Raw genomic sequence first — 57,671 nt, forward strand, 5'->3', positions numbered from 1 at the left:
ACGCCCTCGCCCGCCGGGCTTGTTTCATCATTCGTGGAAGCCGCACATTGTACCTAGGTCGTTCATCACATCGCCAGCCGAATACACTCCGATGGCGGCCTTATACCCAGTTTGTAGGAGCAAGGTTTGAAAGCGGTTTGCAAAAATGCCTGTTGGACACCGGTTCTTTAACGGCGCATCTGGTGCGCGCCAGTGAAGGTGATTTCCGGGTGCAGGTATTAGCGCAATACTGGGGCTTGCCAACGCTTTCTGAGCGCAAGCGCTTGGGCTTGGGGGATCGCGACTGGGGAATTATCCGTGAAGTTTTGCTGATTTGCCGTGGTCAGCCGTGGGTTTATGCGCGCAGTATTTTGCCGGCGCGTTCATTAACCGGGCATTTGCGCAGGCTGCGGGGCTTGGATTCAAGGCCGCTCGGCCACATTCTTTTTACTGATCCGAGTTTGCGCCGGGTGCCTTATGAGCTGTGCCGCTACCCGATGGCAGAGTTGCCGGAACAGGCGCGGATCAATATCAACGAAAAAGAAACGCCGGCAGAGCTTTGGGGGCGGCGTTCCTGTTTTTTATTGGCCGATAAGCCGATTATGGTCAGCGAAATTTTTCTTCCGGCATTTGAGCCTTGGTCATAGCGCGACATTCAATATTGGGCTGATATACTTCCGGCAAACTGGCCCACGTTTGTAGAGCAATGAACCCCCGTCTTCTTGAGTTAAAAAAACAGCTACCCCATTACAAAGCCCTGATGCGGGTCGACCGTCCTATAGGCACTTATTTGGTGTTGTGGCCGACCTTGTGGGCATTGTGGCTGGCAGCAGAGGGTTTTCCCAATTTTAAGTTGGTGGTGATTTTCAGCTTGGGCGCGTTTTTAATGCGCTCGGCGGGCTGTGTGATTAATGATTATGCGGATCGCCATATCGATGGCTCTGTTCAGCGCACCCAGAGCCGGCCTTTCGCCACTGGCGCCGTGACAGAAAAAGAAGCGCTAACGCTGTTTGCCGTGCTGGGCGGCGTATCGTTTTTGCTGGTGTTGCTCACCAATTGGCTCACTGTTGCTTTATCGGTCGTCGCGGTGCTGTTAGCTTCGACCTATCCCTTTTTAAAGCGTTATACCCATCTGCCCCAAATTGCTTTAGGCGCCGCTTTTGCCTGGAGTATTCCCATGGCGTTTGCCGCTCAACGCGGTGAGCTACCGGCCAGTTTATGGCTGATTTATACGGCGGTGGTGTTGTGGACGGTGGCCTACGATACCTTCTATGCCATGGTTGATCGTGAAGATGATTTAAAGATTGGTGTTAAGTCCACGGCGATTCTGTTTGGTGATGACGACAAGGCGATAACCGGTCTGTTACAAATTTCCGTAATCGGCATTATGGTGCTGGTCGGTGTTCGCTTTGAATTGAGCTTTATTTACTACGCCAGTTTGATGGCAGCCTCGGCCTTGTTTATCTATCAGCAGAAATTAATTCAGCATCGGGATCGCGATGCCTGCTTCACCGCCTTTCTAAATAACCACTATGTGGGTGCCGCCATATTTGTGGGTATTTTTCTGCACTATGCCTTTGTCGAAATGGGGTTTGCGTGAGGATTAATAATGCCGGCGGTAGATGATGCGCTGGAGCTGCATTTCCATTCGACACTCAGTGAGATTGAGCGATCTGATTGGGACGGCTTGTTAAGTGAGAGCGATCACGCCGATTATCCCTTTCTGAAATACGATTTTTTATCAGCGCTGGAAAGTGCGTCTGCGGTGAGTGCCCAAACCGGTTGGCAGCCCTATCATTTAGAAGTGCGTCAGACTGGCAGGTGTGTGGCGTTGATGCCCCTGTATTTAAAATCGCATAGCTACGGCGAATATGTTTTCGACTGGGCTTGGGCCGATGCCTATCAGCGTCACGGTCTGGATTATTATCCCAAGCTGTTGGCTGCCATTCCGTTTACCCCAGCCACCGGGCCGCGCCTATTGCTTGCCAATTCATCCAATAAAGCAGCGATTGAGGCGGTGGTGGTCGAGCAATTACGGGCGCGTTGTGCGGCGCTCAATGCTTCGTCCCTACATCTACTTTTTCCTGAAAAAGACGTTTCAGAGCGCTGGCGTGAGTTGGGCACCCTGCAGCGAATTGCGGCGCAATACCATTGGTTTAATCGGGATTATCAGAGCTTTGATGATTTTCTTGCGCGCTTTAGTTCGCGTAAGCGCAAGAATTTGCGCAAGGAGCGCCTGCGAGTTGCCGAGCAAGGCTTGCGACTTGAGCGCATTGAAGGTGGTGCGGTGACGCCAGAGCAGTGGCAGTTTTTCTTTCATTGCTATCAGATGACCTATGCTAAACGCAGCGGCCACGGCGGTTATCTCAATGAGGCTTTTTTTCAAGCCTTGGCCAAGTCGATGCCGGAGTCTTTACTCCTAGTCTTGTGTTTCCACGGCGATACGCCGGTCGCCGCCGCTTTAAATTTAAAAGACAGCAAAACCTTATACGGGCGTTACTGGGGTTGCGTGCGGGAATATGAATATCTGCACTTTGAAGCCTGCTATTACCAAGGCATTGAATACTGCATTGAGCAAGGCTTGCAGCGCTTTGATCCGGGAGCTCAGGGCGAGCACAAAATTCAGCGCGGGTTTGAGCCGATTCTAACCTACTCAAATCACTGGCTGGCCCATGAAGGGTTTAGTGATGCGGTGGCGCGCTTTCTCGCTCAGGAGTGGCCGCATATTAAGGAATATCTTAATGATGCGGCCCAGCTTTTGCCTTTTAAGGCAGAGAGCGATTAAAGGTTTTTAACCAGCAGGCCGTATTTTAAAGTATCAACATCAATATTTTCAGGCAGTGGGATGCGGCGCTGATGACCTGAGCCGGGTGCCTCATTGGCATGTTTGCCCTTGCGATCCATCATGGCGCTCACCGGAAAACTGAGATTGCCCTGCGGGGTCATCAGTTGCAGGGTGTCACCCAGCGCAAAGCGATTTTTTACCTCTACGGTAATTTCATCTTGTTTGGCATCAATCACTTCGGCCACAAATTGCTGCCGTTGCGCGGTGTTTAAGCCCTGCTCGTAATTCTGATATTCCTTGGGCGGATGGCGACGGTAGAAGCCTTCGGTATAACCGCGATTGGCCAAGGTTTCCAGCTCGTCCATCAAGCCCATATCAAAGGGGCGGCCTGCAACCGCGTCATCAATGGCGCGCCGGTAGACCTGCGCAGTGCGGGCTACGTAGTAGTGGGATTTGGTACGCCCTTCAATTTTCAGTGAGTGAATCCCCATCTGGGTTAGGCGCTCTACATGCTGAACCGCGCGCAAATCTTTGGAGTTCATAATATAGGTGCCGTGCTCATCTTCATAAGCGGGCATATATTCGCCGGGCCGTTGGGCCTGTTGGAGCAAAACGGGTTCAGCCTGTGGCGCTTTGGCCGGCTCGGGAACAAACTCTTGAACGGGAATTAAATCGCCGCTGGCATCCTCTTTAGCTTCGTGGGCCTGATATTCCCAGCGACAGGCATTGGTGCAGGCGCCTTGGTTGGAATCCCGGTGATTCATATAACCAGACAGCAAACAGCGGCCGGAATAGGCGATACACAGCGCGCCGTGAACAAACACCTCTAGCTCCATTTCTGGAACTTGTTGGCGAATTTCTTCAATTTCTTCAATAGACAGCTCGCGCGACAAAATCACTCGCTGTAAACCCGCTTGATGCCAGAATTTCACCGCTGCCCAGTTCACCGCATTGGCCTGCACCGATAAGTGAATGGCTTGGTCGGGCCAGCGTTCGCGCACCAACATAATCAAGCCCGGATCAGACATGATTAAGGCATCGGGGCCCAGCTCAATGACCGGCTCAAGATCGCGTAGATAACTGCGAATTTTGTCGTTATGCGCCTGAATATTTGAAGCAAGGTAAAACTGTTTGCCTTGGGCATGAGCTTCCTCAATGCCGGTGGCGAGGGTTTCCAAGTCCTTAAATTCATTATTGCGAACACGCAGACTGTAGCGGGGTTGGCCGGCGTAGACCGCATCGGCACCATAGGCGAAGGCGTAACGCATATTGCGCAGACTACCGGCGGGGGAAAGGAGTTCGGGTTTGGAAATGGCCATGGCTTTTATGCGATCAAAATTCAATCGGCATATTGTACCTGTTGGGTACAACTGGGGGTATCTGTCCGTGAAAAGCCGCTCATTTAGAGGGTTTCAGGGTAAAAAATGCACGTTTAAGCTAATTATGTACTAAAACCTTTTTAATTTATCAGTTAGTATCAACGGGCTATGGGTAAACGACTTCCAAACTCAAACAACCAATAATTGGAGTATTGCGAATGAGCAAGCTAGTAAATGCCGCGTTGGCTGCCAGCGTTGCAGTTGCGTCTGCGGCCAGCTTTGCAGCTGAAGAAGAAAAAGGACTGTATGTTGGTGGCAATGCCCACTACACCATGATCGACGATCAAAAATCTGTGGGCACTGCAAACACCGCAGGCTCTGGCGGTCTGCTTGACCCTCTGCTGACCTCTCTGGGTCTGGGTGCTTTGGCTGCAGGTGGCACCACGGCGGGTACTTCTTTTGCTACCGAAGCAAGCTTTGAAGATGACTGGGGTTACAGCGCCATTCTGGGTTACAAATTTTCTGGCCCACTGCGCGCTGAACTGGAATACCGTATGGATTCCAACGCGATTGAAGACACTAACACTGACCTAGATGTTGAAAGCATTCTGGGTAATCTGTGGTACGACTTCAGCCTGACCGAGCGCCTGCGTCCTTACATCGGTGGTGGTCTGGGTATGAGCAATGTCGAAGTCGGTGATTACGATGACGACGTGATGAGCGCACAACTGGGTGCGGGTCTATACTTCCACCTGACCCCTCGTCTGGTACTGGATGCCAGCTACCGCTACACCGAAGCGCTGGAAAACCCAACTTACAATGTTGGCGGCGTAGAAGTTGAAACTGAGTACAGCTCTCACAATGTGGGTCTGGGTCTGCGCTACAACTTCTTCGATGCCAAATACGGTGTACAAGACGAAGATGGCGACGGTGTTGCCGATGACGCTGATCAGTGTCCAGGTACTCCAGCTGGTGTACAAGTTGACGCTGTTGGCTGTCCGCTGGATGGTGATAAAGACGGCGTTGCGGATTACCTCGACCAGTGTTTGAACACGCCTGCCGGTGCCGAAGTTGACGACCAAGGTTGTGAGCTAGACAGCGACAACGATGGCGTTGTTGATGCCAACGATATGTGCCCAGATACTCCTGCTGGCACCGAAGTCATGTCAAACGGCTGTGGCGCTGATCAATCAGTGGTACTGCGTGGTGTGAACTTCGAAACCAATAGTTCAAAACTGACTATCAATGCTGAAAGCATCCTCAACGGTGTTGCCGGCACTCTGAATGAGTCCACTGGTTTTGATGTTGAGCTGCAAGGTCACACTGACAGCGTAGGCAACGACAGCTACAACATGAGCCTGTCTAAAAAGCGTGCTAACTCTGTTAAGAACTACCTGATTGGCCAAGGCGTAGAAGGTAACCGTCTGGTTGCTCGTGGTTACGGTGAAGAACAGCCTGTTGCTAGCAACGATTCTTCTGAAGGCCGTGCATTGAACCGCCGCGTTGAGCTGAAAGTTCTGGGTCAGACTGAAGAGCCAGTGATGGTTGAAGACTATTCAGCTGAAGAGACTATGGTTGAAGACGCAGCTGCTGAAGACGTGATGATGGATGAAGCTGAAATCACGGCGCCTGCTGCTGACGATTCTTACTTGGACGAAGCTGAAGAAGAAATGGAAGCGGCTGAAGAAGAGGTTGAAGAAGTAGAAGAAGAGTATGACTACGACTACAACTCAAGCTCTGATGAAATCGACTACGATTTCTAAGTCAGCGTTTTGACGAAAAACCCGGCCTTAGCGCCGGGTTTTTTTATGCCAGCACAAAAGGCGATTATTGGCAGGCATAGCGTGGTCGTTCAGCAAAGAGTAACCGGCAGTTTCGGCTTGCTCGCATACGGCTTCGAAATCCCGAATCCCGCTTTGTGGGTCGCGGGATTTTAACCACTGATCAAATTGCGCGTTGCTGTCAGAAGTGAATTTGCCCTGATAATTAAACGGGCCGTAAATCGCCAGCAAACTATCCTCGGGCATATTTTCACCCAAGCGTTGAAACAAAACCTGTACCGAAGCCCAGCTCATAATATGTAAGGTGTTGGCAGAAAACACGCCATCAAAATTTCCGCTAGGCCAAGCGGATGAGTTCACCTCAAAAGTTTGCGGTGCGCTGATATTGGCTAGAGATGCATCATCTAACCACTGCTGAATCCCCGCTAAATATTCAGCCTGGTCTGCACACTGCCACTGCAGATGCGGCATTGCCTCGGCAAAAAATACCGCGTGCTGTCCGGTGCCACTGCCAATTTCCAAGATGCTTTTGCTGCCTTGAAATAAGGGCCGAATCACATCCAGTATCGGCTGCTTATTATTCTCACAGGCTTGGGAAAACGGTTTTTCAAACATCGTCATGACGAGCAAATTCCAATAAAACTTGAGCTTGTATTAAAGTAGGGACATCAAAACCTATTCCATACAGCGAATCAATCAAAGGAGCTGAAAATGGCTTACTGGCTGATGAAATCTGAGCCCGACACCTTCAGCATCGACGACCTAAAAGCGCGCCCCGGCAGCCGAGAGCACTGGGATGGCGTTCGTAACTACCAAGCGCGAAATATGATGCGCGACCAAATGAAAAAGGGCGATCAAGTATTTTTTTACCACTCCGCCTGCGCCGAGCCGGGTATTGCAGGTATTGCTACCGTTGTTAAAGAATCCTATCCCGACCATACCGCGCAAGATCCAGAGTCGAAATACTTTGACCCCAAGGCCAGTGTAGATAACCCGCGTTGGTTTATGGTGGACGTGAAATACAAGCGTAAACTCAAGCGCTTGATTCCGTTGAAACAGCTCAAAGAAAATCCTGCCTTAAGCGAAATGATATTGGTGAAAAAAGGCAGTCGACTTTCGATCATGCCGGTGAGTGAAAGTGAATGGCAGGCCATTTTGGAAATGGAGTAGGGGGGGGTGTCCTGAGCGGACGAGCTTAGGAAGATTTTTGTCCCGGTGGGACGATTCAATAAATGTTTTTGTCCTGGCGGGACGATCTTAGAATGGTTTTATCGTCCCAAAGGGACGCTGTCTGAAAAGCGACTCGCCCTTCTTGGGCGACTTCATTTTCTTTTAAAAGAAAACGAAGCAAAAGAAACTTTCCCCGCTCACTCGGCCTACGGCTACCCTCACTTCTTAAAATTCAATGAAACGCTGCGGAACTCGACCTTCACTTCGTTCCGGTCTCAAACAGTCCTCGCGAAATCCTTTCATTGAATTTCTACGATGTTCGGCGAGTTCGGACGGGGTTTGGGGTGGCACCGAACACCCCCTTCAGGTTCAAAGCGCGCAGAGTACCGATGGCGCTGTTTGCCATCGGCGGCAATGCGGGGCGTGTTTTCTTGCTTACTTCTTTTTCACGAAAAAAGAAGTAAGTCGCCCAATAAGGGCGAAACCCTTACTAAGAAACTGGCGTTTCCCGCAAAAACACCCACTCTGTCTCGGTCGATTCCGCAGGACAAAAATAATACCCCTCGCTATCAAACGCTTTGAGTTGCTCAACGTCCTCAACACGATGATCAATCGCATAGCGGGTCATCAGGCCGCGCGCTTTTTTGGCGTAGAAGCTGATGATTTTGTAGTTATCCCCTTTGCGGTCTTTGAAGATCGGGGTAATCACGGTGCCGTTGATTTGCTTGGGTTTTACCGCCGAAAAATATTCATTAGAGGCGAGGTTCACCAATACTGGGCCGGTTTGTTCAAGCTGGATGTTCAGGGCGTCGGTGATTTGTTTGCCCCAGAATTCATACAGGTTTTTGCCGCGCTGGTTGGCAAACTTGGTGCCCATTTCCAGCCGGTAGGCTTGCATGAGGTCGAGGGGGCGCAGCAGGCCGTAAAGGCCGGAGAGAATCCGCAGGTGTTGCTGGGCAAAGGCGAGTGCATTTTCGTCGAGGCTTTCGGCGTCGAGTCCGGTGTAGACGTCGCCCTTAAACGCCAGCACGGCTTGCTTGGCATTATCTGTTGAAAAGGGCGCTGACCAGTCGGCAAAGCGCTGGTAATTCAGTGTGCCGAGTTTGTCAGAGATTTTCATCAGTGAGGAAATATCTTGCGGCGCGAGTTGGCGCAGCTCGTCAATCAGCAGGGCAGATTGATCCAGAAAGTCGGCATCGCTGTGACTTGAAACATGGGCGGCGGTGTCGAAATCCAGTGTTTTTGCGGGGGAGATAACAATCAGCATTGGGATTCTTTGTACGTCTTAATTTTAATAAAGAGAGTTAGACAACCAGCAGTTCTTGCCACCAGTTTAGGGGTTCGCCGGTTTCGGGGTCGTAGACATTGCCGTAGGTCCAGCGCGCTTCGCCACTCTTACTGTGTTTGTCGAGTAGTTGTTCAATCACGGAAAAACCGACACCGAAATGAATGCTAAAAACCAAGGCGCGTTCACTATTGATATCGAGATTGCCGCCGAGCTTTTCCATTTCCGCGTTCAGTGATTGCACCAGTGCTTCATTGGCTTCGCGCATAAAAACGCGAATAGCGAGATTGCCGCTGTGTTCGTTTAGAGAAAAACGACCACGGGCATCCGGGTTCAGCACAATACTGTCTAGCGCCGCCACGCCGCTGATAAATAACGGGGATTTAAGCAGCTTGTAGTGGTGTTCGGATTTCTCAGCTAGCGGCGTTGCGAGCACTTGCTCAAAAATAGGCTGCCCGTTAGCGGGATGAATACCGGCATAGAGTTCGAGTCGGGTTTCGTTGGCGAGGGTTTGTGCTTCAGTCATAACAATGCATTACAGAAAATAGTTACGCCATGATACCGGTTTTGTTCCGGCTTGGCATAAGGCCTTGGCTATCGTGGTGATAGCTATTGGCAAATGGCGCTGCGTGATGATCCGCGCTGCATGGACCGGTATAATGCCGGATCAAAATAACAGGAAACGACTTCGAGCGTGAACGCCGTTCTCAATTCAATTGATCGCTTTACCGAAGCCTTTGGCCGCGTATTGGCGTGGTTAATTCCACTCATGGTTTTGATTACCGCTTCGGTGGTGGTGCTACGTTATGGCTTTGATCTGGGCTTTACCGCCTTGCAGGAAAGCATCACCTATCTGCATGCCACGTTATTTATGCTGGGCACGGCATTTACTCTGAAGCACGATCGCCATGTGCGGGTGGATATTTTCTATCAGAATTTCTCCCCGCGTAAGCAAGCATGGATTGATGCGGTGGGCGCAATCGTTTTTCTGCTGCCTCTTTGCGGTTTGATTTTACTAAGCAGTTGGCAGTTTACGCTCAATGCTTGGGCCATTCGCGAAAGCTCAGTGGAGCCCGGCGGAATTCCGGCGGTATTTCTGCTTAAAACCTTGGTGCCGGTAATGGCCGTGAATCTCGCCTTGCAGGCGGTGGCAGAAGTAGTGAGAAATCTGCAGGTATTGATGGGAGATAGCGAAGCAGTCACCCATGAGCACAACGGGGGTGGTCTGTGATCGAATGGATGCCATTGTTAATGTTCGCCGTGATTTGCTTGGTCTTGATGCTGGGCTATCCGGTCGCGTTCAGCTTGGCTGGTACCGCCATGTTGTTTGCCGGGCTGGGCATTAGCCTCGGTCATTTTGATCCCTCATTTTTAGCCGCTTTACCCAATCGCCTATTTGGCACTATCAATAACACCACCTTAATTGCCGTGCCGCTGTTCGTATTTATGGGCGTGATGCTTGAGCGCAGCCGTCTCGCGGAAGAATTACTCGGCAATATGGCGGCGCTGTTTGGCAGGCGTCCGGGGGGCTTGGGCTTCTCGGTGGTACTGGTGGGAATGTTACTGGCAGCCAGTACCGGTATTGTTGGTGCCACGGTGGTGACGATGGGTTTATTGTCGCTGCCGAGTATGTTGCAGCGCGGCTACGATCCCAAGCTGGCGACCGGCACAATCTGCGCCACCGGCACCCTCGGCCAAATTATTCCACCATCTATCGCCTTGGTTTTACTTGGTGACACCTTATCTAGTGCTTACCAACAGGCGCAGTTGGATATGGGGGTGTTTAGTCCCAAAACAGTTTCGGTCGGCGACTTGTTTATTGGCGCCTTGGTGCCGGGTCTGCTGCTGGTTGGCCTGTACCTGATTTATCTGCTGACCATTACCCTGATTCAGCCCCAGCGGGCACCTGCAGCAAAAGAGCTGACTGCGCCGGAGCCCGGGGCGTGGATTAAGGGTTTGCTGCCGCCAATTTTACTGATTGTTGCCGTATTGGGCTCGATTCTCAGTGGGGCGGCGACTCCGACTGAGGCAGCCGGTGTTGGGGCTTTGGGTGCGACCTTACTGGCGGCGGTTAAGGGGCGCTTGAATGCTTCGCGCCTAGCGGAAGTTGCCCGCGAAACCCTGCTCGTCACCTGCATGGTGTTTATGATTTTGATTGGCGCGGCGGTGTTTTCGCTGGTATTTCGTGGTTTTGGTGGCGACGAGCTGATTCAACATTTTTTCAATATCATGCCCGGCGGCGCTTTTACCGCGATGTTGCTGGTGATGGTGGTGATCTTTCTGTTGGGCTTTATTCTCGATTTTATCGAGATAACTTTCGTGGTTGTGCCGATAATTGCGCCGATTTTGCTGAAAATGGGCTTTGATCCGGTGTGGTTGGGCATTATGATTGCACTCAATCTGCAGACCTCGTTCCTCACGCCGCCCTTTGGTTTTGCGCTATTTTATCTGCGCGGTGTGGCGCCGGCTCAGATCCGCACTGTGGATATTTACCGTGGTGTAGTGCCGTTTATTGGTTTGCAGTTATTGATGCTAATCGCCTTGGCCATGTGGCCATCGCTAGCGACTTGGTTGCCCGAGATGATTCGGAAGCCGTAAGTGTCGCACTACAATAAATATTAGATTGACTATTCTAGACAGGAATAGGGAAGATCGTGCCAACTGGCGATTTTAGCCCTATATCCGCGAGAACTTATTATGCGTGACATCGACGATACTCCCCAGCCCTCCGGGAATCTGGCCATGCAAGTGGTGGCTATGCCGGCAGACACCAATGCCGATGGCGATATTTACGGCGGCTGGCTGATGTCGCAAATGGATCTGGCGGGTAGCACCACCGCAACTCGCCGCGCCGGCGGCCGCGTGGCAACCGTTGCCGTTCAAGGCATGGCGTTTTTAACCCCAGTGAATGTGGGGGCGGTTGTGAGCTTCTATACCGATATCCAAGAAGTGGGTCGCAGCTCGATTCGTATATCAGTAGAAGTGTGGACGCTGGATTTTGAAGACGACGAGCCAGTCAAAGTCACCGAAGGCGAATTTGTTTATGTCGCTATTGATGATCACGGTCGCACGCGCTCCGTTGATTAACAGATAAGTCCCTTCTATTTAAATACTAATGACCCGCTTATTCGAGTGGGTCGTTTATCCAATCCCATCTCTTTCATCCGCTAAATACCTTACTTGTAAATTTGTATCCACTTGGATACGATTTGTGCATGTATTACATTCAACGGACTGATGAATTTGATCGTTGGCTCTCTAAGCTCAAGGATTTAAGAGCGAAGGCCAAAATTCTTGCGCGAATTCGCTCGGCGGAATTGGGCAATCTTGGTGATGTAGCGCCAATTGGTGAAGGCCTAAGCGAGCTCCGAATTCATTTCGGCCCCGGTTATCGGGTTTATCTCAAACAAAAGGGTAACGTTCTGCTTCTAGTCTTGTGTGGTGGAACAAAGAGCAGCCAGCGAAAGGATATAGAAAGGGCAAAGTCTTTAGTGAAGAAGTACGAGGATATTCTAAATGAGTGGTCTTAAACGATTTGATGTCGCCGATTATTTAGATAGCGAAGAAATGATCGCGGAATATCTTTCTGCGGCGCTGGAGGACGAAAATCCAGATGTATTTCTTGCCGCGGTCTCTGATGTTGCAAAAGCAAGGGGCATGACCGCTATAGCTAATAGTACCGGCCTAGGTCGCGAAAGCTTGTATAAAGCCCTTAGCCCCGGAGCCAAACCGCGCTATGAGACTATTGTGAAAGTCCTAAACGGGCTGGGTGTAAAGCTGACGGTTCAGGTTTGATTTAGCAGCTCGTCTTTAATTCAAGAATATAAAAAGGACTTATAAATCCCGCGCGTTGATATAGGCCTGTTCGGAAATATGATGATAGGCCTTTGCCCCTTCCATAAACGTCTTCCAGCTTTGATACACCCGTTGGGTGAGCTCATCGGTTTGCGCGAGTTCTTCAAGGTAGGCGTCTGAGGTTTTGTGCAGCGCGCGGATCACATCATCCGGGAGTTTTTTCAGTTGCACATGGTGCTTATTAATAAGCTCTTTTAGGGCGTTATTATTGCGCGCGGTGTACTCGTCTAACATATCTTGGTTGGCGTAGCGGGCGGCGACTTCCACAATTGTTTTCAAATCTTTAGGCAGTGAGGCCCAGGCATCGCCATTAATAACCAGCTCAAGGGTAGAGCCGGGTTCGTGCCAGCCGGGGTAGTAATAGTATTTGGCGACTTCATAAAACCCGAAAGACAGGTCGTTATATGGTGCAACCCATTCGGTGGCGTCGATAACGCCGGTTTGCAGTGAGGTATATAGCTCGCCGCCGGGCAGGGTGACGGCGGTGCCGCCAAGCCGATTCCACACTTCGCCGGCGGAGCCGGGCAGGCGCATTTTCAGGCCTTTGATATCCGCAATACTGTTAATTTCTTTGTTAAACCAGCCCGCCATTTGCACCCCGGTATTACCGGCGGCCATCGGCACTAAGTTGAACGGCTTATAGGCTTCGCGATACAGCGCCATGCCGCCACCGTGATATAGCCAGCCATTCATTTCCTGAGCGGTCATGCCGAATGGCACGGTGGTAAAGAAAATAGAAGAAGGCAGTTTGCCCTTCCAGTAATAGGCCGCACCGTGGCCCATTTGTGCGCTGCCGGCAGAGACTGCATCAAACACGCCCAGTGCCGGAACCAGTTCACCGGCGCCGTAAACTTTTATTTGCAGCCGCCCCTGACTCATGGTGTTAACCACCTCGGCGAATTTTTCGGGCGCGGTGCCAAGGCCGGGAAAATTCTTTGGCCAGGTAGTGACTAATTTCCAGTGGTAAACGGTTTGGCCATCGCTGTTTGCACTTGTTGCTTCGTTATTGTTGGGGGTATAGCTACGACTGCGTTCGCCAACATACAGCCAAGACATGCTTACCAGTGCCGCTAGCAAAAGTAAGATAAACGCCGGGTAAAGGGTGCGACCAGCTTGTGCCTTTTTCATTTGGGGCCTCTTTTTATAGTGCTCGCGGCTTATAGAACTTGCAGGTTGGCGTACTGCAATACCAGCCACTTATTGCCTTCGTCTTCAAAGTTGACTTGTACTCGGGCACTGGCACCTTGGCCCTCAAAGCCGAGTACGATTCCGGCACCGAAAATACTGTGCAATACCCGTTGGCCAAGCATCATGCCGTGGGCGGCGGCGGATTGTTCGGCGCGACTGCTCATACCCAGATTACGGTTATAACTGCTGGGTCGAGTCACGGTATTATTGATGCGCACTTCATCGATCAGCTCGCTGGGAATCTCGCGAATAAAGCGCGAAAGGCTGTTGAAGTTTTCCTGCCCGTGCAGACGGCGGGATTCTGCATAGCTGAGGTAGAGCTTTTGTTCGGCACGGGTGATGCCAACATAAGCTAGACGGCGCTCTTCTTCTAGCCGCGCGGGATCTTCCACCGACATCTTGTGGGGGAAGAGGTTTTCTTCCACGCCGGCGATAAATACCACCGGAAATTCCAAACCTTTGGCCGAGTGCAAGGTCATTAACTGCACACTGTCTTCGTGTTCATCAGCTTGTTGATCGCCAGCATCTAGGGCAGCTTGATCTAGAAACTCACGGAGTAGGTCGGCATCGGGATCATCGGATTCAAAGCCGCGAGCGGCACTGACTAATTCCTGTAAGTTTTCTACCCGAGCTTGGCCTTTTTCGCCTTTTTCATTGCCGTGAAATTCAATTAAGCCACTGGCCTGAATAACGATATCGACCTGTTCATCCAGGGGTTTGTCAGCGGTTTTTTCGGCGAGGTCTTCAATCAGTGAGAGGAAAGCACGCAGGGCATTGCCTGCGCGGGCGGGTAAGATTCCCTGCTGGATAACAGTAACCGCCGACTTCCAAAGCGATAACTGATGGTCGCGAGCAAACTCACGCAAAATCTCAATGGTGCGATTACCAATGCCACGGGTTGGGGTGTTGATGACCCGCTCAATCGCGGTGTCGTCGTCGCGCAGCGAAGTTAGCCGCAAATAGGCGAGTGCGTTTTTAATCTCCAGTCGGTCATAAAAGCGCTGGCCACCGTAAATCCGGTAGGGAATACCGGCGCGAATCAAGGCTTCTTCCAAAATCCGCGATTGCGCATTGCTGCGGTACAGCAGGCCTATATCACTGCGGGCATAGTCTTGCCGCAATAGATCTTCCATGCGGTCGGTAATAAAGCGCGCCTCATCCTGCTCGTTAAAAGCAGCGAATAAAGAGATGCGATCGCCGTCTTCGCCGCTGGTCCACAACTCTTTGCCAAGCCGCTGACTATTATTGGCAATCACCGCATTGGCAGCTTTCAAAATCGTGGCGGTGGAGCGGTAGTTTTGTTCTAGGCGAATAATGCGGGTATCGGTAAAGTCTTTGGAGAATTGCTGAATATTTTCAATGCGTGCGCCGCGCCAGCCGTAAATCGACTGGTCGTCGTCGCCCACGGCGGTAATCGACATGCCATTGCCAGCAAGAATCCGTAGCCAGGCGTATTGCACGGCGTTGGTGTCTTGAAACTCGTCCACCAGTACATGGGCAAAGCGCTGTTGATAGTGGCTGAGTACAGCGGGATTATCACGCCACAGCTCTAGGGCGCGCAGTAGCAGCTCGGCGAAATCAATAACGCCCTGTTGCTGACAGGCTTCTTCATAGCGGCGGTAAACCCGCAGCATGGTTTGCAAATAGAGGTCGCCACGGTATTCGTCGATATGGGCCGAACGCCGACCTTCGTCTTTGTGGCCATTAATAAATGATGCGGACTGGCGCGGTGGCCAGCGAGAATCATCGAGATTTAATTCTTTGTGAATGCGCTTAAGCAGGCGTAGTTGATCGTCGCTGTCGAGAATTTGAAAATTCTCCGGCAAGCGCGCTTCTTGGGCGTGGGCTTTTAACAGGCGATGAGCCAAGCCGTGGAAGGTGCCCACCCACATGCCGCCGTTCAGTTGGCCGCCGAGTAATTCCTCGATCCGGCTGCGCATTTCGCGGGCGGCTTTATTGGTAAAGGTGACCGCCATAATGCTGTAAGGCGACAGACCTTCAACTTTGATTTTCCAGGCAATGCGGTGCACCAGAACACGGGTTTTACCCGAACCGGCACCAGCTAAGACGAGAGTGCCCGGGCTGTCAGCGGTAACCGCGTCGCGCTGGGCATCGTTAAGATCGTTGAGAATATATGAGACATCCATGGCGCGACATTCTAGCTTGTTTTTGCCTTGGGTTGTCTGCCTCGGTGAGGAAAAGCTGATGCCGGGTCGCTTAGTCCTTAGCTTTCCCCGGCTTTGGGCGAATTAAGCGGGGATCAGCTCAAAACCCTGTTTTGGAAAATGCACATGTACTAAACCGGTATCTTCATGCTCGCGGGCGATAACCCAAGTCTTGGCGGTGCTGGCCACCAACGTGCCGGCAGAGGCAATGCGGCCATAATCGCTGGGTACAATGCTTACCGCTTTGCCGATAGCTTCGTGCTGGGTGTCGCTGGGATCAATGGCTCTAGGGCTTGCCGCTTTGGCAATGGCCAGCGCTTCTTCGGGCGCTAATTCATGACTTGGCGGGCGGCTGAGTTGTTCCATGCGCTTTAGCCAGCTCAGTGTCTTTGGCGCCTTTTTCCACGCCTTTTTATTTCCCATCGACTGCATTAGCCACAGGCTGTGATAGGCAGCAAAGTCCACTTGCGTGGGAGCCGTGCCGGTCAGAAATTCATCGCCAACCATTTTCTCAAGTTCGGCCAGGTGAGCGTCAATAAGTTGTTTAGATTCTTTAACACCGGGAATGCGAATGCTGCTGCCTTGGGTGAGGGATTGGCGGTCTTTCATAAACGCCAAAAAACCCTTGAAAGAAAATAAATAAATCATCTTCAGGGCGAGCGCCAAGCTGGTGCAACTGCGAATGGCGGCGAAAAATAATTGCCCCTCGGCTGAGGCAATCAGCGCTTTGTCGGCATCGCTTAAGGCCTCATCTGTTAGCGATTCGCATTGGGAAATGCGCACAATTTCATCGCTAATGGCGTGGGAGTCACAAAAAACATCAGCGCCAATTTGCGCAACTGGAATCCGGCGGTAACCCCCGGCAAGGGCTTCTAAGTGGGGGCGCGGTGGCGCTTCCTTACAAACCACTGACTGCCAAGGCACATTCGCATAGCCAAGCATTGTGCGAATTTTTTCCGCATAGGGCGACATGGGATAGTGATGCAAAATCAAAGAAGGTGAGCTCATAGGGAATCGCCAAAAAAGAATTAACTGAACTTTACGCAAGAAAAAGCATATTAGATCACGGCTAAAAAATAAAAATAGGCTCCGGGTGAGAGAGTTTACGCACAAAAATTATTACTGTATAAATAGCCAGTATTTTGTTTGCATTGGGTTTACTTGTGGAGCTTCTAGAAAAGGTCGCGATTCTGGCTGATGCCGCTAAATACGATGCCTCTTGTGCATCAAGCGGTTCGGTGAAAAAAGACTCACGCAATAGTAAGGGTGTGGGCTCTACCTCGGAAGGCATGGGGATTTGTCATAGCTATACCCCAGATGGCCGCTGCGTATCCCTGTTAAAAATTCTAATGACCAATATGTGCATTTACGATTGCCTGTATTGCGTCAACCGTCACTCCAGCAATGTGCCGCGAGCGCGCTTCACGGTGGCCGAGTTGGTCGAGCTAACTCTGGAGTTTTATAAACGAAATTATATCGAAGGCCTGTTCCTCAGCTCCGGCATTATCCGCAACCCCGATTACACCATGGAGCAGATGGTGGCTGTTGCGCGAACCTTGCGACAGGAGCATCAGTTTAAAGGCTATATCCATCTCAAAACGATTCCGGATGCCGATGAGCGCTTGCTGGCACAGGCGGGCCTGTATGCCGACCGGCTCAGTATCAATATTGAGCTGCCAACCGGCGAGGGCTTGGCGCGGCTGGCGCCGGAAAAAAATCGGCAAGCCATACATCAGTCGATGTCGGTGCTGAAAAATCATATTGATGAAGGTAAGGAGAATCGCAAGCAGGTTTTGCAATTGGGCAACTCTGCCAAGCGCAGCCCGGCCATCAGTCAGCGGCGGCAGGGGCGGCTTCGGCCTTACGCACCGGCGGGACAAAGCACACAAATGATTATTGGCGCGGACGATGCCAGTGATTTAACGATTTTACAAAATACCGATCAGCTCTATCGCGGTTTGGGGATGCGGCGGGTGTATTACTCGGCGTTCTCACCGATTCCCGATGCCAGCAGTTTTCTGCCCCTGCAATCGCCGCCATTGGTACGCGAACACCGGCTGTATCAGGCGGACTGGTTGCTTCGTTTTTATCAATTCGACGTGTCTGAGCTGCTCGATGTAAGCCAAGATGGCATGTTGGATTTAAACGTAGATCCGAAAATGGCTTGGGCTTTGAGGCACAGGGAATATTTTCCGCTGGATATTAATCGCGCCAGCAAAAGCCAGTTGTTGCGTGTGCCGGGCTTGGGTACCCGTAATGTGCAGCGAATTCTTTCTACCCGCCGTCACCGTCGCTTACGCTTTAGCGATCTGCAGCAAATGCGTTTACCCATGGAAAAACTCAAACCTTTTATTGTGGCGGCGGACTACATTCCCGCCCACGACGCACTCACTTCAAAGCAACTGTACGCGCGCTTTTCTGAGGCGGGAGCGGGCAATCAAATGGCGTTGTTTTAATGGTTTTTGCTGAGCTTGAAGCCCACGCCGATTTTGAAGACTGGCAGCCTCTGGCCCGTCAGTATCTGCGTGCCAATATCGAACCTGACCACATTCACTGGCTGGAGCAGGATGTGGGTGGCTTGTTTTCACAGGCAGAGCCCGCTGCCGTTTTTACACTTGAAAATGAGCCCGCGCTAAGTGCCGGCGCGCCCAAGGTTAGCCGGGCGTTTATGCAAACCGCGCGTTATGCCGCTAGCCACAATGATCCCCAGCGCTTTGATTTGCTGTATCGCTTGCTGTGGCGTTTGACCCATGGCGAGCGAGGGTTAATGGGCGATGCCCGTGACCTAATGGTTAGTCGGGCCAATCAATTGGCTAAGCAGGTGGGCCGGGAGCGCCACAAAATGACGGCCTTTGTGCGCTTTCGAAAATTGCAGCTCAAGGATGTGGAGTCCGGCGAGGATTTAACACCACGATATATCGCTTGGTTTGAGCCCGAGCATTACACCCTGCGCTTGGCTTCGCGCTTTTTTTGCCATCGCTTTGCCAATATGGATTGGTCAATTATTACCCCCTACCAGAGCATGCACTGGCTGGGTCGAGAACTGAGTTTTGGTCGCGGCGGAGTGCGCGCGGATGCGCCACAACAAGATGATATGGAAGATGCCTGGCGGCTGTATTACGCCAGTATTTTCAATCCGGCCAGATTAAAAGTGAAAGCGATGCAATCGGAGATGCCGAAAAAATACTGGCACAATTTGCCCGAGGCCAATTTGATTGCGCCGCTGATTCGCTCCGCTGCCCGTCGCAGTGAGGCAATGTTGGCCGCACCTCAGCACGAAACCGGCAATCTTCCGGCCTCGGCGCGTTTCGATCGCCAACAGTGGCTCGACAGCAAGGGCAATAGTTGAGCCTTAAGTTAATCAGCGCCTTGCTTGCTATATAGCTTGGTACATAAATCCTAAGGCTGCGCTACAATCGCTCCATATCCCCGTCGCAAAATAAGGGAATGGCCAATGCGGTCACGCAATATTATTCGGATTATCGAAAGCACACGAGAGAGCCTGCGCCGCAGTGAGCGCTTGGTGGCGGACTATATTCTGGCCCAGCCCAAAGATGTGATTCATATGCGCATTGTCGATTTAGCGCAGGAAGCCCATGTTAGCGAGCCAACCGTGATTCGTTTTTGTCGCGCCATTGGCTGCGATGGTTTTCAAAGTTTCAAGGTTGCACTGGCTCAGGATATTGCCCATAACCCGGCTTACGATACCTTCAGTTTTTCAGACCAGGACTCCGCCCGCCAGTACACTTACAAGGTGTTTGATTCCACCATGGAAACCTTGAAGCGAGTGCGCGACAGTATTGAAGTCAGCGCTGTTGAGCGTGCGGTGGAATTACTCAGCAATGCCCGGCGCGTCGAGTTTTATGGTTTTGGCGCTTCCGCAGCTGCAGCAACCGATGCCCAGCATAATTTCTTCCGCCTACAAATTAGTGCGAATGTGTATTCCGACCCGCATATGCAGGCGATGTCGGCCATGTCCTTACATGCCGATGACGTGGTGGTGGCGATCTCGCAATCGGGTCGCACCCGTGCCCTGATCGATGCCATCAAGCTGGTTAAAAACAGCGGTGCGCCAGTGATCGCTCTGGCGCCCTTGGGCAGCCCGGTAGCAGATTTGGCCGAGGTGCCCATCCATATTGATGTGGAGCTGGATGAGGGTGAGTACACTCCGCTGCCGTCACGCTTAGCGCATATGACGGTACTCGATGTGCTGGCCATTGGTATTGCTTCGCGCAAGGCCGATTTGCGCGCCCATCTCGATACCATTGAGCAGGGCTTACAAGCTCTGCGCACCGAAAAATGAAGCGTTTTCTCATTGCTTTAATTCTGGCCGCCTTGTGTTTATTCGCCTTGGTTTTTGCGGCGGCGCTGTTCTTGGATTCCTCACCCAATAAGCTGCATTACCGCGTGTTTATCGACGCCAATAACCAGATTTTTATTAACGGGGAATTGGGAACGGAAAACCGGGTTTACGATTTAGCGCGGGATATGACGGTGGATTTTGAGTTGGAATACGACCCAATGTCGACGCTGTATTTCTGCTTTAAAGAGCGCGGTTGCCGTACGGCAAATTAAGGCTTTACTGCAGCAGCGCCAATATCGCGCTTGAGCTGCTATTGGCTTGGGAGGTTACTGCAACGGCGGCTTGTTGCAGAATCTGTGCTTTGACTAAATTGGCGGATTCAGCGGCAAAATCGGCGTCGAGAATTCGTCCGCGACTGGCGGTTAGCGATTCGGCACCGGTTTGTAAGTTCTGAATTGTGGATTCCATACGATTAAGTTGGGCACCCAATGTGGCCCGCTGTGAAGAGAGATATTCCAGCGCTCGATCCATTTTAAAAATAACCTGATTGGCGTTTTCCACCACATCCAGGCTTTCCATATCGAGCGCGGCGGCATTAATCGAGCCAATATTGATAGACACGGTTTCACCGACATTGGCGCCAAGCTGGAACTGCTTGCGATTTTCTTCGCCGGGCGTCGCGACAATTTCTTCCCAAGTTTCAGTAAATCCGGCTAGCTGATCCTCGCCGCTGCGCGTCGCAATATTGTCAATGATACTGGTCGCGGTTTTCACAGGTCCGCCATCGGCATTGGCCCCGCCAATGGCACCGGTATCGGCATCACTCAATGCGCCAGTGCTGACCATGGTATTGATGTAGTTTTCTGCACCGGCGGCAAAGGCGGTGGTGAAGGCATCTGCGGTGGCGTAAGTCCCTTTGGTGGCGGCATTAATGGCTTGATCCAAGCCCTCGTCTTGATGATTGGTGAGATAGGTCATTACATCTTTAATGCCCGTGCCGCCTTGGGCCTTGATTTCATCGTGCAGGAAACGCACGGCTGTATAAGCAGCGGAGTAATCGTCGGATTCGCCGCCCCAGCTTCCGGCGCCATTACCAAATTCCGCCGCAATGGTGGCCAAACCGGCGGCACCAATACTATTTATAGCGGACGATAGTCGTTCATCGGCACCGTGAATAAATTCAGCAGCACCCTCTAAAAACCAGGTTTGATCTACCGATGGATCGGCCATCATGCCGATATTGGTACTGCGGTACATCACCGCGTGTACCATTTCATGAGCAATAATACGGTCATTAAAGAAGGGGCCGGTGCCGCCATCGGGCAAGTTGGGCGGATTAAAATCGGCCATATCAATTTGCAGCGTGACATTGCTGGCCTTGCCGTCATAACTGAGCGGGATGCCGCCAGCAACGCGGGCGGCGGTGCCGCCGACACCGTCGGTGAAACTGGTGAGTTCAATGCTTATGCCGGCCCCATCTGCCTGCAGGCCATACATATCTTTAATTAAACTTTCAGCGCGAGACAGCCAGCCGCTTTTCAGGCCATCCATCACCGCTAATTGATTGGAGTCACCCAATACGCTGCTGCTTGCTGAGCCAAATATTTTTTCGCCATTGAATTGGGTTTGCCGGCCAACGCGATCCACTTCGCTGCGTAACTGCTCTACTTCCAGCTGCAGGGCCTGACGGTCAGCTTCGCTATTTGTAGAATTGCTGGCTTGCACCGCCAGCTCACGAATTCGTTGCAGCGAGTCGGTCATTGATCCCAGTGCGCCATCGGCGACCTGCAACATAGAAATGCCGTCATTGGCGTTGCGTACCGCCTGATTCAAGCCGCGTATCTGGGTAGTAAAGCGCTGCGAAATTGCCATGCCAGCGGCATCATCTTTGGCACTGTTAATACGCAAGCCTGAGGATAATCGCTGATAGGCGCGAGACAAATCCGACGATGACTTCGTCAGATTGCGCGCGCTGTTCATTGCAGCGATATTAGTGTTAATTGACAGGCTCATAATACTCGGGCAGTTCCGGTTTATCTCTACCGGAAAATATCGGATAGGCTGAAAAAAACTTGAGTTATCTGCGGCAACTACGGCCCATAATAGGTATTCCCACGTAAACTACGAGGAGCCAAAAATGAAACCACGCATCAGCATGATTACCCTAGGAGTGAGAGATTTACCTCGGGCGATTGCCTTCTATGAAGCACTGGGTTGGACGCGTTTAGAGTCGCCACCGAGTGTGGCGTTCTTTGATTTGAATGGCACGTGGTTGGGGTTATTTGGCTGGGATGAGTTGGCGGAAGACGCGCAAGTAGACCCGCGCGGCGATGGGTTTCGTGGTGTGGCGCTAGCCCATAACTTGGCCTCTGAGGCAGAGGTCGATGCGCTTATGGCCGAAGCGATTGCTGCCGGTGCCGAACAAACCAAGGCGCCACAAAAAGTCTTTTGGGGTGGTTACAGCGGTTATTTTAAAGACCCGGAAGGGCATCTATGGGAGATCGCCTACAACCCGATGATGTGGGTTGGCCCTGTCGATAAGGAATAAAAATCAGACGATGACGAATAACAACAGGGACGAACTAAGCAAGTTGGCAACAATCGCGAGCTTCGATGATTTGTGGGCGCTGCAAGGCACCACGGTATTATTGACCCACAATGATGTTGCCGCCAGACAGTGCCGGGATCAGTTAGCGCAATATCAACAGCAGCGCGAATCGGCATTTATCGAGCAGATTTCGGCAATGCCCGTCGAGCAGTGGTTGGCTGAACTATGGGACAGCGGCTTTAACGAAAAAATTGTGCTCCGTCCTATTCAATTATTGGCCTTGGCCCAGCAATTACTTGAGGGCAGTGAATCCTTTCCTCCGCAGTGTTTAAACTCACAAGCCATCTGTCGTCGCTTTGTTGATGCCTTTCAGGATTTTCATCATTACCGTCTCAGCGATAGTCGTGAGCACTATTTGTTTTCCAGCGAATATCAGGCGTTTTATCAGTGGCGAAAAGAACTCCAGCATATTTTGGATGAGCAGGGCGCACTGTCTAGTGCCCAGCTGCCAAGTGCGTTGAGTGGGGCTTTAAAAGCAGGCGAGTTAATACTGCCCGACAATATTATTCTCAGCGCCGGTCTTAGCCTTGCTCCAGCTATTGAGTCTTTTCTTGCTGAGTGCTTGGATCATGCGCAGGTTTTACGGCTGGAAAGCGAATCGGCTCCGCAAGCAATCAGTTTGCATGTGGCTGAAAATCGCGCTGAAGAATGTCGTCAGGTCGCCAGTGAAATTGCCGACTACCTAGCGGCAAGCACCTCACCAGAAGCGGAAAAAATAGCGATTGTTTGCCCCGAAATTTCCAGTTACCGCGCACTGCTGGAAGGGGCGTTGTGCGAACAACTTTACCCTGCCACATTATTTCCCTTGGGCACCAAAGAACCCTTTGGTGAGGGCGCCCCTGTTTGTGAACCTTGGTTGTTTGAGGGCACGGAAAAACTCTTGGGATTTCCTCTAATCAGTGCCGCCTGGGACTGTATTTCGCTGCGACCCCATCAGGCGGATCTAGAACAAATAAGCCGGATATTGCGCTCCCGCTTTATCGGTGGCTGGAGTGAGTGGCGTTACGCTCGCGCTGAACTTGATTTGTTATGGCGGGAAAAACTCAGTGCGCAAACCAGCTTAAAGCAGGCTTTGGCATTAAATTCCTCGCGTTTGCAGGAAAAATATTGGGGGGATGAATCAGGTGCAATGACTTGGCTTGATCCGCTCATCGCTCTACAGGCGTATTTGGAAAAACTGCGTCCAAAACAATTGCCGTCGGCCTGGGTGCGGGATTTCGACCAATTATTATTGGGCATGGGTTGGCCCAATGCCGAGATTGACGACCCGGTGGTGATGCAGTGTCGCAAAGGCTTTAGTCAGGGCATGGATGTTTTTCGCGCCATGGATAGACAGTTAGGTTTGGTCAGTCATGCGGAAGCCATTAGCTGGTTACAACAAATTCTGAGCAGTAAACGCTTTTCTATCAGTCGTAATTGGCGGTCGCCCATTGTTGTGATCGGCTTGGAAGAGGCGCAGGGTCGGCATTTTGATGCGCTTTGGATAATGGGGTGTGACGAAGCGGCCTTGCCGCGTCATGCAGAACCTTCTGCGTTTTTACCGCTATTGTTACAACAGCGCGCGAACATGCCAGATAGCAGTCCCGTGCAAAAGCGATTCTCTGATTTTGCGGTGCTGAACAATGTCTTGGCAACGTCGAGTCAAATTCGTTTTAGCTATTTCAGAGAGAGTGACGAAGGCGTGGCACTGGGCGTCAGTAGCTTGATTTCTGAATGGCTGAATAAAGGGCTAGACGAAGAAGCGAGAAATAACACGCAAGACGAGCGAAGCAACACGGCTATAGAAAAGCGTTATAGAGTGATCGGCCAAACGCAGTTGCCGGAACAGGACATGGTTGCGGCGGTTTCTGATAGTGAGCGTAAAAAGCTGCGCGGGGGATCGGGCCTGTTTAAGGAATATGCCACTAGCCCTTTCTTTGCCTTTGCCAAATACCGGCTTGGTTTAAAAGAGTTTCCACAGCCGACCGAGGGCTTGGATCATCGCTTGCAGGGCTTGTTGGTACACAACACGCTGGAACAATTTTGGCGACAAACGATCACTAAAGCGGCGCTGGAAGCCTTGGGCGAAGCGGCGTTACAAGAGCGCGTGCTCGCCTGTGTAGATATTGCGTTGGAAGATGCCGAAGTCGGCGCGTGGCGATTTCCCGCTGCGTTGATTGAGATTGAAAAACAGCGAGTGGCAACCTTGGTGTCGAGCTGGATATTGCAAAAAGAAACGCAGCGCCTTTCGGATTTTCGCGTTATCGAAATGGAAAGTGAACGACGAATAGAAATTTTCGGGATTAACCTCAGATTACGTCTAGACCGGGTTGATGAAATCGAAACCTCTGATGGCAAAAAGCGATTAGTGATTGACTATAAAACCGGTACTGTCGAGGGTAAATCTCTTAATAGCAATGAGCTAAGCGAACCCCAGCTGCCGATTTACGCGCTCACCGAGTCCAGAGAAAAAACCGTAGACGGCATTATGTTGGCGCAAATTAAGAGTGATGCGCTGTCTTTGCATATGCGCAGCAACTGGGCCAATAGCGTTATCAAGAAAAACGCTTCAAAGCACGATGTGGCCAGTCCAGAGACTTGGCAAAATGAATTAAGTGCGTGGTCTGGCGCTTTGGAAACGATGGCGGCCGGGATACTCGGTGGTGATATTCGACACGATAGCCAACGCGATCATCGCCGGGGTTTCAGTGCCTACCTCCTGCCGCTGACAGCAGGGAATATGCTAGATGAGGAGGACGCAGAATGACGCACTTTGCCTTCCCTCCCGATCAAGCCCAGCGCGATACGGCCATTGACCCGAGTAAATCGGTCTTGGTTCGTGCCCCGGCGGGTTCCGGTAAAACCGGGGTTTTGCTGCTGCGCTATCTCAACTGTTTGATGACAGTTCAGGCTCCCGAACAGATTGTTGCCATTACCTTTACCAATAAGGCGGCGGGCGAAATCCGCGAGCGGGTATTGTCCGCCCTGCGCAAAGGCGACAGCGATGCGCCTGCCGATAATGGCTTTGATGCCCAACTACAGAACATTGTTGCTCAGGTAAAACAGCGGGATGCCCAACTCGCTTGGAATTTATTAGATAACAGCGCCCGTTTGCGTATTCAAACCTTTGACAGCTTTTGTGCCAGCCTCACTCGGCGGCTGCCGTTATTGTCAGGTTTGGGTGCGGCAAAGCCGCTGACCGATACCGAGGCGCTATACCGCGAGGCGATACTGGATCTGTTTCAGCGCATTGAACAGCCCGAGTCGAATCCGGAATTAGCCCAAGCGCTGTTGCGATTATTAGCCTATGGCAGCAACCGTATTGAAACACTGGTGCCATTACTGGCGGCACTTTTAGCCAAGCGCGATCAGTGGCTTAAGGATGTGCTGAACGGCGACTTGGCCTTGATGGATCAGGCGTTGAAACAGGAAGTTGCAGGGCATTTTGATCGCACATGGCAGATCGTGTGCGACGCAAATATTGACGACTTGATTGGCGCGTTTATCGAATCTTCCGGCCACAATGAAAAACACAGTTGGGCGGCGGATTTACGCCAAGCTGATCAAATGGGGTTGGATGAGTTACCGCTAATTCGCCAGATTGCTAATGCGGTGTTGAAAGGTGATGGCAGTCTCTATGTTCCCCGTTCGGTAAATTATGCGGGCTTTGTTAAGTCCACGCCGGGCTACGAGCAAGCAAAAAATTGGTTGGCACAAAAAGACGACAGTGGCGAAGCTGAGCAGGTTGCGAACGCATTGAATATATTGCGCGAGCTGCCCCCTGCGGGTTTGCCGGAAGGAAGTCGGCAGCTAGTGGCGGATTTTCAATTGGCCCTGCGCCACCTGCTGGCCCATTTGCGGCTGATATTTGAAGCGCGTGGCGGTGTTGATTTTGCCGAGATTGCTCAGCGCGCCATCTATGCACTGGAGGCCGAAGACCCCTTGGCGGGTCAGGCACTGCTCGATGAGCAACGTATTCAGCATATCTTGGTTGATGAAATGCAGGATACCTCGGTCGGACAGATCGAGCTGCTCAAAAACCTGTGTCAGGACTGGCAGCCTGACGATGGCCGCAGTGTATTTTTCTGTGGTGATTTGCAGCAGTCGATTTACGCCTTTCGCGGCAGCTTGGTCAGCCTGTTTGATGGCTTGATTCGAGAGGGCGAATTTGCGGGGAAAAAACTTGAATTACTGCAATTACAAGCAAATTTCCGTTCCTCGCCAGACTTGGTGAATTGGGTAAACAGCAGTTTTAAAACCCTGTTTACCGATCGCGGTTTTGACTATGAGCCAGCCATTGCCCAGCGCAGTAATCCCGGCGGCGTTGAAATTCACGCCATGATTCAAGATGCCGGAGTCAGCGCCAAGGCGCAGGCGGCAAGTTATGAAGCTCAACAAATTATCGAGATTGTTCAGCGTGTGTTGAGCGAAGATCAGGCACAGCAGCGCCAGTCTAGCATTGGTATTTTGGTGCGCAGCCGTCCCCATCTCGCGGCGATTATTCCAGCATTAAAGCAAGCGGGGATTCCCTTCTGTGGACAAGATATCGACAACTTGGCTGAAACCCCGGCAATTCTGGAATTTACCGCACTGATTCGCGCCCTATGGCACGAGGCCGATAATCTGGCGTGGACGCGCTTGCTGCGCGCCAGTTTTGTCGGGCTGGCTTGGGAAGATATTCGGCGCTTGCGCATTAACGGTGGTGTATTGCGTGAAGTGGTCTTTGCCGCGCCTGAGTCGCGTGCCGAAGCCCGTACTAAACTTAGTCCGGAGGGCGAACAGCGTCTAGGTCGTTTGGTTGGGGTGCTGACCGCTATTGAGCAGCGTCCAGAAAGCCGCGATTTACGCTGGGCCTTGAGAACTGCTTGGTATCAATTGGGCGGGCCGGCCACCGTCGATGAAGCGGCGCACCAAGATATTCGTCGAGTATTCGCCCTATTAGATGAACATGCCCCGGCGGGAATTTTGCAGGATATTGCCGCCTTGGAGCGCGCCATAGCTAAATTGTTTGCCACGCCGGCGGCCGCGCAAGTTGAAGTGATGACCGTGCATAAATCCAAGGGCTTGGAATTTGATGTGGTGTTATTGCCGGGGCTGGGGCGCAAGGCGCCAAGGCAAGATAATTTGCTGCTGGTTTGGCAGCGTCTGCAAGGCCATATGGTGTTGGCGCCCAAGCCGGTTAGTAAACAGGCGGATGCGGATGGTGAGCTGCTTTACAAATATCTGGCCAGCGCCCATGCACAGGAAATAGAAACCGAGCTGGATCGACAAATCTATGTGGCACTGACCCGAGCGCGGCGGGAGTTACATCTTTTTGGTATGGCGGAGACTAGCAGCAAGGGCGAGTTGAGTGTGTCCAGCTCATCGTATCTGGGACATTTATGGCCGGTGTTGGCCCCCTATTTTGAGGGCGCGGCGAGCTTACCCGCCCCGGTTCAATTTACCGAGGAAGACCCGGAGGATTCGATGGCGGTGCCCATCGCGCCGCGTCTTGGCCCGGTTGAGATTGAACTGGATGGGTATTATCAGCCCAGCTCACAAGCCGAATCACTACTCGAACAGGCACGCCGCTTCAGCGACAACGCGGTGCTGGAAGACAATATTGAGCAGCGGGCCAGCGGAATAGTTTTTCATGAATTGATGGAGCGCATCGGCCGCGGTAATGACATACAGCGTTGGCAGCAGGGTTTGGCAAGCCGGCGGTGGGATGGGGCGATTGCCCAACGTTTGCGGCACCACTGCCATCCCGAGCCTGAATTGGCAGACAGTGTGAAACGAGTCGTGCACCTGTTGGAGCAAACCCTGAGTTGTGAAACTGGCCGCTGGATGCTGGATAGTTATTCTTGGCAGGGCAGTGAACAAACCTTGCGGCAGTTTGTGGGTGGTCAGTGGCAAACGCTGATTCTGGATCGGGTGTTTATCGAAAATCCCGGAACGGCAGCGGCGCGCTGTTGGATTATCGATTATAAAACCGCACAGGCCAGCGGCAAGCGCGAGCAATTTTTTGCGGCACAGTTAGAGCGTTATTCAGAGAAGATGCAGCGCTATGCTGAGGCCTTGGCCGCCGCAGGGATTGAGGTGCCAATTATTCCGGCGCTGTACTTTCCCGCACATCAGACGCTGTTGGAAATTCGCTGATTCTTAATGTGCTTGGGTTTAGAGTGCGGCAAACCAGTTTGCCGCCAACGGCACAAAAATCGCGGTAACGGTGCCGGTTAGGCACAGTGCCAAACTCGAAAAGGCGCCGGCCACCGTACTGCGCTCAAAGGCCCGTGAGGTGCCAATGGCGTGGGCGGCGAGCCCTAAACAAAAGCCCCACAAGCGATCGTCTTGGATATTCAGTTTTTTGAATAGCCACTCAATTGAAACGATGCCGACAATACCGGTCAAAATTACTGAGGCCACGGCAACGGTTGCAATGCCGCCTATATCGTCGGTCACTACAATGGCAATTGGCGTGGTGATGGATTTGGTGGTGAGAGACAGTAGCGTGGTTTTGGTTGCGCCCAATGACCAGGCCAAGATGAGTGCTGAACCACAGGCAAACGCGGCCCCAGCAAAGGTGGTAATTAATAAAGGCGTGGCAATGTCGCGCAGTAAATGTAGCTGACGATAGAGCGGCACGGCCAAGGCCACGGTGACCGGGCCCAGCAGAAAATTCAGCCAGTGGATGTTCTGGTAAAACTCAGGATATTCAATACCCAGCGCGGTGAGTGTGCCGGCAATCAATACCGCACCGCTAATGGTGGGGTGCAGCAAGGCAAAACGCTGGCTGCGTTGATAGGCCCAAAAGGCAATTTGAAAGGCGGCAAGGGTGACTACCAAGGCAAACAGCGGGCTGTGAATAAGTTCGAGGCCAGCCATTATCGATTCACTCGTTTACGGCGGGTCAAAAACTTCAGCAGCAAGCCGCAGAAAATCAGCGTGAGGATTGTGCCCGCGCTGATCGCGGCGATAAAGCCGGGCCATTGATCGGCAAAGCCCGCACCGAGAAAGAACACACCCGCTGCTGGTGCCATCAACAACATGGGCAAAATATCAATCAGATGCTGGCTGCCCTTTTCCAGTTGAGCGGGCACACTGCCACGAATCATCAGCGCGATAAACAATAGCAACATGCCAATAACTTGTCCCGGCAAGGGCAGGTCAAAGGCGCGCTGTAAAAATTCGCCGATTAGTTGAAAGCCGAGAAGAGTGAGAAAGCCCGCTAGCATCAAAAAAATAACCTAGCGTTTAACCATAGGCAGGGCGCTGGCAATGGCGGCTAAACCCAAACCGATAAAGCCGATCATAGACCAGTTAGGCATACTCAAACCCCATAAGGTCCAGACGATTTCGGCGCAGTTGCCGTCGCCCATCATCAGAGTTTGAAAGGCTTCGCCAAAAGGCAGATTACTGAACATATATTCCAGACTGGGGCCGCAGGCGGGAACCAGTTCGGGCGGCAGGCTTTGCAGCCAGACTTGGCGATAGGCCACGGCACCGCCGCCAATACTGCAAGCCAGCATTAGCCCGCCGGCGATATACCGACCGCGTTGATGGGGGTGCAGAATAAAGGCGACCAAGGCACAGGCGGCCATCATTGCAAAAAAGGCGCGCTGGGTGATACACAACGGGCAGGGGTGTAGGCCGTCGTAATATTGGGTGTAGAGGGCGTAACTGAGCAGGCCCACACAGCACAGCAGAATAAAGGCGTAGAGGCGACGCGAGCTAAAAAAAGGAAGTGGTGTCGTCATAGCAATCTAATCGTTTGGGCGCAGAAGGCGCTTACAGTAGGGGATTGTTGAGGCTGGCACAAGTTCGCTTTAGCGCGCTGCCAGCTCGGTCGTTAATTGGGCCACAAGCGCAGGATAGAGTTCCTGAAAGCGAGTGTCGATATCCGCGAGGTTTTGGTACAGGCTTGGCCCGCATTCGGCCAGCGGATTGCTAACCCGAAGGCGGCTGCCGATTCCGGCCAGCATCTGCTCCACGCGCTGCCAGTCGGTCATCATGCTGAGTACATTGTGGCGCGAGAGAATTCCGATTTGGCGGCTGGCGAGCTGGGGATAACGGTCGCTGTGCGGCAGAACTTGCTTATAACAGTGTTGACTGAAATCCGTTAGCTCGCGCTGATCGAAGTCTTGCCAGCGATTGGCCAAACAGTGGTCAAAACACACATCGAGCATAATGCCGCCAAAACGGCGGTAAGCCTCTGGCAGTAATTGCAGGCATTCCTGAACTAGCGGATGGCGGTCGGTGAGGGCGTCGATGCGTCGGTGCAGCCAGATACCGGTTTCCCAATTGGCGGGGTAGTCGCCTCGCAGTGGGCCTTTAACGTAATCGCCCAATAAGGCGCCAATCATCAAGCCTTGTTGCTGCTCGACCGATCCGCTCCCGGCGAGCTGATCGGCCAGATGGAAATGGGCGAGATAATTCACAGTTCCTGATATTGCTGGAAGAAGGCCGCCAGATAATCCTCAAAGTTGCCAGTCGAATCTGCTTCTATCGCGGCTTGATCAACCAGTGACTGTTCACGCTCAGCGGCAAACTTTTCCAGCTCCTGCGGGCTTAGGGGCTGCTCGCGGAAGTAGTCGGTCATTTCCGAGGATTGGCGATAGGCAAAGTGGAAAAAGGATTCCTTATTGTGGCGCATGATCGACAACACTTGCGCCGACGGTGTCTGCTCTGGATCTTCCAGTTTCAGTTTTTGCAGGCTGCAGCTATCGCGGTAAGCGCTACCGTCGTGGCTGTCATCGAGAATGGCGGCCACTTGGTTAATTTGCTCAAGTAGCTCTGTGCCCCAGGCTTGCATTGCAATTGACTCACCGGCGCGTTGCAATTGCAGGCCCGGTTGGCGGCCCCGGCTGACAACCTCGGCAAAATTGGCGGTGATTTCGGCAATATCGTCGGCGTCACAGGCCGGGCTTGGCTGACACAGGCAGAATAGTAGGAAGCTGTCGAGGAAGCGGATTTGGGTACTGTCGATCCCCATCGGCAGCAGCGGGTTGATATCAACACAGCGCACTTCAACATATTCCACGCCAGCGCGTTTTAGTGCGCCAAGTGGAATTTCACCGCTTTTGGTTACGCGTTTAGGGCGAATTGGGCTGTAAAACTCATTTTCGATTTGCAGCAAGCCGGTAGATAACTGCTCATCGGCGGGAATATTTTCATAGCCGGCGTGGGGCGTGGTGATCGCGCCACACAAAGTATCGATATAGTTTTCCAGTTTGTTGTAACAGATTTTCAGGTTTTTCTGGGCAACACTGGAATAGCCTAAATCGCCCATCCGCAGCGAGGTGGCGTAAGGGCCGTAAAGGGTATGCTCGTCCCAATCTTCCAAACCGTGGGGCCGGCCATTGAGGAAGCAGCGTGAAACCGCCGGTGCGGCGCCAAACAAGTAAATTAGCAGCCAGGCATAGCGGCGGAAATTGCGAATCAGATTGAAATAGCCACAGGTGATGAAATCCTGCTCGCAGTTGGGGTCTGCGTCATTCAGCTTTAGGGCTTGCCACAATGTTTCCGGTAGCGAGAAGTTGTAATGAATCCCGGCAATGGTCTGCATTTTGCGGCCATAGCGGTGACTTAGGCCTAGTCGGTAGCGGGTTTTCATGGTGGCGGAATGGGAGCTGCCGTACAGGCCAATGGGAATATCCTGCTCTTCACCAAGGCGGCAGGGCATGCTCGCATTCCACAGTTGTTCGCTGTCCAGTTTTTGTGCGGCAAAGCGGTGGATGCCCGCCAGCGTGGCCAAGCTGCCCTCAATACTGTTGGAGACCGGGGTAATAAATTCCAGTAGCGCTTCAGAAAAATCGGTAGTGATGCTGGGATGGGTCAGTGCCGAGCCGAAGGCGGCGGGGTGCGGGGTTTGCGCTAGCCGGCCCTCTGGGTCCATACGCAGAGATTCTTTTTCAATGCCGCGCTGAATTTGATTCAGCAGAGGTTTAATCTCTTTACTGCCCAGAAGTGCGAGTCGCTGCTCGAATTGTGTGGCCATGGGGTTCCTCGGCAGCCATCAACAGGGCGCACAGTGTAATGGCGATGCGGGGGGATGGACAAGGTTTCAGGATTCAGTAGGTTAAGCCAAAAGGTTATGCTATGCAGATAGATTTTATAAGTCTGATTAATTGATTTCTCAGCAACGCGATAAACAGTAATAAGGAAACTCGAATGTCTTTGCCCCAGCCCGGAATTTTTGCCGAAGGTAGCAATACCCATGTGTTGCTGGAATACCGTGTTAAGGATGGCGTAAGTGATACCCAGTTACGCACGGCTGTAAGTGCGGCGGTTGCGGCTTTGGCGACGGGTGATAGCAATAAATATAATGTGGTTTGGGGTTTTGCTGCGGCGTGTTGGGCGCGTTTGAGTGGCGCTGTGCCCTTGGGTTTGAAAGCGTTCACCCCGGTTGGCAAGGCGCCCAATATTGCGCCGGCTACCCAGCGCGATATTTTGTTGTGGTTGCACGGCACCGATGCTGGCCATAATTTTGATGGGGCTCAATTGGCTCACCGTTTTCTGTCTGAGGTGGCTGTGGTCGAGCTGGATAAAACCGGGTTTCTCTACCACGATGCTCGCGATCTCACCGGCTTTATTGATGGCACGGAAAATCCCGAGGCAGATGAGCGCCGGCAGGTAGCGCTGATTCCCGAAGGGCAGGTCGGTGCCGGCGGTAGTTTTATGCTGACTCAGCAATGGGTGCACAAGCTGCGGGACTTTGGCGCGCTTAATCAAACCGAGCAAGAGAATGTTATTGGTCGCACCAAACCGGATAGTGTTGAGCTGAGCGGTGAGCGCATGCCGAATAATTCCCATGTTAGCCGCAGTGATGTGAAAATAAATGGCGTGGGGCAAAAGCTCTATCGCCGCAGTGTGCCCTATGGTGGAGTTGTCGAAAGTGGGTTGTATTTTCTGTCATTTTCGGCAGAAATTAGTCGATATGATGCGATCTTGGCGAGTATGTTCGGAATGACCGAGGATGGAATTCACGACCGCCTTACCGATTTTTCTACACCAGTAACGGGTAGTTACTGGTTTTCTCCCTCTTTGCTGGAACTTTCTGAAATCGGGAAAGACTAATATCTCGAAGTCTCCCACCAGGAAGTCTCGACACCTGCTGGCAGGTGTTAAGCACCCCCTATTGGCGCCCTCCTTGGCGCCTTTTTTGTGTCTCTTAGTTTTGATTGGTTAGTTTTTGGGCAGTTGATTTTGTGGGACAAGCCGCTAGGCGCGCCAGTAATCTGGGCTGAACAAAATCAGCAGAGTCACAAACTCAAGTCGGCCCAATAACATTCCCAAGCAAAGAATCCATTTACTGCTGTCAGTGAGACTGGCGAAATTGCCGGCGGGGCCAATGATGTCGCCCAGTCCGGGGCCAACATTCATCAGCGAGGTGCTGGCGGCGGTAAAGGCGGTTACGAGATCCAGTCCGCTGCTTGCTAGCAACAAGGTGATAACGGCAAGGGTCAGAATCATAATGAAAATAAACGAGGCGGTAGATAGCACCACGGCGTCATCGACCACCTGATTATTGTAGCGCCGCTGAATCACCGCGCGGGGGTGTAAGGCGCGGCGGGTGTTTTCGCGCATTAGCATGGCAAGAATCTGAAAGCGGAAAATTTTGACGCCACCGGCGGTGGAGCCGGAGCAGCCGCCGACAAAGGTGGCAAAGAAGAAAATCACTACCGCCAATGGCCCCCACAGACTGTAATCGCCACTGGCGTAGCCGGTGGTGGTAATGACCGAGACCAGATTAAAGGTAGACAGGGTGATGGCATGGGGCAGGTCGACACCTTCGCGCCAAAGATAAATGCTCATGCCTACGCTGAATACCAATACGCAGTACAGAAAACCGCGCACTTGCTGGTCGTGTAGAAAGACCATACGCCGGTGCATAAATGACTGGATATACAGCACAAAAGGCAGCGATCCCAGCATCATAAATACAATGGCGATCCAGTGGCTGGGTAGGTCGGCAAACTGGGCGAAGGAATTGTCTGAGGTGGAAAAACCGCCGGTAGAGATGGTGGTCATGGCGTGATTAATGGCGTGGAAGGCATCCATGCCGTCGAACATATAAGCTAGGCTGCACAGAATGGTGAGCGCTAGATAAAAATAAATAATCAGGCTAACCGTACTGCGGGCGCGGGGCAGGGCTTTGTCAGACCAGTCAGAGGATTCTGTCTGGAACAGGCGCATACCGCCGACTTTTAAAAATGGCAGAATCGCCACCGCCATGCCGATTACTCCCAGTCCGCCGATCCATTGCAGCATGGAGCGCCATACCAGCAAGTCGTGGGGCATGGCATCCAACCCGGTCAATACCGTGGAGCCGGTGGTGGTCAGCCCGGAAACCGATTCAAACACCGCATCGGTAAAGCTGATGTGGGAAATCAAAAATAGGGGAATCGCCCCGGCAAACGAAATCAGAATCCACACACTGCTGGTAATCAGAAACATCTGTCGGGGTGTGAGCATCGAAATTCGGTGGCGAAAACTGATGGCCGCCGCCAAGATCGCCGAGGCTTCGGTGATGATCACGCCGACGGCAAAACTTTTTTCATTGCCCGAGTGGTTTAGCGCCGCCATCACCAGCGGTATACACATAAAAAAGCCAAACACCGCCAGAATTACGCTGGCGATTTTTGCTACCGGAAGCCAAAGTGAGGGGCGATTCAACGCTCTATACCTGCTTGGTGTTAAAGGTGTCGGCGAGATTCAAATCGGCTGAGCCCGCACCGCAGGCGATAATGGTTTTAAAAGCATTATCCAATTTGATATCCGGGCGTGGTGTCACGCATTCGGGAGGCAGGTGATAGACAAAACCCGAGGTGGGGTTGGGGCCGGTGGGCACAAATACCGTATACCAGCCATTGCTGTGCCGACTGGTGATAATGGCGGTGGCATGGGCTGGTGATGACGGCCCATAGAGCTGAACAAGTCCGACTTCGCCACGGCTAAAAGGTGAGTTTTCATTATTGCCGAGAAACTGACGAAAAATATCGCGAATCAGGCGGTAGCCTGGGGCGAAGCGGGTTAAGTGCTTATCGAAATAACCCTCCAGAAAGCTACCGGTTTTGGTGGCGACTAGCGTGCCGACCACAAAGCAGGTCAGCAGAATCAGAATAACCACCAGTACATCAATAATAAGCGGAGGCGCGTGGGTGGCTTTGGTCAATGGGCCGGTGAGGGGGGCGATCAAGCCTTGAACCACATTGACCGCCCAGCGCAGTGCCAGTAGCAGCACGGTAATTGGTGCGATTACCAATACGCCACCGATAAAGGATTGGCCAAAGAAATGTTTGAAGCGATTCATCATGAGTGGGCTCAAAAGACGGTCATTGCGCTAATGATAGCGAGTTTAGGTTTCAGCTCGCAGTGTTTGTATTGCCAAATCGCGTAAAAATTAGCGCATTAACGTTAACAAATCGTCGAGCAGGTATTCCAACTTGCGCAGACTGCCACATTCGGCAACGTAGTGGCTGGCACTTTGATAGCGACGAATTTCGGAATCGCCGGTATTCCAATTGCTTTGCGGTTCCGGATTAAACCAGAGTAGCAGGCGCGCCCGCTGATACAGCTCGCGCAGGGCATCGATACCGGTATCGCCACCATTACCGCGCCCATCGCCGAGAATAATGATGCAGCTACGCCGATTCACTTTGTCGATAATTTGGTCGCGAAAGCTGTTTAGGGCAAGGCCGTAATCGCTGCTGCCCATACCGTGTTTATGGCGAATCAAAGCCAGTGCTTGTTCGGCGGGAAAGCTTTTAAATTCCTCACTGACTTCGTGGCTGCGGCCGCAGAAGACAAAGCTGCGCGTATTGGGTAGCACCTCGGCCAATGCTTGCACAAACAACATCAGCACTTCTGACCAGGCGCTGACTGAACCGCTGAGATCACAGAGCACGTAAATTTCGCTTTTTTCCCGCTTTTTCTGCCGCCAATAGCGATTAAAGGGCACCCCGCCGTAGGCGATATTGCGGCGCAGGGTTTTGCCCAAATCGGGTTTGCCGCGCTTGGCGCGGTGGAGGCGTTGCTTGTGCCGGGAGGCGAGTTTTTTGGCCAGCTTGCGAATCAGCGGCGGCAGTTTTTTGCGGTAGTACTGATCCATAGCCGACAGTGAGCTGTCGCGCATCAGTGCTTCTTGGGTGGCTCGGGCCTCGGCATTATTGGTCAGCAGTAATTGACGGTCGATCATTTCCCGCACCATTTCCAACTGAATATCCCGCTGCTGTTGCAGCCAGCGCGAGCGCTCTTGCTGTTGGGCATCGCCATTGCCCAGCGCTTGGATTTCCGATTGGCGCTGGGGATCGTTTAGGGCTTCTAAAATACGGCGACGAAAAATACCGCGCTGGGTGGGAAAGCGCAGTTGCTCAAGTTGAGCCTGTGCGGCAGCGCGAATCACATCGGCGCGCAGTTGATCGAAATTTTGTGCTTCTGATTTTGGCGAGCGAGATTGTTCTTGATCTTGACCGCTCTGGTTTTGACCACTTTGCCCCTGATTGCCTTGGCCGGAACCGCCGCCACCCCCCATGCTGCCTTGACCGGACATGGCGTCGTTGGCTTCGCTTTCGCTGCTTTCGTTTTCGGCTGTCTCTTCACTCTCGTTGGCGACGTCGGGTTTGAGGTCGAATTCAAAAAACTGTTTAAAGCAGGAGTGGTATTGCTGGCGCTGCTCATCGGTTTTTGCCAGACAAGCGGCGAGGCCGTGGTAAAGCAGGGTTTTGTCACGATAACCGAGCTGGGCCGCAACGCTCATGGCATCGAGGGTTTCGGCGGTAGAAATAGTAACGCCAGCGTGGCGTAAATGCCGAATAAATTGCAGGAGCGTTTCTTGCACAGCGTAAAAGCCCGTTACTAATCAGTGCGAGTTACGCAGCAGACTGCTGAGTTCCGGGCGCACAAGATCAATATCTTCTTCGTATTTAAGCAAGACATTGAGGCTGTCTTCCACCAGTTGCCGGTCGAGCTTGTCGGCGTGGAGTAGCAATAAGCTGCGCGCCCAGTCGATGGTTTCGCTGATGGCGGGTTGTTTCTTGAGATCAAATTGACGAACGCTGTGAACAAACTCCACCAGTTGTCGGCGCAGTTGTTCGGAAATTTCCGGCACCCGGCTGTCGACAATGCGACCTTCTAAATCTGCTTCGGGGAACGGAATATAAAGATGCAGACAGCGGCGCTTAAGGGCGTCGCTGAGATCACGGGTATTGTTGCTGGTGAGAATCACCAGCGGTTTGTGGGTGGCGGCAATGCGGCCAATTTCGGGCACTGAGACTTTAAAGTCGGCCAGAATTTCCAGCAGCAGTGATTCAAATTCGTAGTCGGCTTTGTCGATCTCGTCGATCAACAGTACGGCGCCAGTATCACTTTTCAGCGCTTGCAGCAGTGGGCGCGGCTCTAAAAAATGCTCGGAATAAAAAATATCATCGAGTTGATGCAGCTTTTCCACCGCGCCGCTCAGGCCCTCGGTGCCGGCCAAGACATCCTGCAGTTTTTCTTTTAATACCTGCACGTACAGCAGTTGCTTGCTGTATTTCCAATCGTAAAGCGCCTTGCTTTCATCCAGGCCTTCATAACATTGCAGTCTTACCAAGGGCTGGTTGAGAACCGCCGCAGTGGCATTGGCCAACTCGGTTTTGCCCACCCCCGGCGGTCCTTCAATCAGAATGGGGCGCTCCAGCATTTTGGCTAAATAAAGTGTGGTGGCGATATTGTCGCTGGCGATATAACCCTGCTCGGCGAGTTGGCTAATCAGGGTGTCGATCTGTTGGCGGGCATTAGTCATGGTGTGCAATCAGGTTTTTAAGTCGGTCTAAAGTATCGGGGTGATCAAGTTGAGGATATTGATTGATCAGCGTGGCCCAGTCTGCCATTTGGTGGTCGGCAAAATCAAAGCCGGGGCAAACGGCCTCGGAAATCAGGCCGTAGTCTGCTCGGTGGGTATCCAAAAGTTGCGAGGCTTTCCATACGCCGCCGGGCACCAGCATTTGCAGTTGTTGGCCCTTGTTTAATTCTGGGCCTAAAACGCAGGTTTCAATCTTGCCTTCGGCGTTAATTAGGGTGTAATGCAGCGCTGCGCCGCCCTGCCAGAAATGCAAAATATCTGAGCGGTTGCAGTGCAGATGACCGGTGGGGCTGTCGCTACTCAATAAATAAAAAATAGAGGATACGCAGGGGCGATCGGCGGTTTCGGCTTTGTGATCAGAGGTATAGGTACGACGAAAAAATCCGCCTTCCGGATGCGCCTCTAACTGAAGCGCGGCAATTATGGCGCGTGCGTCCAAGGCTTAACCGCCGGTAGTATTCATAAAGCGTACGATCTGCGGCTCATCACTCAAATCAAAATGATGTCGCTCCGGTTTGATATGCATGGCGTCGATAATGGCTTGTTGTAGCCGCTCGCTGTCGCCGGGGTGTTGATCAAGTACCGCTTTTAAATCGACCGAATGCTCATTGCCCAAACACAGAAGCAAACGCCCTTCCACGGTGAGTCGTACCCGGTTGCACAGATGGCAAAAATTATGGCTGTGGGGCGAGATAAAACCGATGCGGCTATTGCTGTCGGCCATGCGGTAGTAGCGCGAAGGGCCGCCGCTGGTTTCGGTGGTTGGGGTCAGGGGGTAGTGTTGTTCGATAACCCCGCGAATATCGTCGCTGCTGCAAAAGCTCAGTGCGCGGTCGTGTTCGGTGATTTGGCCGAGGGGCATTTCTTCGATAAAGCTGATGTCGACGCCACGATTGCGGGCAAAGTCGACCAAGTCAAGAATTTCATCGTCATTGCGGTTTTTCATAATCACCGCATTCAGCTTGATGCGGCTAAAACCGGCTTCGATAGCGGCATCGATACCGCGCAAAACCTTATGTAGATCGCCGGTGCGGGTCAGGTCTTTAAAGCGCTGTTGGTGCAGGCTGTCGATACTGATATTGATGCCAGACAGACCGGCGGCTTTTAGTGGCGCCGCGTATTTATCAAGCTGGGCGCCATTGGTGGTTAGGTGTAGCTGCTCAAGACCGGGCAATTGTCCCAGTCGCTCGACCAAGCTCATCACATTATTTCTAACCAAGGGCTCGCCGCCGGTCAGGCGGATTTTTTTTACGCCGAGGCCGACAAACGCGGCGGCAACGTCATAGAGCTGTTCCAGCGTTAAAATCTGCTTGCGTGGCAAAAACTGCATATCTTCCGCCATGCAATACACACAGCGAAAATCGCAGCGGTCAGTCACCGACAGGCGCAGGTAATTAACCTGTCGGCCAAAGCGGTCTGCCAATATTTGCTGAGCGGTTTTCATGGGGGAATCTTATCATAAGCCGTTATACTGACAGCGAATAAGAATCTGGCGTACAGCCAGTCCAATTCCAAACGGGGGAAGTATGAAAATCACAATGTCTCGCGCACTTATTGCTTTAGCCTGCTTAGGTGTAAGCGCTCACTCTCTTGCTGATCCAAAGAAATACAGCTCGAGCTCGACGGAGTCGGCGCAATCCAGCCAAGAGCAGGACTGGGGTGTGTATTCAAAATTGAATGTGCGGGTTTATTCCGCCAAGGAAATTGGCCAGATCAAAGCCATTGAAGCGGCGGTAAGTAAAGCGGAAGTGCCACCGACTTCTGGTGAGGCGGCGCTGATTCGCATGGGTATGGGCGTGTCTCAGGAAAACGCCTATAAGGAAAATGGTTGTTGCTTTGATGCCGCAGGACGCTCGCTAAAAGATAAAAATGTGGCTGAGCGTTTAGCGGTGGAAGAGGCCATGCGCCGCAGCGGTATCGAGCCCGGTTCTGAGCGTGAAGAGCAATTGCGCGCCGCTGCTCAAGGTCGTGCCCAGACTGCTGATGGCGAGGAAGTGAATCAGCAAACCATGGAAGATATGGCCAAGGAAGTTGCTAAACAGCAGGCGGCGGTTTACACCGGTGCTCAGGAAGGCTCCACCGAAGAAGCCATGGTCAATACCGGCGTTGACGTGTTCTGGAACAAAATGAAAGGCTGGTTCGACTAATACCTCAAGCTCAAGCCGCCGACCGAGGTTGGCGGTTTTTTACAACTGTGCTGCCTGTTTTTGTCATTGTCTGAATCGTGGGTGGAGGTAAAGTAAATCCCCACACATAACACAAGGTTTTATCCCCTCGGTTAAAACCGGATAAGAGGTTCAGCAATGACAAGCGCCGCCACAGCCATCAAACGTTACCCCATGCCCATGCCTTACGGCTGGTTTGTAGTGTCCTATTCCGACGAGTTGGCGGTGGGAGAATCCCGCGCGGTGCATTACTTTGGTCAGGAATTGGTGTTGTATCGCGGCGAGAAGGGCAAGCCGGTGTTGATGGAGGCCTATTGCCCTCACCTCGGTGCGCACCTCGGCCACGGTATTCATGAAAAATCCGGCAAGGGTGGTGGTCGAATTGAAGGCGACAATATTGTTTGCCCCTTCCACTCGTGGAAATTTAATTCCGACGGCGAATGCGTGGAAGTGCCCTACGCCAAGAATATGCCGCCCAAGGTACAGGGCAAGAAGTGTTTGAAATCCTTCCCCATCCGCGAAGTGAATCAATGCATTTGGGCTTGGTATCACCCCGAAGGTGAGTCACCCAAATGGGAAGTGATCGAACACGAAGAAGCGATGAGTGATGACTGGTCGCCGATGGATCGCTACGAGTGGACGCTGAATACTCACTCGCAGGAAATGGCCGAAAATGCCGCTGACCCGGCTCACTTTAAATATGTGCATGGCACCGCTTCTTTCCCTGAATGGGAAACCACTTACGACGGCCCCTTTGTGCGCGGCCTGCAAAAAGCCAATATGCCGACCCCGCGCGGTGAAGTAAAAGGCGCAATTCATACCGGCAGCGCTGGCCCCGGTCAGGGCTTTACAAAGTTTGAAGGCATTGCCGATACGTTTTTGATGGGCCTGACAACGCCTATTGATGCGGAAACGGTACACGTTCGTTTTGCTTTTATTCAGCCCAAGGTAAATGGCGAGGTGAAAAAAGGCGGTGTGAACGCGGCGATCATTGCCAATATCGTCGGTCAGCTGGAAGAAGATCGCCCGATTTGGGAAAACAAAATTTACCGCCCCTTGCCGATTTTGTGTGACGGCGATGGCCCAATCGCCAAATTCCGCAAATGGTATGGTCAGTTTTACGCCGGTGGATTTGATCCAAAAGCCTTGTAAAACAAGGCGCTATAAAATCAGCTCAATAAGCTGATGCCGCGCTCCGCTAAATTTTGGCGGAGCGAATCACTGGCCTGCTCACCGAGAATGACCGCCGTTTGTTGGCCGGGCTCGTTTTGGTGAGGCAGGTTTTTATCTGTCAGTAAATGCGCCACTCGGCGGGCAATCGCCTTGCCGGAATCGATCCACTGTTTGCCGGGCAGCCGTTCGCTTAGCTGGGATTGAATCAGCGGAAAGTGGGTGCAGGCTAGAATTACCGTATCCATCTCGTTTGCACGGGGGTGCTTGCACAGCGCATCAATTGACGCTTGCCACTGCTCGGCGTTCTCATTTCCCGTCCAGAAAAAATCTTCTATTGCCGGTGCTAATTCGGCAGCGCCCACAGAAATGACACAGCAATCCGCGGCGAATTCCCGAATCAACTCGGCGGTGTAAGGGCGGGCCACGGTGCCGGGGGTGGCGAGTAGTCCAATTACTTTTGTTTGGCTGAGTAGCGCGGCGGGTTTTATCGCCGGCACTACGCCAACCACGGGAATACTGAGCTGTTCGCGCAGGGCGGGCAATACGGCGGTGCTGGCGGAATTGCAGGCCACCACCAGCATATCTACCGAGTGCTCGGCGAGCAGTTGTTCAATGCGCAAACAGATATGTTCGACCAGAGCTTGTTGCTGCCATTGGCCGTAGGGAAAACCACCGCGATCCATGGCGTAGAGCAAATCGACATGGGGCAGCAGGGCGTGAATTTCGGCGCCGATACTCAGTGAGCCGACGCCGGAATCAAAGACGAGAATGCGGGGCGTGGTGCTCACAGTTGTTGGAGAACAGTCTCCGCCGAACTCAGCTCAATGCCGCCGGACGCATCAACACCGAGGTGGGTAACCACGCCGTTATCGACGATCATGGCATAGCGCTGACTGCGGGTGCCCATGCCCCAGCCGGAGGCATCCATGCTGAGTCCCAGTGCTTTGGCGAAATCGCCATTGCCATCACCCAGCATCAGAATTTCTTCGGCGTTTTGGGATTTTCCCCAGGCACCCATGACAAAGGCATCGTTTACGGAAATGCAGGCGATGGTGTCTACACCCTTGGCTTTAATGGTGTCGGCATTAACGACAAAGCCGGGCAGGTGGGTCATGGAGCAGCCGGGAGTAAAGGCGCCGGGTACGGCAAACAGCACAACTTTTTTACCGTTAAAAATTTCATCGGTGGTAATTGGTTGTGGGCCTTTTTCGCCCATGGTTTGCAGCGTCGCGCTTGGGATTTTATCGCCTGCTTGAATGCTCATTAGCCTGTCCTTTTATTTGTTGTGATGGTCAATTGGCAGAAAGTAAGTAGAAGTCGCAAGTGTAACAGAGCTTTTCATTCTTGAAATCTGCTCGCGCGACCCTATCTAGATAATGTAAGCGCAATAAAGCGCGAAAGATTTGCAGTAAACCATCATTCGTAAGTTGGAGGTGTTATATGAACGGTATTTTCCCTTTCAGTGTGCTGGATGAGTTACAACGCGACATGAATCATCGTCAGGCATGGCTGAGTAAAGCGGGCCAGCCAGAGTGGCGCCCCGCCGTAGATGTTGTGGAAAGTGAATCGGCCTGGCTGCTCAGTATGGACGTGCCGGGTGTGGCCAAAGAGGCAATCGAAATTACGGTGGAAGAACGTATTCTCACTGTAAAAACCGAGCGCAGCATTGATTATGGTGAGCAGCGTCAAGCTGTTAGAGAGCGCCGTGCCGGTCAGGTGAGCCGACAGTTCCGTTTACCGGAAACCGTGGATGCACAAAATATAGAAGCGCGCGTTGAAAACGGTGTGTTGAGTTTGGCTTTACCCAAGCAGCTAAAAAGCTGAGCCGCATCGTATTACGGTGCAGTAAATCCGCTGAAACAATCTCCGCGGGGCGCTGTGTTCGCTTGGACGCAGTGCCTTTATGCCCTTAGTGTTCGGCGCTTGTCAGTAGTAGCTGCTGTAGAGGCTCGGTGGTTCTGGCGGTGTGTGAATATCCTTCAAACGATCCTGGAGGGTATAGCGGGCATAGAGGGAGATATGGTTCGGTTCGTAAAAGTCTGCCCGTTGTATATCCGCGCTGAGTCCCAGATACCAGTGATCAGAAATCCGTTTTTCAAGCGCCATTTCCACGCTGTAACCAAAACCGCTGCCGCTGCGATTACTACCCCCGAGCAGGTAGGGTGCGTCTAGGGAGGAAGTCGAGTGAGAAACAGAAAGCTGCAATAAATATGATAAATCCTTGCCTCTGCGGCCATAGAAGCGAACCGGGAGGGAGATGGAATCGTAACGCTGGGGGCTGTAATAGCCACCGTGGTTCAGAGTGAATTCCTCGAGGTTTTTATCATAGGCCAGGTGGGTGCCGTTCAAGCCGATCCGCAACTGGCGATCTTCTTCGTTTAGGACCCGCCAATAAAGACCGCCCATCAGTCCCAGGCGGGTATTGTCTTCAACATCGTCGCCGGTGAGCTGGTGATATTGAAAGCTCGTCCATATACCAAGCCGTTTACCCTGGTCGAAACTGGTACCCAATTTCACGCCGGTTCTCAGTACACCGCCCCAGTTTTTGCCGGCTCTGGTAAGCGCTGTATCAGGAACGTCCATGCCGGCGTAGGAAAGCACAGAGCCCGTTTCGGGGCGTTGGGATACAGTGAAGCTCCAGCCGAGGGATTTGAACTTGCTGTCAAATTCGAGGCCACCCACCCAGCTTGAAGAGTCAAAACCCAGTGGCGTACTGCCGATGTCGGCCCGCCAGTGTTCAGCAATCCAGCCAATCCCTAAGGCAATCCCGGTGTCTGATTTTGAAAAGGGAATGTCGAGTCTGCCAGTACCGCTAGGGTCGGGATCAATGTAATCGCGCTTGCCGGAAGTGACTGACACATAATCAACTCGGGCTAACAGGTGACCACTCTGTTCAGGAAACGGTAGTAGCATTTCCACGGGAATCTGGCTGTAGTTATCGCGCCCCTGCTTGGTGTTGTAATCCAGGCCAAACAGAATATGGCCATCGTTTTTCTCCTGGGCGCGATCAATTCCCGCTTTTAAACTGCGGCTTAACCAGTCGTCGCTGGCGGTGTCGTACAGTTGGCGGTAGTCATCGTCTGTTGAATCAGCGTGTAACTTCAGTCCTGAAAAACCGAGGCTTTCCATGCTTTGCCAATCTTGATTTTGTTCCGCAACCAGCATGCCATCCCGAAGCAGAATGGCGTCAATATTGGGTCGTTGCGATAATTCAGCGAGCAATTTGGCGCTTTTATCTTTGAGCTTGAGCTGTTGAAAAGTACTGGCTAACTCGACTAAGTCTTCCGGGGGTAAAGATTGCTGTTGAGCCATGAGCAGGTCGGATTGCTGCTGGAAAAAAGCCTGCTTCTCTTTTAGTTTTGACGCGTTACGAAGGGCAGCAATTTTTGCTTTGGTTTGGTATTTGCCCGGCAAGTTTGACGCTTGGGAAAAGTTTGACAGTGCCAGCAAATGATCGCCTTCGCGCTCTTGATATTCCCCCTGCATGAATTTAAACCGGGCTTGAAGCTGCATAAGTTGCTGTGCATCTTCATAGGAATAGTTAAGCATGCTGATGCTGGCAAACCAGCGTTCAAACTTTGCAAAGCTCGCTGTTTTTAACAGAATTTCGCCATAGCTTAACTTGGTATCCAGAAGCCAATCGCGGCGAATAAAGATAGTGTCGAGTACGGCTCTTGCCTGCTGGTTTTCGCCTTTGCTTAACCACAATTCCGCAATACGGATTTGTGCTTCAGGAATATCTCGGAATTGTTCAGCAAGTCTTTGCAGTTCTTGTTCGGATGGAGAGTCGCTATTGTTCTTTTGAATTTTTTGTAGTGCGAGATCGACGCGGATGCGTTGTAAATTGCGGGATATTGCCGGGCTGCGCTCGGCATCGGGTATGGATTCCAGTTGGGCGACGGCATCTGCAATTTTACCTTGCTGGGAAAGGTAAAGTCCGTAAGCAAATTTCATGTCGGGCTGTGGCATTTCTGCCGCCCACGTCTGCATCAGTTGATCAGCTTGCTCAGTTTTGCCTAGCTGGATAAAGGCCTCGGCGATTTGTTTTTTATCCCAAGGTGAAAGGGGAGAAAGCTGTAATAATGTCGAAAGCGACGTTAAGGCGGCGTTGGTATTGTTGCCGGCAAGCTGCTGCTCCAAATCAGAAAATTGCTGATCTTTCTGTAAAGATTGCTCTAGTTCTGAAAGCTGTTTTTGTTGGGAGGGCGCAAGCTGTGCGATGAATCGCTGGGCAGATTCCAGACCCCGGTGTTGGTATTCATATTCAACGCGTGAGTTCAGTAAATCTTTTGCTGTGGGGTTGCGCCGCAACGCCTGGTTATAAAAATGCAGCGCTTGTTCGTCCTGGTACTGCGATGCAGCTAACTCAGCGAGCCGTAAATATCCGGTGTAATTGTCGGGTTGGATTCGATTGGCTTTGTGGAATGCTGATCGTGCTGATTCGGTTCGGCCGGCACTGAAAAAGCGCTGCCCTTCTTTTATTGATGCCCAGTACGATGCGGTTTTTACCAAACTTTGCCATTTACCTTGCCGGTCCGGGTCACGATTATAAAAAAGCGCTTGCTCGAAATAATATTGAGCCAGCTTCTGGTTGCCCCGGTTAAGTTCAATATGACCTAAGCCGCCGAGAATTTCCGGATCGTTGCCTCGTCCTTGGTGGGCAAAATCAAGCAGTGATTCGGCTTTGCGATAATTTTCAGCATCAAGTGCAGCGAGGCCATTTTTCATTGCGCGATAATACGGGTTCCGAAGGCGCAACTGCTCTTCAGCAAATTCCACTTCAGCACGTTTGAGGCTTTGCTGTATTTGACGGTCGTTGGGGTAGCGCTGAGCCAATTCCTGATAAGCAGACAAGGTTTGCGTATTGAGGGGGCGGCTTTCCAATATATTCAGCCATGCGCTTGCGGCACGTCGCCCGGTGCTTTCACCGTAAGCCAGTCGACGAAAGGTGCTTTCTGCCTCGCGCAGGTATTTTGCGTTGCGGGCGAGGTGATTTGCTTTGGCTAACTCTAGTTGAGCGATATTGGGGTATAGCTGATTCAGCGCTTCCAGGCGTGAGCGAACGCTGCGCCAGTAACGGGGAATGCGTCCTTTTAACTCCAGGTATTCCAGTTCCAACGACAAAACGGGAATGCTGGTGGGGAATACCTCGTCGAACTTGTTCACTGCTTCGTCCAGTCTTCCGGCGGCAGTTAGTAAGCGGATGTTTTGCAGTTGGTTTTGTTTGTCTCGATACAAGCTAATGAGCCGGGCAAGTTGCTGCTCAAGTTCAGTGTTAGAACTACTGAGTCGCATCTGATTCAGTAGTGTTTCGGCCTTGGGAACCTCGTCTTCCAGCAACGCCAGGTAAGCCTGATAAAACAGGGTATAGGGGGCGTTAGGTGCGATGGCAGATTGCTGACGAAGGTGTGAGCGGAGTAGATCATGACGATTCAACAGGTCGGCAATTTTAATTTGTTTCAGCAGTGGAGAATCTTGCTGATTTTGTGTCTCGTGGGCATCAATCAGGCCAGGCTCGGCTTGAACTTGAAGTGGCTTACCCATTTTATCTTGGTCACTAGACGCTGGCTGCTGATCTTTGTTATTCGAAATATGTTGTATTGCTACACTGGCGGCGGCAATGGATAAGCCAAGTAGCGCAATTCGCCCAAGGCGCACCCCGGCTACTTGCATGCTTTACTCCAATCAGTCTGTAATTCTCCGGTTTGAGAAAACTGGTAGCGTTCAGGCCAAGCCAGAGCGAATAAGCTCAGAACACGATTGTAGTAGTCCGTATGAACAGGGCTGTTGGCAAGCCCTTCTATCACACGTGCTTTCTGGTGTTTTGCTAATTCGCTTTTGTTGCTGGCCGTGAGCATGGGTAATAGTGCGGCTGAAAAACCATAGGGGCCGATACCGCTTGCTTGGCCGGAAATCACCTGGGTTTTTTCCGGCGGGGCAGTGTGTTTTTTAGTCAGCGCCAACATCGGCTGCATTTTTGCGAGCAGTGTTGAGCGCTCTGGATGTTCCGAGTGCAGCATCCCCGCCCAGAGATAAGTTCGGATGGCGTCATAACTGCCCACGGTGCCGGAGAGTTTGATTTTTCCCTCAGCCAGTTCAGCCCAGTCGGGCATCAATCCCATCGGCATAAGCTGTGGAAGCAGTTTGGCGCTATTGTCTCTTATTTCTGGCCAGGCCGAGTGAGGCAGTAAGTTGGCAAGCCGATCCAGCACTTGAAGGGGTAAATAACTTGGGTTGATGCGATAAACCTGTTGCTTGCTGACAAAGCCGTGAGAGGACGGCAAAAGTTGTTTACCAAAGCCGGGTATTTCTGTGCTTTCTTCCTTGCTGACTCGATTGGCCAGAAGATAGCCAAGGGTTTTATATCTGGCGTTATCCCATAATTTCCCCGCTTCAAGCAGGGTGTAGGCCATCCATACATCGGCATCCGAGGCGGGATTGGTATCCAGCACTTGCCAGTTTTGTTCTGATTTTCCCCACAGCCAGGCGGGGAGGGTGGCGGTCATATCGCCATCAAACAAATGCTGTTCTGTCCATTTGAGCAGCGTTTTAAAGCGAGCTTGGTCATTGGCTACCAGCGCGAAAAACAAGGCGTAAGCCTGTCCTTCCGAAGTGGTAATTTGCCGTGAATCTGAGCCATCTATAACCCGGCCCTGCGCTATGTAATCTTCAGCAAATTGTTGCCACTGCGGCCAGTCGCAATCCGCCGCCTGAATTGTGGTGATGGTCAGCATTAGGCCGATAAAAGCGATAAGGCGGCTCATTAATCCTCGTCGTCCAGATTCAGGCGGCGTGCCGACATGCTGGATAGTAGTCGCCACAGGGTAATGGCAAGAATAATTATTAACAGTAGCGAAAGTGCGACAAGAAGAAGTGGGTGGTTGGAGAAGTGATACCAGATCAATTTGAACACGGGTAGTTTGCCAACAAAGTAGGTGTCTCCTACCTGAAAACTTTGTATATCAGTGTTACGGATGCTGGCGACCGAGCCAAAAAATTTACCGTGGCTGCTTGGGTCCAATAAAGCCTTGCTGATTAGAGAAAAATTTTCTATCGCATTGGTTTGCAGAATAACGGTACTGCGCTTTCTGTTTAGGGGTGATTGCGAACCGCTGAGGGTTGCAATATCGCCATCGGCATAGAGACTGATATCGACAACCGGTGTTCTTTTGTCAGAGCTGGACCAGTGCCCAAACAGTTCACGCTTTTCATACCTGGGCCGCTTTAATTCCCGCAAAGAGTTGTCCAGCAGCAAGGCGGCATCGCGATTGCCGTACAAGGTATTAGGCAGATCGGTGGCGAGCTGGATAGCTAAGATATCTTTGTTCTGTAGCTGCTTCTCGTTCCACTGGTCTGTCACCGTGAGCCCAACTCCGGGGTAACCGGTACTGGCCCCCATATGCCCGGCAATATTTAGCAGGGTTTCTACCTCGGAACGGCTTGCCTCTGGGCGAATTACTATCGCCGTTTCGGAAAGGTCGGCCATACGGCTAAACGGATAAGCAGCTGAGACAAAGGCATGCAAATTAGGCATTTCCATGTAGTGAGGGAACCCCCGGAAATCCAGGCTGCTGTCGCCACTGATCGAGGCTTTAGTCTGGCCTGCGGGGAGCGTCATACAGTTGCCTTCGGAGTTAGATGTAAATGCAAATTCAAAGGCCAGTTGATTTTGGGTTCCGACTCGGAAAGCGGGGATTCGGATATCGCCTTCTTGTTTGAAAAGACGGTTATCCAGCATGGGAATGCGAAAGAGCTTGTCTTCCTTTTCTTGGCCGCTAGAGGTCAGTTTGAAGCTTTGCACAAACTGATCGTTTAGATAGAAATTAAGTTTGGAGTCACCCAGGTTGCTTGCTGTAGGCGAGTAGCGGAAATTGAGATCAAGAGGAATGCCCCGGCTTTGCCAGGTGAATAGGTCAGGTGGTAGGCGCAGCGAAACTTTAATGGGTGCAGGTAGGCGTCCGATGGTTTCCAATTCACTGGGAGAACTAATCAGTTCAGCCAGTTTTACCGGGCGATCTGTTCGAATCCAGTTGGGGGCGTCATAGGGTTTTCGGGGTGCCAGTTCGGTAATCTGTTTGATGGTTGCGATTGAGCCGCTTAAGAGTGGATTACCCAGTGCGAGCGCCGATACAGCGGTAAGCAAGTCTTCGCTGTCTCGCCCCTGAATCAGTAGTAGTTTGATATAGGGATTCTCTGGGTGGCTGATTAATTGCAAGGTCGGTTGATCGACTTTGGGCAGGTCAGCAAGGAATTTCGGGCGATTGTCATTGCTGGCAAAGACTAGCGCATGTTGTTGGGGCAGCGTGTCGATTAACACAGGAAATTGGCTGCCGCGCCACGTGGCAAGCGATCCGAAGTAAGAGCTGGCCACCGCCGCGGCCTGTATTGCTTTGATGTCGTACTGCTCGCCAAAGACGACAGGCAAGGTTACAGCAGAAAAATCATTTTTATCAAAAAACGGTGCGGGTAACAGAGCTAATTCATTGCTCAGTTTCAGTTTGCGGCTATTGAGGTGCAGTGTGCTGGCTTGGCTGATTTCGGTCCAGATGCTTGGATCGTCCGGGTTCCAGCATTCTTTGTTCAGGTGACCAATAAACTCGATCCGAATTTGGTTGTAGCTGCTGAAATAGCGCGGATCCAACTTGATTGAGTAATTTTGTGACTGCCCGATTTCGCTTTTGCGATAGGGAATGGCTTGCATGAATTCGTCATTGAGGTAGACCTTTAAATGAGAGAGGGTCTCTAGCAAGGCGGGCGAAGTCGAAATTTTTAAGTCCAGCTCCGCAGATTCGATAATCTCATCCAGCCGTGAACCAAAGCCCAGAACTACCTGGCTGCCACTGCCTTTGAGATTTTGCGAGCGGCTATGCCCAAGTTTGTTGAGGTCTAGGGTGTAATTCTGGCGGGGAGCGGTGTCGGTTTTTGAGTGCTCGGTTGTCATTTTTGACGATACTGCGGCATGGCCAAGCATGGGATTAAGTACGAGCTGCGAGAGAAAAATCAGGCCCAGACAAGTACGGCTGACGCTTGTGATTTTGAACAATACTCCTCGCCTTGATGCCATTCCGGTGGAAGCGTGTTCTGTAGACCTTGGCTCAACGGGTCTTGGATGAATAAATTTGGGCTTAGTAAACATGTTGTCCTCAGTTCGAGAAATGGCGAGCTGATTGAATGCGGGTCGGCAGATAACTGTAAATTTTATCGCGGACGGCTTGGTAAAAATAATAAATCTGTGGAAGCGGCTTTGGCCCTATCTCCAGGAACTGCTGGTAGCCACGCAGACTTGCGGCAGCAATTTGCTTAAAACTAAAGCCGGGGCGGTCATAGTGAAAGCCCCCGCGGGATTTAATCCAGTTGTCAGAGCGAGCAAATGTGCACTGCACATAGCGCGTCATTTCCTGGTGATCAAGATACTGTAATTGCAGCCCGGCTACGGTGTTATTAGAAAACATAACTTTGGCCGAGAAGGCAAAATACTCGCCAGCTCGCTCCATAATGACATCCAATATTTGCCCTTCTTCAAGGGCGCTTGTGGCTTCGTGTTCTATGCGCATGCCATTAAATGAAAAATCGCGCAACCGGGCGCTTAGGCGATGTCCACTTGGCAGAGCGAGGGAAACAGGGATATCAGCCACGACTCGGGGTGTACTCCGAATTTGTTTTAACTCCCTTGCTACGGCAGCGGCGGCCCCTAACAGCAGAAGGTTGTAGAGAGTCCAGGCCATGTTTACCAGTACCGCCGCGATTTCGGTTTCGGGGCCAAAAGCAAGACGAAAGCCACCCCAGATACAGCCGAGTACATTGAGTGCGATCAAGAGCAGATAAGGCTTGGAAATCACCCAGTCAAAATACTCTTCGTCGATTCTCCCACCTTTGGCAGTGACATTAAACGTGCCTTTGTGGGGAGCGAACAAGGCGACGATGGTTGGCCGGGCTACATACCAGGCTAATACGGTTTCATAGACCTCGCCCCAGAACGAGTAGCGGTATTTTCCATGTACTTTCGAATTCACAAGGGACGAGTGAAACATGTGAGGGATGACATACAGCAGCAACAAACCTGCGGGGGCATAGATGACGTAGGTATGCAATAAAAGGAAAACTAACGGTGCCGTCAGAAAGATCAGCCGCGGTATGCCCGAAAGGAAATGCATCATTGCGTTGAAATAGCATAGGCGTTGATGCCACTTTAGGCCGGGGCCGCGCAGGGGGTTATCCAACCGCAAAATCTGGGTCATGCCTCTGGCCCAGCGAATGCGCTGGCCGATATGGGCAGAGAGGGTTTCGGTCGCAAGCCCGGCTGAAATTGGCACTCGAAGATAAGCAGAGTTATAGCCTTTGCGGTGCAGCCGCAGTGAGGTATGGGCATCTTCGGTCACTGTTTCAACGGCAATACCGCCAATTTCTTCCAGTGGTATTCTGCGAATAATCGCGCAGGAACCGCAAAAAAAACTGCCATTCCAAAGGTCATTGCCATCTTGGGTTAGGCCATAAAACAAGGTGCCTTCACTGGGAACTTGATGGAAGTGACTGAGGTTGCGTTCAAAGGGATCGGGAGAATAAAAGTGGTGGGGGGTTTGAATTAGTGCCAGTTTTGGGTCTTTGAGAAACCAGCCCATAGATAACTGGAAGAAACCCCGGGTGGGGATATGATCACAGTCGAAGATGGCAACGTATTCCCCGGTAGTTTGCTTGAGTGCGTAATTGATATTGCCGGCCTTGGCGTGCTCATTGGTAGGGCGGCGGATATAGTTTATGCCGACGTCTTTGGCAAAGTCTTTGAAAGTGTCGCGCTTGCCATCGTCAAGCAGGTGAATTTCAAACTTGTCTCTGGGCCAGTCCAAGCCTAAGCAAGCATAGATCGTGGCTTTCACTACATCGAGAGGTTCATTGTAGGTCGGTATAAAAATATCCAGCTTTGGCCAGTCCTGTTCGTTTCCTGGGAGTGGGACAGGATTGCGGCGCAGTGGCCAGATATTTTGAAAATATCCTAGAAGTAGCACGATCCATGCGTAAATCTCTGCCGCTACAATTAATAGCCCGAAAAAGAGGCCAAGGGCGTCATCCCAGTTGAGGCTGTTGTTTAAACGCCACCAGAGGTAACGGCTGGAAACGATAACCGATAGCACCATGAGTAGCATGGTTGAAAAACGCCCTGAAACCTGCCGCAGTAGAGCGGCAACCAGTAGCAGTACGCAGACATAGATGGTTTGTGCCTGATAATCCATGGGGACGCTAATGCAGAGCAACATAGCACAGCCAACAATAATGCCGAGCATCTGCTGTTGGGTGCGGGATAGGGCTTTGTCGCTTGCTGGATTATAACTTTGGTGAAGGCTGAGTTTCTTTTCAGCCCGCATAATTCCCCACCTAATTAGCGCCGTGCTCTTAAACAGCCAATGGACAGATCGGAGGTCTCCGGGGGTATACGCCTTGGGTAAAGGCGGTTTAAACGCAGGCTGAGTATCAGAGGGCGTTTGCCGGATACAAATTAACCAGGCTCCTTGAATTAGTAGACGCAGGGGGTCACCCCAGCGGGGGCGGCTGAAGTTCACTTTGGGAAATAGTGTTGCCGGTGCTGACCAGGTAGTGCGACCGGCAATCTGCGATTGCAGGAAAAGCCATGAGAACCCAAGCCAAAGCAAGACAGTAAATCGCCCGATGTTGTTGAAATGGCTTGTTTCGTGACGGAAAACCTCAAACATGTTTTCCAAGCGGTCTGCTTGCCTTACATCCAGGTAACGAGACAGGCCGCGAATATTTGGGTACTCACGGGTCATTTTGCCACTCGCCACAGGTTTTCACAGCAATGGGCCAGTGCAAGAAATTCTTTGCTGGCCTGACTTGCCGGTGCATAGCTGACCACAGTTTGGAGGTGTGCGCAGGCTTCGGCCACGGTGATGTCCTGCGACAGGGCTATTGGCAGTATCTGCTCGTGGAATTCGGTTTGAATAACCAGTCGTAAATCGTGATGAAGTTGAGATTCAGGTCGCTGCATATTGAGTAGCAGGAGTGCGGAATAATCGCGCCAGTCCGGATGATTTTTTAACAAACTGTAATCCGGGGCAGAGGGCGTGAGAGTGGTTATGAGGCGAGCGTTAAGTGTGAACAGTTCCTTGAGATATTGATACTCCGCCCATGCCCATTTCTGTGTTGAAATCGTCGGGCAGTCGATAATCAAAAAGTCCACGCCTTTCAGCTTGGCCAGTGTCTTACTGAGTAGTTCCGGTTTGGACGACAAGATGGCATTTAGCCGATACCTCTCTTCCAGTTTCAGGCTGCCATAGGGCAGCATCCAGCGTCCATCATTACTTTGAAAGGCGGCGTTGCTGAAATCGTGTCCATCGAGAAGGGCTTGGCCCCAGCCACGCGAAGAACGGGGGTCAATACCAAAGTAGAGGCTGGTGGTATTGCTGTCGTTTAAGTCCAGGGTCAGGGTTTGGTGGCCATTTTTCTGTAAGGTCGCGGCCAGGTTTGCGGTCACGCTGCTGTTACCGACTCCGCCGCGGCATCCTGAAAACAGCAGGGTTTTCATTTTTCAGCTTCCTCTGCGCCTGACGGTAAGTCTGTGCCCTTGCTTAGTAATTGCAGTAGCGGCCAGCGGGCCAGCGCGTGTTGGTAATCTTTGCGGCGGGCTATTTCGTGGTAGGGCAGCGCATCTTGTTGCAGCGAGCGGTAGGTAAATGCGATGTCATGGCTTGGTTCTACCACCCTTATCTCCTTGATTTTATGATTGAAATAAACGTCAATATTCCCTCAGGGTGAGCATAGCTTGTCGAGCTTGCTCAGAAAAGTACCTATAGAGAGTCTTTATGGCATTGTCGTCTATATGCATAGCTTCTGGTGAGTCCGTGAAGGGGACTTGCTATGCGTTCTCATGCACGCAGCTTGCAGACGCGGCAGCCTTGTCGATGTATCTGTTCCACGATCGCACAAAGAAAGATATTTGCGTTTATCAATATGAACAAACGGAATTCAGTGATCAGCTCGGTTCACGAATCGGCGCGGTTTTTGAACAGTTTCTTCAAGGCGGGAAAAATAACTTTTTTTGGAATCGGCTGGGGTCGGGCCGAAAACGAAGAAATCTTGCGACGCTACTGTCGGAATTGCGGCGCTTATATCCTCGGGAAGGCAGCCGCTTATTCGTCTGCGTTTCTTGGAGTGCCTCAGAAGAGTTTACTGCTTTACCTCCAACAAAACAGCGGAAGGTATTAGCTGCATTTAGTGAATGGGCGGCTTCTCAGGGGATACAGCTTCACTTGGTTTTTCTCGGTAGCGCTATTTATCTTGGTGGTGCTGCGCTTGCGGCAAGTAAACTTTCTGGTTTGGCAAAATTTTCAGCGATCTCGGCGGCAAGCTATGAATTGACCGTCGATTTTTGGCTTGCCGCGGAGTCTATTTTCGCTCGTGAGTGGCTTCTGGCTCTAAGCGAGGATCAAACTTGGCAAGTAGAAGAAGTGCGCGCGCACAAGGGTGAAGCAGTTGAGCAGAGAAAGCGAGTAAATAAAACGCGTATCTTTGCCTCCCGAATGGTACTGGGCGATGCAGGAGCGTCTGCGGCGAATATTTTTGCGCGTGTGGCCGAGTCAAATGCCGAGCTTGTAGAAATTGCAAGCAAGGGCGTCGATATTGCGGCTTTTGGTTGTGACAGCAACACGGATTTCCTGAACTTGGCTGAACAAATTCACAGTCTGCGTAAAGTGGCAGAGCCTGGGCTGAGAATTATGGTCAGAGAAATGCGGCCTTATCTACGACACACAGATGAGCAGTTTCTACTACGAGCGGGTGCTGATTTGGTCGTTCCGGCAGCATTAAGTTTTTCCACCTTTTTGGGGCAGCTTTCTGCGCTGAGCAAACTTTATTCTACGCGAGATACCGTCTCTGACTTTACTTTGCTGCGAGAGACATGGCGTCCACCTTTGCAATCGGGTTATACCGATCCAGAGCAGTTTATTGACCATGTTCGCAACGAGTTTGAGCGAGCAACCTATACGGACGTTGAGCACGCACTGGTCGTCCTACGGCCGGCTGAAGGCATACGTGTCAAAGACTGTCTGTCATTGTGTGGGCTCTTTCGTGAGGGTGATCAGGTGACGGCTTCGAGTAAAGGGGTTTACTTGTTTTTCTATGCCTGCCGAGGTGGTGATGTAGATATTGCATTGCGACATAGTTTTTCATTGCCAGCCGATCAATTGTTTAGTCACAGAGACGTCATTGTGATCCAGGACGGCCTCTCATCGATTTTCAGAGAAATTCGAAGCTATGCCGATCTTGAGGAATTCAGTTCGCTGGCCTCTGATCATCAAGGCAATCTGAAGGGATCTCTGGCAGGACAATCCGACAATCTATTGTCGATGGATGCTATCTTGGCTAAACCTTTGATCCTGGAAAGTAGCGAGAAATGATGGACTTGCAAAGTTTGATGATTGTTTTTCTGCTCGGCGCTTTTTTGGGGCTGGCAGCCGGGGTTGCGGGCAAGAAGAGGGTCATAAACTTTCTGCTGCGTCCTTTGCAACGCTTTATCTTGGTACCACGTTATTTAACGCCTTATGAAGTGCCTAAAAATACCCGGTCCTCAGATGGAAAATTAATAGTTAAAGGCACAAGGACTTCGGAACAAAGTAATGCCTGATCACGATCGTGCCGAAGTGGCCAAGATTAAAGGGGAGTCGCTGGGGCAAATTTTGCCAGGACTGTCGCTGTGGAATCTGTATTTTATTGCGAAGTTGATACTCCACTATCAGGGATTTATAGAATTCCATCTGTTGGAAAACCTGGCGTTTTTGGCGTTCTTACTGTTTCCCGTTCAGTCGCTGCTTTTGAAAATTTCCAGACAGATTGCCGCAATTCCTGTTGGACTGTGGCTTTTGCATTACGACTCCTTCCTACCGCCCCTATCTCGTTTAACTGCACAGTTGGAAGAGCTTTCAACGTTTGAGCTCGATTACCTCGTTGAGTTGTTTTTCCGGTTTTTCCCCCCAAGAGTCCTATTGGTGGGTTTTCTTTTATTGGTGGTGTACTACTTTTTTTCTAAGGTCTTCAAACTTACAGCGGTTGTGGTTCTTGCTGTGGCGGTATTCAGTGTTCAACAAGTACAACAGCAACTTCACACTGATTCCGTTAATAAACAAGCTTCGAGTGGGGTAAGCCAGGTTGGGATTAGAGCAATTACCGATGAGCTGCTAAATACAGAGTTGGGGGCTTTCTTTGAGGAGCAGGCAAAAGAGGAAGTGCCGATATCTGTAAAGCAAAGTGCCAACGCCGATTTTGATATTCTTTTTCTCAGTGTCTGCTCGTTGGGGTGGGATGATCTTGAGGTGAGCGGTTATTCAAACCCTGCGTTATTTTCTCGATTTGATATTGTTTTTGACCAATTTAACTCGGTCACTTCCTACAGTGGTCCGGCCTTATTGCGTCTTTCAAAATCCCGTTGTGGTCAGTTGCCACACAAGGGGCTTTATGAAGCGCTTCCACCAGAGTGCAATCTATTTGCCAGCCTGGAAACGCCTGATTTCGAGCAGAGTCTCTTGCTGAATCATAGTGGCAAGTTCGGAAATTTTCTTGAACGGCTACGCAGTTATGGCGGGATTAATGCGACGTTAATGCCACAAGATAATTTAACCGTCACCCAAAAAGATTTTAGCGGGGATTCGATATACAAGGATTATGATGTCTTGTCGAAATGGTGGTCGTACAGGCTTGAAAAGCCGAACTCAAATTTTGTTGCCCTCTATAACACTACGACACTGCATGACGGAAACCGTCTTCTCCAGGGGCCTCGTATCGGCTTGCCAAGCTACAAGTTGCGCATTGATGCCTTGCTTAAAGATTTCAATCGCTTTCTCGACGATCTGGAAAAATCGGGTCGAAATGTATTGGTGGTGTTGATTCCCGAACACGGTGCAGGTTTGCGCGGCGACAAAATGCAGATTTCCGGTATGCGAGAAATTCCCTCCCGCTCGATCACCCATGTCCCGGTTATGGCGAAATTGATCGGCCCCGGTCTGAAACGACAGGGGGATGTGGCACATGTTGATATCCCGACCAGTCACATGTCGATTACACGTTTGCTGGAAAATATCTTTGAACAAAA

51 protein-coding genes (1 of these 51 running past the window's edge) are annotated in these 57,671 nt (G+C 51.7%); 24 read left to right on the forward strand and 27 right to left on the reverse strand.

All coding sequences use genetic code 11. From position 1 onward, the window contains the following. Window positions 1-137: 137 nt before the first annotated feature. Genes IB286_RS01360 through IB286_RS01370 form a run of 3 tightly spaced genes read left to right on the forward strand, consistent with a single transcriptional unit; the run spans window position 138 to window position 2,764 of the window. Entirely contained in the window at window positions 138-626 is a 489-nt protein-coding gene (locus IB286_RS01360) for a chorismate--pyruvate lyase family protein (protein WP_190761864.1), read from the forward strand. Window positions 627-685: 59 nt separating this feature from the next. Continuing rightward, window positions 686-1,579 carry a 4-hydroxybenzoate octaprenyltransferase gene (ubiA, locus tag IB286_RS01365; RefSeq protein WP_190761865.1) on the forward strand — a complete coding sequence of 298 codons (894 nt, stop codon included), beginning with the start codon at window positions 686-688 and terminating at the stop codon, window positions 1,577-1,579. Between the two features lie 9 nt (window positions 1,580-1,588). Beyond that, window positions 1,589-2,764 (forward strand): GNAT family N-acetyltransferase, encoded by a 1,176-nt coding sequence (locus IB286_RS01370; protein ID WP_190761866.1) that lies wholly within the window; start codon window positions 1,589-1,591, stop codon window positions 2,762-2,764. On the opposite strand, the gene trhP is transcribed toward IB286_RS01370, so the two are convergent. Beyond that, window positions 2,761-4,083, reverse strand: coding sequence for a prephenate-dependent tRNA uridine(34) hydroxylase TrhP (trhP, locus tag IB286_RS01375; RefSeq protein WP_223826096.1), 1,323 nt, complete (start codon window positions 4,081-4,083; stop codon window positions 2,761-2,763). The two genes, IB286_RS01370 and trhP, sit on opposite strands and share 4 nt — an antisense overlap. Window positions 4,084-4,301: 218 nt before the next feature. Here trhP and IB286_RS15360 point away from each other — a divergent pair, with 218 nt between their 5' ends. After that, window positions 4,302-5,846 (forward strand): OmpA family protein, encoded by a 1,545-nt coding sequence (locus tag IB286_RS15360; protein WP_223826039.1) that lies wholly within the window; start codon window positions 4,302-4,304, stop codon window positions 5,844-5,846. A 27-nt stretch (window positions 5,847-5,873) separates the two neighbouring features. On the opposite strand, the gene IB286_RS01385 is transcribed toward IB286_RS15360, so the two are convergent. Then, window positions 5,874-6,485: a DUF938 domain-containing protein gene (locus IB286_RS01385; protein ID WP_190761867.1), complete on the reverse strand. Its 612-nt coding sequence runs from the start codon at window positions 6,483-6,485 to the stop codon at window positions 5,874-5,876. A 90-nt stretch (window positions 6,486-6,575) separates the two neighbouring features. Here IB286_RS01385 and IB286_RS01390 point away from each other — a divergent pair, with 90 nt between their 5' ends. Beyond that, complete coding sequence (locus IB286_RS01390; RefSeq protein ID WP_190761868.1) at window positions 6,576-7,034, forward strand: EVE domain-containing protein; 459 nt, start codon at window positions 6,576-6,578, stop codon at window positions 7,032-7,034. Between the two features lie 490 nt (window positions 7,035-7,524). Here the strand turns inward: IB286_RS01390 and yaaA are convergent, their stop codons facing one another. Next, entirely contained in the window at window positions 7,525-8,301 is a 777-nt protein-coding gene (yaaA, locus tag IB286_RS01395) for a peroxide stress protein YaaA (RefSeq protein WP_190761869.1), read from the reverse strand. Between the two features lie 37 nt (window positions 8,302-8,338). Continuing rightward, window positions 8,339-8,845 carry a DUF4265 domain-containing protein gene (locus tag IB286_RS01400; protein ID WP_190761870.1) on the reverse strand — a complete coding sequence of 169 codons (507 nt, stop codon included), beginning with the start codon at window positions 8,843-8,845 and terminating at the stop codon, window positions 8,339-8,341. A 168-nt stretch (window positions 8,846-9,013) separates the two neighbouring features. On the opposite strand from IB286_RS01400, the gene IB286_RS01405 reads away from it, so the two are divergent. From IB286_RS01405 to IB286_RS01425, 5 genes are all read left to right on the forward strand, one after another. Next, a complete protein-coding gene (locus tag IB286_RS01405; protein WP_317889676.1) occupies window positions 9,014-9,550 on the forward strand; it encodes a TRAP transporter small permease subunit in 537 nt (178 codons plus the stop codon). 20 nt (window positions 9,551-9,570) lie between these two features. Further along, complete coding sequence (locus IB286_RS01410) at window positions 9,571-10,917, forward strand: TRAP transporter large permease (RefSeq protein WP_223826040.1); 1,347 nt, start codon at window positions 9,571-9,573, stop codon at window positions 10,915-10,917. A 99-nt stretch (window positions 10,918-11,016) separates the two neighbouring features. Then, on the forward strand, window positions 11,017-11,406 hold the full coding sequence (locus IB286_RS01415) for an acyl-CoA thioesterase (protein WP_190761872.1): 390 nt from the start codon (window positions 11,017-11,019) through the stop codon (window positions 11,404-11,406). A gap of 128 nt (window positions 11,407-11,534) precedes the next feature. After that, entirely contained in the window at window positions 11,535-11,849 is a 315-nt protein-coding gene (locus tag IB286_RS01420) for a type II toxin-antitoxin system RelE/ParE family toxin (RefSeq protein ID WP_190761873.1), read from the forward strand. Beyond that, window positions 11,836-12,114, forward strand: coding sequence for an addiction module antidote protein (locus IB286_RS01425; RefSeq protein ID WP_190761874.1), 279 nt, complete (start codon window positions 11,836-11,838; stop codon window positions 12,112-12,114). Before IB286_RS01420 ends, IB286_RS01425 begins: the two co-directional genes overlap by 14 nt. A 39-nt stretch (window positions 12,115-12,153) precedes the next feature. On the opposite strand, the gene IB286_RS01430 is transcribed toward IB286_RS01425, so the two are convergent. The 3 genes from IB286_RS01430 to IB286_RS01440 form a co-directional block, all read right to left on the reverse strand. Then, window positions 12,154-13,302 (reverse strand): TRAP transporter substrate-binding protein, encoded by a 1,149-nt coding sequence (locus tag IB286_RS01430; RefSeq protein WP_190761875.1) that lies wholly within the window; start codon window positions 13,300-13,302, stop codon window positions 12,154-12,156. Window positions 13,303-13,331: 29 nt separating this feature from the next. After that, window positions 13,332-15,509: a DNA helicase II gene (gene uvrD / locus IB286_RS01435; RefSeq protein WP_190761876.1), complete on the reverse strand. Its 2,178-nt coding sequence runs from the start codon at window positions 15,507-15,509 to the stop codon at window positions 13,332-13,334. 102 nt (window positions 15,510-15,611) lie between these two features. After that, the gene (locus tag IB286_RS01440; RefSeq protein ID WP_190761877.1) at window positions 15,612-16,535 is read right to left on the reverse strand and encodes a glutathione S-transferase family protein; all 924 of its coding nucleotides are present in this window, start codon (window positions 16,533-16,535) and stop codon (window positions 15,612-15,614) included. Between the two features lie 155 nt (window positions 16,536-16,690). On the opposite strand from IB286_RS01440, the gene IB286_RS01445 reads away from it, so the two are divergent. The 4 genes from IB286_RS01445 (at window position 16,691) to IB286_RS01460 (ending at window position 20,102) form a co-directional block, all read left to right on the forward strand. Continuing rightward, window positions 16,691-17,983, forward strand: a complete 1,293-nt coding sequence (locus IB286_RS01445) for a putative DNA modification/repair radical SAM protein (RefSeq protein ID WP_190761878.1) — start codon at window positions 16,691-16,693, stop codon at window positions 17,981-17,983. Continuing rightward, window positions 17,983-18,876, forward strand: coding sequence for a TIGR03915 family putative DNA repair protein (locus IB286_RS01450; protein WP_190761879.1), 894 nt, complete (start codon window positions 17,983-17,985; stop codon window positions 18,874-18,876). The genes IB286_RS01445 and IB286_RS01450 overlap by 1 nt, the downstream gene beginning before the upstream one ends. A gap of 105 nt (window positions 18,877-18,981) precedes the next feature. Beyond that, window positions 18,982-19,830, forward strand: a complete 849-nt coding sequence (locus IB286_RS01455) for an SIS domain-containing protein (protein ID WP_190761880.1) — start codon at window positions 18,982-18,984, stop codon at window positions 19,828-19,830. Continuing rightward, window positions 19,827-20,102 (forward strand): hypothetical protein, encoded by a 276-nt coding sequence (locus tag IB286_RS01460; protein WP_190761881.1) that lies wholly within the window; start codon window positions 19,827-19,829, stop codon window positions 20,100-20,102. Before IB286_RS01455 ends, IB286_RS01460 begins: the two co-directional genes overlap by 4 nt. Window positions 20,103-20,106: 4 nt before the next feature. Here the strand turns inward: IB286_RS01460 and IB286_RS01465 are convergent, their stop codons facing one another. Beyond that, window positions 20,107-21,843, reverse strand: coding sequence for a flagellinolysin (locus IB286_RS01465; protein ID WP_190761882.1), 1,737 nt, complete (start codon window positions 21,841-21,843; stop codon window positions 20,107-20,109). A gap of 124 nt (window positions 21,844-21,967) precedes the next feature. Between IB286_RS01465 and IB286_RS01470 the strand changes: the two genes are divergently transcribed. From IB286_RS01470 to IB286_RS01480, 3 genes are read left to right on the forward strand one after another with little or no spacing between them, the layout of a single operon-like run. Beyond that, on the forward strand, window positions 21,968-22,378 hold the full coding sequence (locus IB286_RS01470; RefSeq protein ID WP_190761883.1) for a VOC family protein: 411 nt from the start codon (window positions 21,968-21,970) through the stop codon (window positions 22,376-22,378). Between the two features lie 10 nt (window positions 22,379-22,388). After that, on the forward strand, window positions 22,389-25,184 hold the full coding sequence (locus IB286_RS01475; protein ID WP_190761884.1) for a PD-(D/E)XK nuclease family protein: 2,796 nt from the start codon (window positions 22,389-22,391) through the stop codon (window positions 25,182-25,184). Then, window positions 25,181-28,555, forward strand: a complete 3,375-nt coding sequence (locus IB286_RS01480) for a UvrD-helicase domain-containing protein (protein ID WP_190761885.1) — start codon at window positions 25,181-25,183, stop codon at window positions 28,553-28,555. The genes IB286_RS01475 and IB286_RS01480 overlap by 4 nt, the downstream gene beginning before the upstream one ends. A gap of 18 nt (window positions 28,556-28,573) precedes the next feature. Here the strand turns inward: IB286_RS01480 and IB286_RS01485 are convergent, their stop codons facing one another. The 5 genes from IB286_RS01485 to gshA all read right to left on the reverse strand — a co-directional run bounded on the left by IB286_RS01485 (window position 28,574) and on the right by gshA (window position 32,393). Beyond that, a complete protein-coding gene (locus IB286_RS01485) occupies window positions 28,574-29,281 on the reverse strand; it encodes an LrgB family protein (RefSeq protein WP_190761886.1) in 708 nt (235 codons plus the stop codon). Then, on the reverse strand, window positions 29,281-29,631 hold the full coding sequence (locus IB286_RS01490) for a CidA/LrgA family protein (protein ID WP_190761887.1): 351 nt from the start codon (window positions 29,629-29,631) through the stop codon (window positions 29,281-29,283). Before IB286_RS01490 ends, IB286_RS01485 begins: the two co-directional genes overlap by 1 nt. A 12-nt stretch (window positions 29,632-29,643) precedes the next feature. Beyond that, window positions 29,644-30,153, reverse strand: a complete 510-nt coding sequence (locus IB286_RS01495; RefSeq protein WP_190761888.1) for a disulfide bond formation protein B — start codon at window positions 30,151-30,153, stop codon at window positions 29,644-29,646. 69 nt (window positions 30,154-30,222) lie between these two features. Further along, window positions 30,223-30,834, reverse strand: coding sequence for an acyl carrier protein phosphodiesterase (locus tag IB286_RS15670; RefSeq protein ID WP_190761889.1), 612 nt, complete (start codon window positions 30,832-30,834; stop codon window positions 30,223-30,225). Beyond that, the gene (gene gshA, locus IB286_RS01505) at window positions 30,831-32,393 is read right to left on the reverse strand and encodes a glutamate--cysteine ligase (protein ID WP_190761890.1); all 1,563 of its coding nucleotides are present in this window, start codon (window positions 32,391-32,393) and stop codon (window positions 30,831-30,833) included. Before gshA ends, IB286_RS15670 begins: the two co-directional genes overlap by 4 nt. A 173-nt stretch (window positions 32,394-32,566) precedes the next feature. Here gshA and IB286_RS01510 point away from each other — a divergent pair, with 173 nt between their 5' ends. Continuing rightward, entirely contained in the window at window positions 32,567-33,472 is a 906-nt protein-coding gene (locus IB286_RS01510; RefSeq protein ID WP_190761891.1) for a Dyp-type peroxidase, read from the forward strand. A gap of 144 nt (window positions 33,473-33,616) precedes the next feature. On the opposite strand, the gene IB286_RS01515 is transcribed toward IB286_RS01510, so the two are convergent. From IB286_RS01515 to moaA, 6 genes are all read right to left on the reverse strand, one after another. Continuing rightward, window positions 33,617-35,071 carry a TrkH family potassium uptake protein gene (locus IB286_RS01515; protein WP_223826041.1) on the reverse strand — a complete coding sequence of 485 codons (1,455 nt, stop codon included), beginning with the start codon at window positions 35,069-35,071 and terminating at the stop codon, window positions 33,617-33,619. 4 nt (window positions 35,072-35,075) lie between these two features. After that, complete coding sequence (locus IB286_RS01520) at window positions 35,076-35,711, reverse strand: DUF502 domain-containing protein (protein ID WP_223826042.1); 636 nt, start codon at window positions 35,709-35,711, stop codon at window positions 35,076-35,078. Between the two features lie 87 nt (window positions 35,712-35,798). Beyond that, window positions 35,799-37,235 carry a VWA domain-containing protein gene (locus IB286_RS15675; protein WP_190761892.1) on the reverse strand — a complete coding sequence of 479 codons (1,437 nt, stop codon included), beginning with the start codon at window positions 37,233-37,235 and terminating at the stop codon, window positions 35,799-35,801. Window positions 37,236-37,256: 21 nt separating this feature from the next. Next, window positions 37,257-38,180, reverse strand: a complete 924-nt coding sequence (locus IB286_RS01530) for an AAA family ATPase (RefSeq protein ID WP_190761893.1) — start codon at window positions 38,178-38,180, stop codon at window positions 37,257-37,259. Then, window positions 38,173-38,679 (reverse strand): cupin domain-containing protein, encoded by a 507-nt coding sequence (locus tag IB286_RS01535; protein WP_190761894.1) that lies wholly within the window; start codon window positions 38,677-38,679, stop codon window positions 38,173-38,175. Before IB286_RS01535 ends, IB286_RS01530 begins: the two co-directional genes overlap by 8 nt. 3 nt (window positions 38,680-38,682) lie before the next feature. Continuing rightward, a complete protein-coding gene (gene moaA, locus IB286_RS01540; protein WP_190761895.1) occupies window positions 38,683-39,684 on the reverse strand; it encodes a GTP 3',8-cyclase MoaA in 1,002 nt (333 codons plus the stop codon). Between the two features lie 94 nt (window positions 39,685-39,778). Between moaA and IB286_RS01545 the strand changes: the two genes are divergently transcribed. Together IB286_RS01545 and IB286_RS01550 are read left to right on the forward strand one after the other, a co-directional pair. Then, window positions 39,779-40,387 (forward strand): hypothetical protein, encoded by a 609-nt coding sequence (locus IB286_RS01545; protein ID WP_190761896.1) that lies wholly within the window; start codon window positions 39,779-39,781, stop codon window positions 40,385-40,387. A 156-nt stretch (window positions 40,388-40,543) separates the two neighbouring features. Continuing rightward, window positions 40,544-41,557, forward strand: a complete 1,014-nt coding sequence (locus IB286_RS01550; protein WP_190761897.1) for an aromatic ring-hydroxylating oxygenase subunit alpha — start codon at window positions 40,544-40,546, stop codon at window positions 41,555-41,557. 17 nt (window positions 41,558-41,574) lie between these two features. Here the strand turns inward: IB286_RS01550 and murI are convergent, their stop codons facing one another. After that, window positions 41,575-42,366 (reverse strand): glutamate racemase, encoded by a 792-nt coding sequence (gene murI, locus IB286_RS01555; protein WP_190761898.1) that lies wholly within the window; start codon window positions 42,364-42,366, stop codon window positions 41,575-41,577. Then, window positions 42,363-42,842 (reverse strand): peroxiredoxin, encoded by a 480-nt coding sequence (locus IB286_RS01560; RefSeq protein WP_190761899.1) that lies wholly within the window; start codon window positions 42,840-42,842, stop codon window positions 42,363-42,365. The genes murI and IB286_RS01560 overlap by 4 nt, the downstream gene beginning before the upstream one ends. Before the next feature lie 176 nt (window positions 42,843-43,018). Between IB286_RS01560 and IB286_RS01565 the strand changes: the two genes are divergently transcribed. Then, window positions 43,019-43,402 (forward strand): Hsp20/alpha crystallin family protein, encoded by a 384-nt coding sequence (locus IB286_RS01565; protein WP_190761900.1) that lies wholly within the window; start codon window positions 43,019-43,021, stop codon window positions 43,400-43,402. Between the two features lie 102 nt (window positions 43,403-43,504). Here IB286_RS01565 and IB286_RS01570 read toward each other — a convergent pair whose 3' ends face one another. From IB286_RS01570 to bcsR, 6 genes are all read right to left on the reverse strand, one after another. Continuing rightward, window positions 43,505-47,251 carry a cellulose synthase subunit BcsC-related outer membrane protein gene (locus IB286_RS01570; protein WP_190761901.1) on the reverse strand — a complete coding sequence of 1,249 codons (3,747 nt, stop codon included), beginning with the start codon at window positions 47,249-47,251 and terminating at the stop codon, window positions 43,505-43,507. After that, the gene (gene bcsZ / locus IB286_RS01575; protein ID WP_190761902.1) at window positions 47,242-48,342 is read right to left on the reverse strand and encodes a cellulose synthase complex periplasmic endoglucanase BcsZ; all 1,101 of its coding nucleotides are present in this window, start codon (window positions 48,340-48,342) and stop codon (window positions 47,242-47,244) included. The genes IB286_RS01570 and bcsZ overlap by 10 nt, the downstream gene beginning before the upstream one ends. Next, a complete protein-coding gene (bcsB, locus tag IB286_RS01580; protein WP_190761903.1) occupies window positions 48,342-50,519 on the reverse strand; it encodes a cellulose biosynthesis cyclic di-GMP-binding regulatory protein BcsB in 2,178 nt (725 codons plus the stop codon). The genes bcsZ and bcsB overlap by 1 nt, the downstream gene beginning before the upstream one ends. Window positions 50,520-50,721: 202 nt before the next feature. Then, window positions 50,722-53,358 (reverse strand): UDP-forming cellulose synthase catalytic subunit, encoded by a 2,637-nt coding sequence (bcsA, locus tag IB286_RS01585; RefSeq protein WP_223826043.1) that lies wholly within the window; start codon window positions 53,356-53,358, stop codon window positions 50,722-50,724. Beyond that, window positions 53,355-54,113: a cellulose biosynthesis protein BcsQ gene (gene bcsQ / locus IB286_RS01590; protein WP_190761904.1), complete on the reverse strand. Its 759-nt coding sequence runs from the start codon at window positions 54,111-54,113 to the stop codon at window positions 53,355-53,357. The genes bcsA and bcsQ overlap by 4 nt, the downstream gene beginning before the upstream one ends. Next, window positions 54,110-54,289 (reverse strand): BcsR/BcsP family cellulose biosynthesis protein, encoded by a 180-nt coding sequence (bcsR, locus tag IB286_RS01595; protein WP_190761905.1) that lies wholly within the window; start codon window positions 54,287-54,289, stop codon window positions 54,110-54,112. The genes bcsQ and bcsR overlap by 4 nt, the downstream gene beginning before the upstream one ends. 101 nt (window positions 54,290-54,390) lie before the next feature. Here bcsR and IB286_RS01600 point away from each other — a divergent pair, with 101 nt between their 5' ends. The 3 genes in view from IB286_RS01600 to bcsG are tightly spaced (each overlapping or abutting the next) and all read left to right on the forward strand, a layout consistent with a single transcriptional unit that may run on beyond the window. Continuing rightward, a complete protein-coding gene (locus IB286_RS01600) occupies window positions 54,391-55,983 on the forward strand; it encodes a BcsE family c-di-GMP-binding protein (protein ID WP_190761906.1) in 1,593 nt (530 codons plus the stop codon). Beyond that, on the forward strand, window positions 55,980-56,210 hold the full coding sequence (locus IB286_RS01605; RefSeq protein ID WP_190761907.1) for a hypothetical protein: 231 nt from the start codon (window positions 55,980-55,982) through the stop codon (window positions 56,208-56,210). The genes IB286_RS01600 and IB286_RS01605 overlap by 4 nt, the downstream gene beginning before the upstream one ends. After that, a protein-coding gene (gene bcsG / locus IB286_RS01610) for a cellulose biosynthesis protein BcsG (RefSeq protein ID WP_190761908.1) crosses the window boundary here: on the forward strand, window positions 56,203-57,671 show its 5' portion. 157 nt of this gene lie beyond the right edge of the window; only the first 1,469 of its 1,626 coding nucleotides appear in the window; it begins with the start codon at window positions 56,203-56,205; its stop codon lies beyond the right edge, outside the window. Before IB286_RS01605 ends, bcsG begins: the two co-directional genes overlap by 8 nt.

The organism is Spongiibacter pelagi (assembly GCF_014705705.1).
Lineage (GTDB): Bacteria > Pseudomonadota > Gammaproteobacteria > Pseudomonadales > Spongiibacteraceae > Spongiibacter > Spongiibacter pelagi.

Excerpts from the sequence above, each read along its gene's own strand:
- ubiA (WP_190761865.1), top strand. The coding sequence starts at position 686 with ATGAACCCCCGTCTTCTTGAGTTAAAAAAACAGCTACCCCATTACAAA.
- IB286_RS01370 (WP_190761866.1), top strand. The coding sequence starts at position 1,589 with ATGCCGGCGGTAGATGATGCGCTGGAGCTGCATTTCCATTCGACACTC.
- trhP (WP_223826096.1), bottom strand. The coding sequence starts at position 4,083 with ATGGCCATTTCCAAACCCGAACTCCTTTCCCCCGCCGGTAGTCTGCGC.
- IB286_RS15360 (WP_223826039.1), top strand. The coding sequence starts at position 4,302 with ATGAGCAAGCTAGTAAATGCCGCGTTGGCTGCCAGCGTTGCAGTTGCG.
- IB286_RS01385 (WP_190761867.1), bottom strand. The coding sequence starts at position 6,485 with ATGACGATGTTTGAAAAACCGTTTTCCCAAGCCTGTGAGAATAATAAG.
- IB286_RS01390 (WP_190761868.1), top strand. The coding sequence starts at position 6,576 with ATGGCTTACTGGCTGATGAAATCTGAGCCCGACACCTTCAGCATCGAC.
- yaaA (WP_190761869.1), bottom strand. The coding sequence starts at position 8,301 with ATGCTGATTGTTATCTCCCCCGCAAAAACACTGGATTTCGACACCGCC.
- IB286_RS01400 (WP_190761870.1), bottom strand. The coding sequence starts at position 8,845 with ATGACTGAAGCACAAACCCTCGCCAACGAAACCCGACTCGAACTCTAT.
- IB286_RS01410 (WP_223826040.1), top strand. The coding sequence starts at position 9,571 with ATGTTCGCCGTGATTTGCTTGGTCTTGATGCTGGGCTATCCGGTCGCG.
- IB286_RS01415 (WP_190761872.1), top strand. The coding sequence starts at position 11,017 with ATGCGTGACATCGACGATACTCCCCAGCCCTCCGGGAATCTGGCCATG.
- IB286_RS01420 (WP_190761873.1), top strand. The coding sequence starts at position 11,535 with ATGTATTACATTCAACGGACTGATGAATTTGATCGTTGGCTCTCTAAG.
- IB286_RS01425 (WP_190761874.1), top strand. The coding sequence starts at position 11,836 with ATGAGTGGTCTTAAACGATTTGATGTCGCCGATTATTTAGATAGCGAA.
- IB286_RS01430 (WP_190761875.1), bottom strand. The coding sequence starts at position 13,302 with ATGAAAAAGGCACAAGCTGGTCGCACCCTTTACCCGGCGTTTATCTTA.
- uvrD (WP_190761876.1), bottom strand. The coding sequence starts at position 15,509 with ATGGATGTCTCATATATTCTCAACGATCTTAACGATGCCCAGCGCGAC.
- IB286_RS01440 (WP_190761877.1), bottom strand. The coding sequence starts at position 16,535 with ATGAGCTCACCTTCTTTGATTTTGCATCACTATCCCATGTCGCCCTAT.
- IB286_RS01450 (WP_190761879.1), top strand. The coding sequence starts at position 17,983 with ATGGTTTTTGCTGAGCTTGAAGCCCACGCCGATTTTGAAGACTGGCAG.
- IB286_RS01455 (WP_190761880.1), top strand. The coding sequence starts at position 18,982 with ATGCGGTCACGCAATATTATTCGGATTATCGAAAGCACACGAGAGAGC.
- IB286_RS01460 (WP_190761881.1), top strand. The coding sequence starts at position 19,827 with ATGAAGCGTTTTCTCATTGCTTTAATTCTGGCCGCCTTGTGTTTATTC.
- IB286_RS01465 (WP_190761882.1), bottom strand. The coding sequence starts at position 21,843 with ATGAGCCTGTCAATTAACACTAATATCGCTGCAATGAACAGCGCGCGC.
- IB286_RS01470 (WP_190761883.1), top strand. The coding sequence starts at position 21,968 with ATGAAACCACGCATCAGCATGATTACCCTAGGAGTGAGAGATTTACCT.
- IB286_RS01475 (WP_190761884.1), top strand. The coding sequence starts at position 22,389 with ATGACGAATAACAACAGGGACGAACTAAGCAAGTTGGCAACAATCGCG.
- IB286_RS01480 (WP_190761885.1), top strand. The coding sequence starts at position 25,181 with ATGACGCACTTTGCCTTCCCTCCCGATCAAGCCCAGCGCGATACGGCC.
- IB286_RS01485 (WP_190761886.1), bottom strand. The coding sequence starts at position 29,281 with ATGGCTGGCCTCGAACTTATTCACAGCCCGCTGTTTGCCTTGGTAGTC.
- IB286_RS01490 (WP_190761887.1), bottom strand. The coding sequence starts at position 29,631 with ATGCTAGCGGGCTTTCTCACTCTTCTCGGCTTTCAACTAATCGGCGAA.
- IB286_RS01495 (WP_190761888.1), bottom strand. The coding sequence starts at position 30,153 with ATGACGACACCACTTCCTTTTTTTAGCTCGCGTCGCCTCTACGCCTTT.
- gshA (WP_190761890.1), bottom strand. The coding sequence starts at position 32,393 with ATGGCCACACAATTCGAGCAGCGACTCGCACTTCTGGGCAGTAAAGAG.
- IB286_RS01510 (WP_190761891.1), top strand. The coding sequence starts at position 32,567 with ATGTCTTTGCCCCAGCCCGGAATTTTTGCCGAAGGTAGCAATACCCAT.
- IB286_RS01520 (WP_223826042.1), bottom strand. The coding sequence starts at position 35,711 with ATGATGAATCGCTTCAAACATTTCTTTGGCCAATCCTTTATCGGTGGC.
- IB286_RS01530 (WP_190761893.1), bottom strand. The coding sequence starts at position 38,180 with ATGACTAATGCCCGCCAACAGATCGACACCCTGATTAGCCAACTCGCC.
- moaA (WP_190761895.1), bottom strand. The coding sequence starts at position 39,684 with ATGAAAACCGCTCAGCAAATATTGGCAGACCGCTTTGGCCGACAGGTT.
- IB286_RS01545 (WP_190761896.1), top strand. The coding sequence starts at position 39,779 with ATGTCTCGCGCACTTATTGCTTTAGCCTGCTTAGGTGTAAGCGCTCAC.
- IB286_RS01550 (WP_190761897.1), top strand. The coding sequence starts at position 40,544 with ATGACAAGCGCCGCCACAGCCATCAAACGTTACCCCATGCCCATGCCT.
- IB286_RS01560 (WP_190761899.1), bottom strand. The coding sequence starts at position 42,842 with ATGAGCATTCAAGCAGGCGATAAAATCCCAAGCGCGACGCTGCAAACC.
- IB286_RS01565 (WP_190761900.1), top strand. The coding sequence starts at position 43,019 with ATGAACGGTATTTTCCCTTTCAGTGTGCTGGATGAGTTACAACGCGAC.
- IB286_RS01570 (WP_190761901.1), bottom strand. The coding sequence starts at position 47,251 with ATGCAAGTAGCCGGGGTGCGCCTTGGGCGAATTGCGCTACTTGGCTTA.
- bcsZ (WP_190761902.1), bottom strand. The coding sequence starts at position 48,342 with ATGAGCCGCCTTATCGCTTTTATCGGCCTAATGCTGACCATCACCACA.
- bcsB (WP_190761903.1), bottom strand. The coding sequence starts at position 50,519 with ATGACAACCGAGCACTCAAAAACCGACACCGCTCCCCGCCAGAATTAC.
- bcsA (WP_223826043.1), bottom strand. The coding sequence starts at position 53,358 with ATGACCCGTGAGTACCCAAATATTCGCGGCCTGTCTCGTTACCTGGAT.
- bcsQ (WP_190761904.1), bottom strand. The coding sequence starts at position 54,113 with ATGAAAACCCTGCTGTTTTCAGGATGCCGCGGCGGAGTCGGTAACAGC.
- IB286_RS01600 (WP_190761906.1), top strand. The coding sequence starts at position 54,391 with ATGGCATTGTCGTCTATATGCATAGCTTCTGGTGAGTCCGTGAAGGGG.
- IB286_RS01605 (WP_190761907.1), top strand. The coding sequence starts at position 55,980 with ATGATGGACTTGCAAAGTTTGATGATTGTTTTTCTGCTCGGCGCTTTT.